The sequence below is a fragment of the Nocardioides agri genome (genome assembly GCF_013778305.1).
In the GTDB taxonomy this organism is placed as follows: Bacteria; Actinomycetota; Actinomycetes; order Propionibacteriales; family Nocardioidaceae; genus Nocardioides; species Nocardioides agri.
On record NZ_JACEIC010000002.1, the window covers coordinates 2531702 to 2589002 of the forward strand.

52 protein-coding genes (1 of these 52 only partly in view) are annotated in these 57301 nt (G+C 73.1%); 34 read left to right on the plus strand and 18 right to left on the minus strand.

Annotation, left to right across the window (positions count from 1 at the left end; genetic code table 11):
* Window positions 1-200: the beginning of a Crp/Fnr family transcriptional regulator gene (locus tag HZF07_RS16810; protein WP_181645293.1), read on the minus strand. The gene continues 478 nt to the left of window position 1, outside the view; the window shows 200 of its 678 coding nt (coding positions 1-200); it begins with the start codon at window positions 198-200; the stop codon falls past the left edge of the window.
* 157 nt (window positions 201-357) lie between these two features.
* On the opposite strand from HZF07_RS16810, the gene nth reads away from it, so the two are divergent.
* From nth to HZF07_RS16830, 4 genes are read left to right on the plus strand one after another with little or no spacing between them, the layout of a single operon-like run.
* Complete coding sequence (gene nth / locus HZF07_RS16815) at window positions 358-1074, plus strand: endonuclease III (RefSeq protein WP_181645294.1); 717 nt, start codon at window positions 358-360, stop codon at window positions 1072-1074.
* A complete protein-coding gene (locus tag HZF07_RS16820) occupies window positions 1071-1688 on the plus strand; it encodes a TlpA family protein disulfide reductase (protein WP_157343202.1) in 618 nt (205 codons plus the stop codon). The genes nth and HZF07_RS16820 overlap by 4 nt, the downstream gene beginning before the upstream one ends.
* A complete protein-coding gene (locus tag HZF07_RS16825) occupies window positions 1685-2410 on the plus strand; it encodes an NUDIX hydrolase (RefSeq protein ID WP_181645295.1) in 726 nt (241 codons plus the stop codon). The genes HZF07_RS16820 and HZF07_RS16825 overlap by 4 nt, the downstream gene beginning before the upstream one ends.
* Entirely contained in the window at window positions 2407-3582 is a 1176-nt protein-coding gene (locus tag HZF07_RS16830; RefSeq protein WP_181645296.1) for a MarP family serine protease, read from the plus strand. The genes HZF07_RS16825 and HZF07_RS16830 overlap by 4 nt, the downstream gene beginning before the upstream one ends.
* A gap of 3 nt (window positions 3583-3585) precedes the next feature.
* Here the strand turns inward: HZF07_RS16830 and HZF07_RS16835 are convergent, their stop codons facing one another.
* The 5 genes from HZF07_RS16835 to HZF07_RS16855 all read right to left on the minus strand — a co-directional run bounded on the left by HZF07_RS16835 (window position 3586) and on the right by HZF07_RS16855 (window position 9446).
* Window positions 3586-4002: a phage holin family protein gene (locus tag HZF07_RS16835; protein WP_157343204.1), complete on the minus strand. Its 417-nt coding sequence runs from the start codon at window positions 4000-4002 to the stop codon at window positions 3586-3588.
* 33 nt (window positions 4003-4035) lie between these two features.
* Window positions 4036-5304 carry a Na+/H+ antiporter NhaA gene (nhaA, locus tag HZF07_RS16840; protein WP_157343207.1) on the minus strand — a complete coding sequence of 423 codons (1269 nt, stop codon included), beginning with the start codon at window positions 5302-5304 and terminating at the stop codon, window positions 4036-4038.
* Between the two features lie 129 nt (window positions 5305-5433).
* Entirely contained in the window at window positions 5434-7419 is a 1986-nt protein-coding gene (acs, locus tag HZF07_RS16845; RefSeq protein ID WP_181645297.1) for an acetate--CoA ligase, read from the minus strand.
* 66 nt (window positions 7420-7485) lie between these two features.
* Entirely contained in the window at window positions 7486-9090 is a 1605-nt protein-coding gene (locus HZF07_RS16850; protein WP_157343209.1) for a solute symporter family protein, read from the minus strand.
* Complete coding sequence (locus HZF07_RS16855; protein ID WP_181645298.1) at window positions 9087-9446, minus strand: DUF485 domain-containing protein; 360 nt, start codon at window positions 9444-9446, stop codon at window positions 9087-9089. The genes HZF07_RS16850 and HZF07_RS16855 overlap by 4 nt, the downstream gene beginning before the upstream one ends.
* A gap of 242 nt (window positions 9447-9688) precedes the next feature.
* Between HZF07_RS16855 and HZF07_RS16860 the strand changes: the two genes are divergently transcribed.
* The 8 genes from HZF07_RS16860 to HZF07_RS16895 all read left to right on the plus strand — a co-directional run bounded on the left by HZF07_RS16860 (window position 9689) and on the right by HZF07_RS16895 (window position 19838).
* Entirely contained in the window at window positions 9689-11146 is a 1458-nt protein-coding gene (locus tag HZF07_RS16860; protein ID WP_157343212.1) for an MFS transporter, read from the plus strand.
* Complete coding sequence (locus HZF07_RS16865) at window positions 11146-13158, plus strand: molybdopterin oxidoreductase family protein (RefSeq protein ID WP_181645299.1); 2013 nt, start codon at window positions 11146-11148, stop codon at window positions 13156-13158. Before HZF07_RS16860 ends, HZF07_RS16865 begins: the two co-directional genes overlap by 1 nt.
* Window positions 13155-14492, plus strand: coding sequence for an FAD-dependent oxidoreductase (locus HZF07_RS16870; RefSeq protein ID WP_181645300.1), 1338 nt, complete (start codon window positions 13155-13157; stop codon window positions 14490-14492). Before HZF07_RS16865 ends, HZF07_RS16870 begins: the two co-directional genes overlap by 4 nt.
* Window positions 14489-17017: a nitrite reductase large subunit NirB gene (gene nirB / locus HZF07_RS16875; RefSeq protein ID WP_198346412.1), complete on the plus strand. Its 2529-nt coding sequence runs from the start codon at window positions 14489-14491 to the stop codon at window positions 17015-17017. The genes HZF07_RS16870 and nirB overlap by 4 nt, the downstream gene beginning before the upstream one ends.
* Complete coding sequence (nirD, locus tag HZF07_RS16880) at window positions 17014-17340, plus strand: nitrite reductase small subunit NirD (protein WP_181645301.1); 327 nt, start codon at window positions 17014-17016, stop codon at window positions 17338-17340. The genes nirB and nirD overlap by 4 nt, the downstream gene beginning before the upstream one ends.
* The gene (locus HZF07_RS16885) at window positions 17340-18455 is read left to right on the plus strand and encodes a uroporphyrinogen-III synthase (protein WP_181645302.1); all 1116 of its coding nucleotides are present in this window, start codon (window positions 17340-17342) and stop codon (window positions 18453-18455) included. Before nirD ends, HZF07_RS16885 begins: the two co-directional genes overlap by 1 nt.
* Window positions 18455-19081, plus strand: coding sequence for a sirohydrochlorin chelatase (locus HZF07_RS16890; RefSeq protein WP_157343219.1), 627 nt, complete (start codon window positions 18455-18457; stop codon window positions 19079-19081). Before HZF07_RS16885 ends, HZF07_RS16890 begins: the two co-directional genes overlap by 1 nt.
* Window positions 19082-19175: 94 nt before the next feature.
* Window positions 19176-19838 (plus strand): GAF and ANTAR domain-containing protein, encoded by a 663-nt coding sequence (locus tag HZF07_RS16895; protein ID WP_157343225.1) that lies wholly within the window; start codon window positions 19176-19178, stop codon window positions 19836-19838.
* A gap of 9 nt (window positions 19839-19847) precedes the next feature.
* Here the strand turns inward: HZF07_RS16895 and HZF07_RS16900 are convergent, their stop codons facing one another.
* The 6 genes from HZF07_RS16900 to HZF07_RS16925 form a co-directional block, all read right to left on the minus strand.
* Entirely contained in the window at window positions 19848-21800 is a 1953-nt protein-coding gene (locus HZF07_RS16900; protein WP_157343235.1) for a SpoIIE family protein phosphatase, read from the minus strand.
* 89 nt (window positions 21801-21889) lie between these two features.
* Window positions 21890-23419 carry a sodium/solute symporter gene (locus HZF07_RS16905; RefSeq protein WP_309504804.1) on the minus strand — a complete coding sequence of 510 codons (1530 nt, stop codon included), beginning with the start codon at window positions 23417-23419 and terminating at the stop codon, window positions 21890-21892.
* Window positions 23416-23820: a DUF485 domain-containing protein gene (locus HZF07_RS16910; protein WP_181645303.1), complete on the minus strand. Its 405-nt coding sequence runs from the start codon at window positions 23818-23820 to the stop codon at window positions 23416-23418. The genes HZF07_RS16905 and HZF07_RS16910 overlap by 4 nt, the downstream gene beginning before the upstream one ends.
* Entirely contained in the window at window positions 23817-24557 is a 741-nt protein-coding gene (locus HZF07_RS16915; protein ID WP_157343237.1) for a LytR/AlgR family response regulator transcription factor, read from the minus strand. The genes HZF07_RS16910 and HZF07_RS16915 overlap by 4 nt, the downstream gene beginning before the upstream one ends.
* A 25-nt stretch (window positions 24558-24582) precedes the next feature.
* Window positions 24583-25698 (minus strand): sensor histidine kinase, encoded by a 1116-nt coding sequence (locus tag HZF07_RS16920; RefSeq protein ID WP_157343240.1) that lies wholly within the window; start codon window positions 25696-25698, stop codon window positions 24583-24585.
* Window positions 25699-25715: 17 nt separating this feature from the next.
* Complete coding sequence (locus tag HZF07_RS16925) at window positions 25716-26540, minus strand: class I SAM-dependent methyltransferase (RefSeq protein ID WP_157343243.1); 825 nt, start codon at window positions 26538-26540, stop codon at window positions 25716-25718.
* A gap of 35 nt (window positions 26541-26575) precedes the next feature.
* Here HZF07_RS16925 and HZF07_RS16930 point away from each other — a divergent pair, with 35 nt between their 5' ends.
* Complete coding sequence (locus HZF07_RS16930) at window positions 26576-27301, plus strand: Fic family protein (protein ID WP_181645304.1); 726 nt, start codon at window positions 26576-26578, stop codon at window positions 27299-27301.
* Window positions 27302-27658: 357 nt separating this feature from the next.
* Here HZF07_RS16930 and HZF07_RS16935 read toward each other — a convergent pair whose 3' ends face one another.
* Entirely contained in the window at window positions 27659-28450 is a 792-nt protein-coding gene (locus HZF07_RS16935; RefSeq protein ID WP_157343245.1) for an HAD family hydrolase, read from the minus strand.
* Between the two features lie 160 nt (window positions 28451-28610).
* Between HZF07_RS16935 and ssd the strand changes: the two genes are divergently transcribed.
* From ssd to HZF07_RS16990, 11 genes are all read left to right on the plus strand, one after another.
* On the plus strand, window positions 28611-29657 hold the full coding sequence (gene ssd, locus HZF07_RS16940) for a septum site-determining protein Ssd (protein ID WP_157343248.1): 1047 nt from the start codon (window positions 28611-28613) through the stop codon (window positions 29655-29657).
* Window positions 29654-30820, plus strand: a complete 1167-nt coding sequence (locus HZF07_RS16945; protein ID WP_157343250.1) for a TadA family conjugal transfer-associated ATPase — start codon at window positions 29654-29656, stop codon at window positions 30818-30820. The genes ssd and HZF07_RS16945 overlap by 4 nt, the downstream gene beginning before the upstream one ends.
* Window positions 30817-31590, plus strand: a complete 774-nt coding sequence (locus tag HZF07_RS16950) for a type II secretion system F family protein (protein WP_157343252.1) — start codon at window positions 30817-30819, stop codon at window positions 31588-31590. Before HZF07_RS16945 ends, HZF07_RS16950 begins: the two co-directional genes overlap by 4 nt.
* Entirely contained in the window at window positions 31587-32303 is a 717-nt protein-coding gene (locus HZF07_RS16955) for a type II secretion system F family protein (protein ID WP_181645305.1), read from the plus strand. The genes HZF07_RS16950 and HZF07_RS16955 overlap by 4 nt, the downstream gene beginning before the upstream one ends.
* Before the next feature lie 144 nt (window positions 32304-32447).
* Complete coding sequence (locus HZF07_RS16960) at window positions 32448-32651, plus strand: DUF4244 domain-containing protein (RefSeq protein WP_157343255.1); 204 nt, start codon at window positions 32448-32450, stop codon at window positions 32649-32651.
* Window positions 32648-33019, plus strand: a complete 372-nt coding sequence (locus tag HZF07_RS24090) for a TadE family protein (RefSeq protein ID WP_157343258.1) — start codon at window positions 32648-32650, stop codon at window positions 33017-33019. The genes HZF07_RS16960 and HZF07_RS24090 overlap by 4 nt, the downstream gene beginning before the upstream one ends.
* Window positions 33016-33363: an Rv3654c family TadE-like protein gene (locus HZF07_RS24095; RefSeq protein WP_181645306.1), complete on the plus strand. Its 348-nt coding sequence runs from the start codon at window positions 33016-33018 to the stop codon at window positions 33361-33363. Before HZF07_RS24090 ends, HZF07_RS24095 begins: the two co-directional genes overlap by 4 nt.
* A 62-nt stretch (window positions 33364-33425) precedes the next feature.
* Entirely contained in the window at window positions 33426-35501 is a 2076-nt protein-coding gene (locus tag HZF07_RS24560) for a sensor histidine kinase (RefSeq protein ID WP_157343260.1), read from the plus strand.
* Window positions 35498-35890, plus strand: a complete 393-nt coding sequence (locus HZF07_RS16980; protein ID WP_309504805.1) for a response regulator transcription factor — start codon at window positions 35498-35500, stop codon at window positions 35888-35890. Before HZF07_RS24560 ends, HZF07_RS16980 begins: the two co-directional genes overlap by 4 nt.
* 11 nt (window positions 35891-35901) lie before the next feature.
* Window positions 35902-36927 carry a HEAT repeat domain-containing protein gene (locus HZF07_RS16985; protein WP_157343264.1) on the plus strand — a complete coding sequence of 342 codons (1026 nt, stop codon included), beginning with the start codon at window positions 35902-35904 and terminating at the stop codon, window positions 36925-36927.
* A 4-nt stretch (window positions 36928-36931) separates the two neighbouring features.
* On the plus strand, window positions 36932-38347 hold the full coding sequence (locus tag HZF07_RS16990) for a glycosyltransferase family 2 protein (RefSeq protein ID WP_157343272.1): 1416 nt from the start codon (window positions 36932-36934) through the stop codon (window positions 38345-38347).
* On the opposite strand, the gene HZF07_RS24105 is transcribed toward HZF07_RS16990, so the two are convergent.
* Genes HZF07_RS24105 through HZF07_RS17000 form a run of 3 tightly spaced genes read right to left on the minus strand, consistent with a single transcriptional unit; the run spans window position 38344 to window position 41126 of the window.
* A complete protein-coding gene (locus tag HZF07_RS24105) occupies window positions 38344-38472 on the minus strand; it encodes a hypothetical protein (RefSeq protein ID WP_258562612.1) in 129 nt (42 codons plus the stop codon). The two genes, HZF07_RS16990 and HZF07_RS24105, sit on opposite strands and share 4 nt — an antisense overlap.
* Before the next feature lie 20 nt (window positions 38473-38492).
* Window positions 38493-38792, minus strand: coding sequence for a hypothetical protein (locus HZF07_RS16995; protein WP_157343273.1), 300 nt, complete (start codon window positions 38790-38792; stop codon window positions 38493-38495).
* Between the two features lie 9 nt (window positions 38793-38801).
* Window positions 38802-41126, minus strand: coding sequence for a DEAD/DEAH box helicase (locus HZF07_RS17000; RefSeq protein ID WP_309504806.1), 2325 nt, complete (start codon window positions 41124-41126; stop codon window positions 38802-38804).
* Between the two features lie 212 nt (window positions 41127-41338).
* Here HZF07_RS17000 and HZF07_RS17005 point away from each other — a divergent pair, with 212 nt between their 5' ends.
* The 3 genes from HZF07_RS17005 (at window position 41339) to HZF07_RS17015 (ending at window position 45850) form a co-directional block, all read left to right on the plus strand.
* On the plus strand, window positions 41339-41677 hold the full coding sequence (locus HZF07_RS17005) for an STAS domain-containing protein (protein WP_181645307.1): 339 nt from the start codon (window positions 41339-41341) through the stop codon (window positions 41675-41677).
* Window positions 41678-41877: 200 nt separating this feature from the next.
* A complete protein-coding gene (locus HZF07_RS17010; protein WP_157343275.1) occupies window positions 41878-44307 on the plus strand; it encodes a sodium-translocating pyrophosphatase in 2430 nt (809 codons plus the stop codon).
* A 73-nt stretch (window positions 44308-44380) separates the two neighbouring features.
* Window positions 44381-45850 carry a DUF7059 domain-containing protein gene (locus HZF07_RS17015; RefSeq protein WP_181645308.1) on the plus strand — a complete coding sequence of 490 codons (1470 nt, stop codon included), beginning with the start codon at window positions 44381-44383 and terminating at the stop codon, window positions 45848-45850.
* On the opposite strand, the gene HZF07_RS17020 is transcribed toward HZF07_RS17015, so the two are convergent.
* Both HZF07_RS17020 and HZF07_RS17025 read right to left on the minus strand, forming a co-directional pair.
* Window positions 45842-46579: a calponin homology domain-containing protein gene (locus HZF07_RS17020; RefSeq protein ID WP_157343277.1), complete on the minus strand. Its 738-nt coding sequence runs from the start codon at window positions 46577-46579 to the stop codon at window positions 45842-45844. The genes HZF07_RS17015 and HZF07_RS17020 overlap by 9 nt on opposite strands.
* Entirely contained in the window at window positions 46576-47082 is a 507-nt protein-coding gene (locus HZF07_RS17025; RefSeq protein ID WP_157343279.1) for a SigE family RNA polymerase sigma factor, read from the minus strand. Before HZF07_RS17025 ends, HZF07_RS17020 begins: the two co-directional genes overlap by 4 nt.
* Before the next feature lie 150 nt (window positions 47083-47232).
* Between HZF07_RS17025 and topA the strand changes: the two genes are divergently transcribed.
* The 7 genes from topA (at window position 47233) to mmsB (ending at window position 57293) form a co-directional block, all read left to right on the plus strand.
* A complete protein-coding gene (topA, locus tag HZF07_RS17030) occupies window positions 47233-49938 on the plus strand; it encodes a type I DNA topoisomerase (RefSeq protein WP_181645309.1) in 2706 nt (901 codons plus the stop codon).
* Window positions 49939-50067: 129 nt separating this feature from the next.
* The gene (locus HZF07_RS17035) at window positions 50068-50232 is read left to right on the plus strand and encodes a hypothetical protein (protein ID WP_157343281.1); all 165 of its coding nucleotides are present in this window, start codon (window positions 50068-50070) and stop codon (window positions 50230-50232) included.
* 33 nt (window positions 50233-50265) lie between these two features.
* The gene (locus tag HZF07_RS17040; protein ID WP_198346413.1) at window positions 50266-51285 is read left to right on the plus strand and encodes a LacI family DNA-binding transcriptional regulator; all 1020 of its coding nucleotides are present in this window, start codon (window positions 50266-50268) and stop codon (window positions 51283-51285) included.
* 115 nt (window positions 51286-51400) lie between these two features.
* Window positions 51401-53068, plus strand: a complete 1668-nt coding sequence (araB, locus tag HZF07_RS17045) for a ribulokinase (RefSeq protein WP_181645310.1) — start codon at window positions 51401-51403, stop codon at window positions 53066-53068.
* A 202-nt stretch (window positions 53069-53270) separates the two neighbouring features.
* Complete coding sequence (chvE, locus tag HZF07_RS17050; RefSeq protein ID WP_309504807.1) at window positions 53271-54356, plus strand: multiple monosaccharide ABC transporter substrate-binding protein; 1086 nt, start codon at window positions 53271-53273, stop codon at window positions 54354-54356.
* 118 nt (window positions 54357-54474) lie between these two features.
* The gene (mmsA, locus tag HZF07_RS17055; RefSeq protein ID WP_157343285.1) at window positions 54475-56010 is read left to right on the plus strand and encodes a multiple monosaccharide ABC transporter ATP-binding protein; all 1536 of its coding nucleotides are present in this window, start codon (window positions 54475-54477) and stop codon (window positions 56008-56010) included.
* Window positions 56007-57293 carry a multiple monosaccharide ABC transporter permease gene (gene mmsB, locus HZF07_RS17060; protein WP_157343287.1) on the plus strand — a complete coding sequence of 429 codons (1287 nt, stop codon included), beginning with the start codon at window positions 56007-56009 and terminating at the stop codon, window positions 57291-57293. Before mmsA ends, mmsB begins: the two co-directional genes overlap by 4 nt.
* Window positions 57294-57301 lie beyond the last annotated feature (8 nt).

A 57301-nucleotide genomic window follows, 5' to 3' on the forward strand; every position in this document is an offset into this window, starting at 1 on the left:
TCGCGGCCGTCGGAGGACGTGCGGCCGAGCTTCACCTTGCCGTCGAGCACGATGTAGAGCTTGTCCCCGGAGTCACCCTCGTGGAACAGCACCTCGCCACGCCGCAGCTTGCTCTCGGTCATCGACGCGCGCAGCGCAGTCGCGGCCTCGTCGTCGAGCGCGCTGAACAGCGGAGCCTGACGCAGTACGTCGTTGTCCACGGATCCTCCTCGTAGCCGGCCCGCGAACGCACGGGTCGAGGGCTCGATCCTAACCAGTGGGAAACGTCACAGGCAGCACCGGTGTCCCGCAAGTCGCCGGCCGCGGCCGCGGCGCACCGAATCGGGCAGTGTCGCCGCCCGGCCTTACGCTGGGCGCGTGTCCGAGGTGGAGAGCGCCGGGGAGACCCGCACGAGCCTGGTCCGGCGTGCCCGCAAGATCGACCGCGCCCTCGCCGAGACCTACCCCGACGCTCGCTGCGAGCTCGACTTCGACGACCCGTTCCAGCTGCTCGTCGTCACCGTGCTCAGCGCGCAGACCACCGACAAGCGGGTCAACGCCGTCCGTCCGACGCTCTTCGCCGCCTACCCCGACGCGAAGTCGATGGCAGCGGCCGACCGCGCGACGCTCGAGGGCATCATCGGCCCGCTGGGCTTCTTCCGCGCCAAGACCGAGTCGCTGCTCAAGCTGAGCGCCGCGCTCGTCGAGGACCACGGTGGTGAGGTGCCGCCGCGGCTCGACGACCTCGTCAAGCTGCCCGGCGTCGGCCGCAAGACCGCCAACGTCGTGCTGGGCAACGCGTTCGGGATCCCCGGCATCACCGTCGACACCCACTTCGGACGGCTGGTGCGCCGGTTCGGCTGGACCGACGAGACCGACCCGGTCAAGGTCGAGCACGCGATCGGCGAGCTCTTCCCCAAGCGGGACTGGACGATGCTCAGCCACCACCTCATCTGGCACGGCCGCCGGCGCTGCCACGCGCGCAACCCCGCCTGCGGCGCGTGCCCCGTCGCCCGGTGGTGCCCGTCGTACGGCGAGGGTCCGACCGACCCGGCCACCGCGGCCAAGCTGGTCAAGACCGAGGGCAGAGCATGACGCGACGCTCGCAGGCCGCGCTCGCCGCGGCCGTGCTGCTCCTGTCCGGTCTCCTGGCCGGCTGCTCGGACGACGAGGTGCCCGCGCCCGGTCGCGCGCGGATCGACGTCGACACCCCCGAGCTGCGGGAGCTGAAGGCCGCGGCCGGCATCGAGGCGTGCGCGCCGGCGACCGGCGAGCCGGTCGACGGCGGCCTCCCCGCGGTCACGCTGCCCTGCCTCGGCGGCGGCGAGGACGTCGACCTCGGGGCGCTGCGCGGGCCGCTCGTCCTCAACATCTGGGCGGCCTGGTGCGGCCCGTGCCGGGCGGAGATGCCGGCGGTCGCCGAGTTCTACCAGCGGTACGGCGACCGGGTGCCGGTGCTGGGGATCGACTACCTCGACCCGCAGACCGGCCCGGCGCTCGAGCTCGCGCAGAAGTCGAAGGTCACCTACCCCCTGCTCGCCGACCCGCAGGGCGACCTGCGCGCGAAGGGCCCGTTCCCGGCGGCGGTGAACCCGCCGACGTTCGTCTTCGTCGACGCCGACGGCACGGCGACCGTCGTGCCCGGCGGGATCGACAGCACCGAGGAGCTCGTCGACCTGGCCGAGGAGCACCTCGGGGTCGAGCTGTGAGCGCCCCCGGGCTGCCCGAGTGGCTGCGCCCGGTCGAGCGGGCGGCCCAGGAGATCCAGGCAGCGGACCTGACGAGGTTCGTCCCGCCGCCCGGTGGCGACGCCCGCCGCGGTGCGGTGCTGATGCTCTTCGGCGAGGGGCCCAGCGGCGGGGAGCTGCTGCTCACCGAGCGGGCCCACGACATGCGCTCGCACCCGGGCCAGGTCTCGTTCCCGGGCGGGTCGCTCGACGAGGGCGAGGACGTGGTCGAGGCGGCGTTGCGCGAGGCCGAGGAGGAGGTCGGCCTCGACCCGGAGTCGGTCACCGTCTTCGGACGGCTCCCCGAGCTCTGGCTGCCGCCGAGCAACTTCGCCGTCACCCCCGTCCTCGGCTGGTGGCACGAGCCCGCCGAGGTCACCGTGGTGAGCCGTGCCGAGGTGCACGCCATCCACCACGTCCCGATCGCGGAGCTGGTCGACCCGACGCACCGGATCACGGTCCGGATGCCGATCGGCGACTACCGCAGCCCGGGGTTCCTGATCGGACCGCAGCACGACGTCATCCTGTGGGGCTTCACCGGCGGCATCATCGCCCGGATGCTCGACTTCCTCGGCTGGTCGCAGCCCTGGGACGAGAGCCGGGTACGCGACCTGCCCGACTACATGTTCGCGGGACAGGAGCGGCGCCGGGGGTCAGACTTGCTGGACATCGACGACGACCAGCGACGCGGGAGTGACCGGTGAACCTCCTCGACTGGCTGCTGGTGGTCCTGGTGGTCGCCTACGCGCTCTCCGGCTACTGGCAGGGCTTCATCACCGGTGCCTTCGCGACCGTCGGGCTGCTGCTCGGCGGCCTGTTCGGCATCTGGCTGGCCCCGACCGCGCTCGGCGACGCCAACCCCTCCTTGATGGTCTCGCTCGGCGCGCTGTTCATCGTGATCCTCTCGGCGTCGCTCGGTCAGGCCCTCTTCCAGTTCGTCGGGTCGCGGATCCGCGACAAGATCACCTGGCAGCCGATCCGCGCGGTCGACGCCGTCGGCGGCGCCGCCCTGAGCGCCGTCGCCGTGCTGCTCGTCGCCTGGGCGCTCGGCGTGGCGATCTCCGGCTCGCGGATCGGGTCGATCACGCCGCTCGTGCGCGACTCGACCGTGCTCGGCGAGGTCGACGAGCTGCTGCCGGAGAGCGCCAACGGTGCCCTGCAGGCCTTCAACAACGTGGTCGGCACCAGCTTCTTCCCCCGCTACCTCGAGCCGTTCGCGCCCGAGCGCATCGTCGAGGTCGGGCCGGGCCCGCGTCGGCTGCTGAGCGACCCGCAGGTGGAGCAGGCGGCGACGAGCGTGGTGAAGATCCGGGGCACCAACGACTGCGGGCGCGGGGTCGAGGGCTCGGCGTTCCTCTACGCCACCAACCGGCTGATGACCAACGCCCACGTCGTCGCGGGCGTCGACGACCCCGAGGTGGACCTCGGCGACACGACGCTGCCGGCCGACGTCGTCTACTACAACCCCGACATCGACGTCGCCGTGCTCGCCTACGACAGCGGCGACTCCCCGACGCTCGACTTCGACCGCACCGCGGGCGCCGGCACCGGGGTCGCCGTGCTCGGCTACCCCGAGGACGGGCCCTACGACGTGCAGCCGGCGCGGATCCGGGCCCAGCAGCGCCTGCGGTCGCCGGACATCTACGGCAACGGCACCGTGATCCGCGACGTCTACTCGATCCGCGGGCTGATCCGCCCCGGCAACTCGGGTGGGCCGCTCGTGTCGGGCCGCGGCGACGTGGTCGGCGTGGTGTTCGCGGCCTCGGTCAACGACCGCGACACCGGCTACGCCCTCACGGCCGGGCAGGTGTCCGACGCCGCCAGCGCGGGGATCAGCAGCGCCAGCGAGGTCAGCACCGGCGGCTGTGCTGGCTGACGGTCAGCTGGCCTGGCCCTTGAGCGCCTTCGGGATCTCGCGCCCCTGCTCGATCGCGCGCTCCGGGGCCCTGACCTTCTTGATCTTCCTGAGGCCGAGGTAGCCGAGCAGGGCGGCGATGCCCATGTAGGCGACGAAGACGATCAGGAACGCCCACTGCAGGCCGAGGCCCGCCCAGTGGATGAAGTAGGCGATCGACACCGAGAGCATGATGATCGCGAGCACGACGATGAACGCCGCCCCCGCGAACAGGCCGATGCCGGCGCCCCCGGCCTGCACGCTCACCTTCAGCTCGGACTTGGCGAGCTGGATCTCCTTCTGGATGAGCGTGGAGATGTCCCGGCTGGCGTCGTGGACGAGTCGGCCGATGGTGGGATCGCCCTGGGGGTTCTGGGTGTCCTGGACCTCGTTGCTCACCATGCGCGTCACCCTACAGAAGCGATCGGTGCCGGATCAGCGGGTGCCGTCACCGCGCTGGAAGACGTCGGGTATCCCGTCGCCGTCGTCGTCACGCTCCTCGAGCTCGCAGATCCGGCGGTAGGCGCGGTTGCGCGACCGCAGCACGACTGCGGCGAGGAGTGCTGCGAGCAGCGAGCCGGTCAGGACGCCGACCTTGGCGTGCTCCTCCGCGGTCGTGCCGGCCCCGAACGCCAGCTCGCTGATGAGCAGCGACACCGTGAACCCGACGCCGGCGAGCATGGACATGCCCAGGACGTCGGCCCAGGCCAGGTCGTCGTCCAGGTCGGCCCGGGTGAAGCGCGCCAGCAGCCAGGTGGCCCCGGTGATGCCGACCGTCTTGCCGAGGACCAGGCCGACCACGATGCCCACCGCGATGGGGTCGGTCTCGGCCTCGATCAGGCCGTCGAGCCCGCCGACGTACACGCCGGCGGAGAAGAACGCGAAGAGCGGCACGGCCACGCCCGCCGAGATCGGCCGCACGACGTGCTCGACGGCGTGGGCGCGGCGCACGGGGATCATGAAGCCCAGCAGCACGCCCGCCACGGTGGCGTGCACCCCGGAGCTGTGCACGAACGTCCAGGCGACCAAGCCCAGGGGGACGAGCAGCCAGGCGCCGTGGTCGCGGCGGGCGAGCGCCGCGAACGCGGCGATCGGGACGGCCGCCGCGGCCAGCCAGAGCAGGTGGAGGTCGTCGGTGTAGAACACCGCGATCACGGTGATCGCGAGCAGGTCGTCGACGACCGCGAGCGCCAGCAGGAACGTGCGGAGCCCGCTCGGGAGGTGGGTGTTGATGACCGCGAGGATCGCGAGCGCGAACGCGATGTCGGTCGCCGTGGGGATCGCCCAGCCGACCAGGTCGTCGCTGCCGAGGTTGATCGCCACGTAGACGAGGGCCGGCACCACCATCCCGGCCACCGCGGCGACGACCGGCAGCACGGCCCGGCGCGGGTCGCGCAGGTCGCCGGCGACGAACTCCCGCTTGAGCTCCAGGCCGGCGACGAAGAAGAAGATCGCCAGCAGCCCGTCGGCCGCCCAGGCGCCCAGCGACAGGTCGAGGTGCAGCGCCTCGGGTCCGACCACGAGGTCGCGCAGGTCGGCGTACGACGCGTGCCACGGGCTGTTCGCCCAGACCAGCGCCACGACGGCGGCGACGATGAGCAAGAGGCCGCCGGTGGTCTCCGCGCGCAGCACCTCCGCGGTGCGGGAGGTCTCGAGCCACGAGCCGCGCGAGAAGAGGCGGCTGCCCTGGGGTTGGTCGCTCATCGGTGTCCTCCGGAGGTCGGCTGCGGGACCGCCGACCAGACTTCCCGGCACACCTGTGTCCACCCTACAAAGGCCGAGTCGGCGCCGTCCTCCCCTGACCCGGGCGAGGACGGCGCCGACTCTCGGTGGTCAGTCCTCGGCGGTTCCGGTGAGGCCCTGCGAGATCAGGTCCATGACCGAGGAGTCGGCCAACGTGGTGACGTCGCCGACCTCGCGGTGCTCGGCCACGTCGCGCAGCAGGCGGCGCATGATCTTGCCGGACCGGGTCTTGGGCAGCTCCGGCACGACCATGATCTGCCGCGGGGTGGCGATCGGGCCGATCTCCTTGCGCACGTGCTGGCGCAGCTCGGCGACGATGTCGTCGCCGCCGTCGCCCGCCTCCTCGCGCAGGATCACGAACGCGCACACGGCCTGCCCGGTGTCCTCGTCCTTGGCGCCGACGACCGCGGCCTCCGCGACCTTGGGGTGGGAGACCAGGGCGGACTCGATCTCGGTGGTCGACAAGCGGTGGCCGGAGACGTTCATGACGTCGTCGACCCGGCCGAGCACCCAGATGTCGCCGTCGTCGTCCTTCTTGGCGCCGTCGCCGGCGAAGTAGAAGCCCTCGTTGCGGAAGCGCGACCAGTAGGTGTCCTTGAAGCGCTCGTCGTCGCCCCAGATCGTGCGCAGCATCGACGGCCACGGCTGGGTGAGCACGAGGTAGCCGCCGGAGCCGTTGGCCACCGGCTCCCCGGCCTCGTTGACGACCTCCGCCGCGACACCGGGGATCGGCGTCATCGCCGAGCCGGGCTTGCCGTGCGTGACGCCCGGCAGCGGGCTGATCATGATCATCCCGGTCTCGGTCTGCCACCAGGTGTCGACGACCGGGGTGCGGTCGCCGCCGATGACGTGGCGGTACCAGACGTAGGCCTCGGGGTTGATCGGCTCACCGACCGAGCCGAGGATCCGCAGGCTCGACATGTCGTAGCGGTCGGGGATCTCGCGGCCCTGCTTCATGAACGAGCGGATCGCGGTGGGGGCCGTGTAGAAGATCGTGACCTTGTAGTCCTGGATGATCTTCCACCAGCGGCCGCGCTCCGGGCTGTCGGGGACGCCCTCGTACATCACCTGCGTGACGCCGTTCGCGAGCGGGCCGTAGACCATGTAGGAGTGCCCGGTGACCCAGCCGATGTCGGCCGAGCACCAGTAGACGTCGGTCTCGGGCTTGAGGTCGAAGACCGCCCAGTGCGTGTACGACGTGCCGGTCAGGTAGCCGCCCGTGGTGTGCAGGATGCCCTTCGGCTTGCCGGTCGTGCCGGAGGTGTACATGACGTAGAGCGGGTGCTCGGAGTCGAAGGACTCCGGCGTGTGCTCGGTCGAGGCGCCGGCGACCGCGTCGTGCCACCAGACGTCGACGGCGTCGTCCCAGCCCCCCTCGCCCAGGTCCTGGCCGGTGCGCCGGACGACGAGCACCTTCTCGACGTCGTGCCCCTGGGCGGAGCTCTTCTCGCGCGCCTCGTCGACCGCGGGCTTCAGCGCGGCGGCCGAGCCGCGGCGGTAGCCGCCGTCGGAGGTGACGATCACCTTCGCCTGGCAGTCGACGAGCCGGGAGGCGAGCGCCTCGGAGGAGAAGCCGCCGAACACGACCGTGTGGGGGGCCCCGATGCGCGCGCAGGCCAGCATCGCGACGACGGCCTCGGGGATCATCGGCAGGTAGATCGCGACCCGGTCGCCGGCGGTGACGCCGAGCTCGGTGAGCGCGTTGGCGGCCTGGCAGACCTCGTCCTGGAGCTGCGCGTAGGTGAGGTCGCGGGTGTCGCCCTCGGGCTCGCCCACCCAGTGCAGCGCCACCTTGTCGCCGCGACCGGCCTCGACGTGCCGGTCGACGCAGTTGTACGCCGCGTTGAGCCGGCCGCCCACGAACCACTTCGCGAACGGCGGGTTCGACCAGTCGAGCACCTGGTCCCACTGCTGGGTCCAGTCCAGACGCCCGGCCTGCTCGGCCCAGAACGCCTCGGGGTCCGCGGCCGCCCGGTCGTAGGCCTCGGCGGTGAGGTTCGCGTGCTCCGCGATCTCGGCGGGCGGCTCGAACCGCCGGTCCTCCTTGAGCAGGTTGGACAGGGTCTCTTCGGTCACGATCTCTCCTGCAGACGTAGTGGTACCCGCCACACTAGGACGTGGCGGGTACCGGTCGGGTAGGGGTCAGTGGATGACGGCCTTCTCGGCGCCGGCACCCGTCAGGGCGCGGACCTCGAGCTCGGTGTAGCGCTCCGCCGTGTCCGGCTCGTTCGACGTGACCGTGCCGAGCCAGCCCAGGAAGAAGCCCACCGGGATCGAGATGATGCCGGGGTTGCTGAGCGGGAACCAGGACCAGTCGTGGTCGGTGAAGAGCGCGGTCGGCGAGCCCGAGACGACCGGTGAGAAGAACACCAGGCCCACGCTCGCGATCAGGCCGCCGTAGATCGCCCACACCGCACCGCGGGTGTTGAACCGCCGCCAGAAGAGGTTGTAGATCAGCGACGGCAGGTTCGCCGACGCCGCCACGGCGAAGGCGAGCGCGACCAGGAACGCGATGTTGAGCTTCTGCGCGGGGATCGCCAGCAGGATGGCGATGCCGCCGATGACGAACGCCGCGATCTTGGCGACCCGCACCTCGTCCCGCTCGCTGGCCTGGCCGCGGCGGAACACCGTCGCGTAGAGGTCGTGCGCGACCGACGACGCCGAGGTCAGCGTCAGCCCGGCGACCACCGCGAGGATGGTCGCGAACGCCACCGCCGAGATCAGCGCGAGCAGCACCGCGCCGCCCGTCGTGCCGTCGCCACCGCCGACCGCCTCGGCCAGGAGCGGAGAGGCCAGGTTGCCGCCCGAGAGAGCGACCTCGCTCTCCGGGCCCGTGTCGAGGAGCGCCGCGGCGCCGAAGCCGAGGGCCAGGGTCATCAGGTAGAACGCGCCGATCAGGCCGATCGCCCACAGCACCGAGGTGCGCGCCGCCTTCGCGGTCGGCACCGTGTAGAAGCGGATCAGGATGTGCGGCAGGCCCGCCGTGCCGAGCACGAGCGCGAGGCCGAGGCTCAGGAAGTCGATCTTCGACGTCGTGTCGATGCCGTACTTGAGGCCGGGCTGGAGGAACGCGTCGCCCTTGCCGGTGTTGGACGCCGCGGCGCCGAGGAGCTCGGAGAAGTTGAAGTCGAACTTCGCCAGCACCAGGATCGTGATCAGGATCGTGCCGCCCATCAGCAGCACGGCCTTGACGATCTGCACCCAGGTGGTGCCCTTCATGCCGCCGACCGTGACGTAGAAGACCATGAGGAGGCCGACGATCACGATCGTCAGGTTCTTCGCGGCGTCGGAGTCCGCGCCGAGCAGCAGCGCGACGAGCGCGCCCGCGCCGACCATCTGGGCGAGCAGGTAGAAGATCGACACGACGACCGTCGACGTCGCCGCGGCCGTCCGCACCGGGCGCTGCCGCATCCGGTAGGCGAGCTGGTCGGCCATCGTGTAGCGGCCGGAGTTGCGCAGCAGCTCGGCGACCAGCAGCAGGGCTACGAGCCAGGCGACGAGGAAGCCGATCGAGTAGAGGAAGCCGTCGTAGCCGAAGAGCGCGATCGCTCCGGAGATGCCGAGGAACGACGCGGCCGACATGTAGTCGCCCGAGATCGCCATGCCGTTCTGGAAGCCGGAGAAGCCGCGGCCGCCGGCGTAGAAGTCCGCCGCGCCCTTGGTCTGCCGGCTGGCCCAGAAGGTGATGCCGACCGTGACCAGGACGACCAGGATGAAGAGGAGCGTGGTGAGGGTGTCGCTGCTCATGCCGCACCGCCCGTCCGGTCCTCGTAGCGCCGCTCGAGGTCGCGGGCGAGGGGGTCGACGTTCCTGTTCATGAACCGGGCGTAGAGCCAGGCGATGACGAACGTCGTCAGGAACTGGAGCAGCCCGAAGACGAGGGCGACGTTGATGTTGCCGACGAGCTCCTTGCTCATGAAGTCGGTGGCCCAGTTGCTCATCACGACGTAGAGCAGGTACCACGCGAGGAACGCGACGGTGGTGGGGAAGACGAAGCTGCGGAACTTCCTCCTCAGCTCCGCGAACTCCGGGGTGGCATGGAGCTCGTCGTAGAACGGATCGTGTTCACGGGCGTGGTCGTGGGACTGGTCGAGACTGGACACGGGCGGCACCCTTCTCGCGGGATGTGATGGCGGTCACGGTAAGGACCTGGCGGTACCCCGAGTGAGTGGTGCGCACCGGTTCCGCGCCGAGCGGGGCGATCGGCGTCGGTGAGCGGTCGGGTCCGCGCGACGAGCGGTCACGGCGGTGAGGCCGTGAGGGTCGTGAGGTCGTGAGGGGAAGTTGACCTCTCCGGTACGACGACCTGGTCCGGCCGTTACCTGCGCCGCCGAGATTGGTGCGCATGACGAGCACGCAGACCGGCAGGTGGATCGACGACTGGCGTCCGGAGGACCCGGAGTTCTGGGAGGGCGGCGGCCGTCGGGTCGCGCGCCGCAACCTGGTGTGGTCGATCTTCGCCGAGCACCTCGGCTTCTCGGTGTGGCTGATCTGGAGCGTCAGCTCGGCGCTCCTGCTGCAGATGGGCTTCTCCTTCAGCCCGCAGCAGCTCTTCCTGCTGGTCGCCCTGCCGAACCTCGTGGGGTCGCTGCTCCGGCTGCCCTACACGTTCGCGGTGCCGCGCTTCGGCGGGCGCAACTGGACGATGATCAGCGCCGCGCTGCTGCTGGTCCCGACGCTGCTGTTCGCGGTCGCGGTGCAGGACCCCGGCACGCCGTACTGGGTGTTCTGCCTGATCGCCGCCACGGCCGGCTTCGGCGGCGGCAACTTCGCGAGCTCGATGGCCAACATCAACTTCTTCTACCCGGCCGCCAGGAAGGGCGCCGCGCTCGGGCTCAACGCCGCGGGCGGCAACGCCGGGGTCGCGATCATCCAGCTGCTGCTGCCCGTCCTCGTCGGCGGCGCCGGGATCTTCGGGCTGGTGCAGGCATCGGCCGGCGGCATCCACCTCGAGACCGCCGGGTTCGTGTACGCCGGGCTGGCGATCTGCGCGGCGGTCGCGGCCTACCTCTGGATGGACAACCTGACCGTCGCGACCGGCAGGCCGCGCGAGCAGCTCGCGGTCGTGCGCAAGCGGCACACCTGGATCATGGCCTTCCTCTACATCGGGACGTTCGGCTCGTTCATCGGCTACTCCGCGGCGATGCCGCTGCTGATCAAGCTGAACTTCTGGGTGCCCGAGCCGGCGCCGCTCGGCACCGGCATCTACTTCGCCTACTTCGCGTTCCTGGGCGCGGCCGTCGGGTCGCTCACCCGGCCCTTCGGCGGCTGGCTCGCCGACAGGTACGGCGGCGCGCGGGTCACGCTCGGTGCGTTCACCGCCATGGTGGTCTTCACGCTCGGCGTGCTGTGGACGCTGACCCGGCTCACCCCGAACCCGGGAGCCGACCCGGCGGTGGCCACCGACAACCAGGCGTGGTTCCCGTGGTTCCTCGGCTTCTTCCTGCTGATCTTCGCGGCCACCGGCATCGGCAACGGCTCGACGTACAAGATGATCCCGGCGATCTGGCGCCGCGAGGCCGAGACCACGACCGAGGCGGGCTCGCCGGAGCGCACGGCGGCCCTGGCGACCGCGACGAAGCAGTCCTCGGCAGCGCTCGGCGTCATCGGCGCCGTCGGTGCGCTCGGCGGCTTCCTGATCCCGCTGGCCTTCAGCTCGCCGTGGGTCGACGACCCGCTGTCGGCGACCCGGGGCGCCTTCGTCGTCTTCACCTGCTTCTACGTCGTCTGCGCACTGGTGACGTTCGGGGTCTACCTCCGCCGCCCGTCGCGTGCCGCGAAGCTGGCGATGGCCGGGGTCTGATGAAGACGCACTGTCCCTACTGCTCGCTGCAGTGCGGCATGACGCTGGCCCGCGAGGGTCGGGCGCTGGAGGTGCAGCCCTGGCCGGAGTTCCCCGTCAACGAGGGGGCGCTGTGCCGCAAGGGCTGGACCGCCACCGGGTTGCGCGGCCACCGCGAGCGGCTGACCACGCCGCTCGTGCGCGACCGGGCGACCGGTGAGCTGCGGGCGGCGGAGTGGGACGAGGCGCTCGACCTGGTCGCTGCCCGGCTGCGCAAGCTGCGCGCGTCGTACGGCGCCGACGCGGTCGCGGTCTTCGGCGGCGGCGGCCTGACCAACGAGAAGGCCTACCAGCTCGGCAAGCTCGCCCGCGTCGCGCTGGGCACCTCGCAGATCGACTACAACGGTCGCTGGTGCATGTCCTCGGCGGCGTCGGCGTCCAATCGGGCGTTCGGCATCGACCGCGGGCTGCCCTTCCCGCTCGTGGACGTCGAGCGGACCGACGTGCTGGTCCTGGTCGGCTCCAACCTCGCCGAGACGATGCCTCCCGCGGCTCGGCACCTCGACCGGCTGCGCGAGAACGGCGGGCACGTCGTCGTCATCGACCCGCGGCGCACCCCGACCGCCGAGCGGGCGGACACCTTCCTCCAGCCGGTGCCCGGCACGGACCTGCCGCTGGCGCTGGGCCTGCTGCACCTGCTCGACGGGATGGGCGCCGTCGACGAGGAGTACGTCGCGGCGCGCACCGTCGGCTGGCCCGACGTCCGCCGCGCGGTCGCCTCGTGGTGGCCGGAGCGGGTCGAGCGGGTGACCGGCGTGCCGGCGGCCGAGCTCCGCGCACTGGCCACGCTGCTGGCCGGGGCGGGGAAGGTCATGGTCCTCACCGCCCGCGGGGCCGAGCAGCACGCCCAGGGCACCGACACCGTGCTCGCCTGGATCGACGTGGCGCTCGCCCTCGGCATGCCCGGGCGGCCGCACGCCGGCTACGGCTGCCTCACCGGCCAGGGCAACGGCCAGGGCGGCCGCGAGCACGGCCAGAAGGCCGACCAGCTCCCGGGCTACCGGATGATCGACGACCCCGCCGGACGGGCGCACGTCGCGGGTGTCTGGGGCGTCGACCCCGACTCGCTGCCCGGGCCGGGACGCTCGGCGTACGAGCTGCTCGACGCGCTCGGCACCGACGGCGGCCCGAAGGCACTGCTGGTGTTCGGCTCCAACATCGTGGTGTCGGCGCCCAACGCGACGCACGTCGCCGGCCGGCTCGCCGACCTCGACCTGCTCGTGGTGGCCGACCTGGTGATGAGCGAGACCGCCGCGCTCGCAGACGTCGTGCTCCCGGTGACGCAGTGGGCCGAGGAGACCGGCACGATGACGAACCTCGAGGGCCGGGTGGTCCTGCGGCAGCAGGCCGTCGCCCCGCCGGCCGGGGTGCGCTCCGACCTCGAGGTCGTCGCCGGCCTCGCCGAGCGGCTCGGCCACGACTTCTCCGCCGACCCCGAGGAGGTCTTCACCGAGCTCGGCCGGGCGTCCGCCGGCGGGCGGGCCGACTACTCCGGGATCACCTACGACCGGATCCGCGAGGAGCACGGGGTCTTCTGGGGCGGCGCGCGCCTCTTCGCGGAGTCGTTCGCGCACGAGGACGGCCGCGCCCGGTTCGTCGCGGTCGAGCACCGCGGCCCGGCCGAGCCGGTCGACGCGGCGTACCCGCTGCACCTGACGACCGGCCGGGTGCTCGCGCAGTACCAGTCCGGCGCCCAGACCCGGCGGATCGCCGACCTCCCCGACGCCGGGCCGTACGTCGAGCTTCACCCGATGCTGGCCCGACGGATCGGCGCGCGGGACGGTGAGCCGGTCGTCGTCGCCACCCGGCGCGGCGAGCTGAAGGCGCCGGCGCGGGTGGTCGACACGATCCGCCCGGACACGGTCTTCGTGCCGTTCCACTGGGTCGGGGCCAACCGGCTCACCAACGACGCGCTCGACCCGGCGAGCCGGATGCCGGAGTTCAAGGTCTGCGCCGCGGCGGTGACGGCGTGAGGACCGTCGTCGTCGGTGCGGGCCTGGCGGCCGCGCGGCTCGCCCAGGAGCTGTCGGACGTCACGGTGCTCGGCGACGAGCCGCACCCGCCGTACAACCGGATCCTCCTGTCGGCGGTGCTGGAGGGCACGCACGACCCGGCGGCGCTCCGGATGCCGGTGCCGGCCAGCGTCGACCTGCGCCTCGACGCGCGGGTCGTGGAGATCCACCGCGAGGACCGGGAGGTCGAGCTCGCGGACCGCAGCCGGGTGCCCTACGACCGGCTGGTGCTGGCCACGGGGAGCATCCCGACCCTGCCACCGATCCGCGGGCTGGTGCGGCTCGACGGCCGGCTCGACGAGCGGGTGCACGCCTTCCGGACCCTCGAGGACTGCCGCCGTCTCGACGCCGCCGTGCCCCACGCGCGCAACGCCGTGGTCGTCGGCGGCGGCCTGCTCGGCCTCCAGGTCGCCCGGGCGCTCGCCGTCCGCGGGCTCGCGACCGAGGTCGTCGAGGGTGGGGAGCACCTGCTGCGCAGCCAGGTCGACGCGCGCGCCGGCGCGATCCTGGCCCGCTACCTGACGAGGCTCGGGACCGCTGTCTACACGGGCGCCCGCGCCACCAGGCTCACCGGTGCCGGCCTGGTGCTGGACAACGGCTGCACCCTCGACACCGACCTCGTCGTGCTCACCGCGGGCGGCCGGCCGTCGACCGCGCTCGCGAGGCGGGCCGGGCTCGAGGTGCGCCGCGGCATCGTGGTCGACCACCACCTCCGCACGAGCGACGAGCACGTCCACGCGATCGGCGACTGCGCGCAGCACGGCGACCAGGTGACCGGGTTCGTGCCGCCCGCCTGGGAGCAGGCGGGACTGCTGGCCCGCCACCTGCGCGGCGAGGACGTGGCGTACGACGGGGCGCGCACCGTCGCGCGGCTCCGCGCGACCGACCTGGACGTGGCCGTGCTCGGCGACCCGGAGCGCGCCGCCGGCCAGGTGGTCGAAGTCTCGAACCCGGTGACCGGCACCCACCGCAAGCTCGTCGTCCGCGACGGCGTCATCGTCGCCGCCACCCTCGTCGGCGACCTCTCCCGGATCGGCCTGATCACCCAGCACTACGACCGGGCGACCGTGCTCGGCCGGCACGAGCCGGGCGAGCTGCTGACGAACGACCGGCCGGCACCGCCGGTCGCCCTCCCGGACGACGCGGAGGTCTGCGCGTGCGCGGGCGTCAGCGCCGGCCGGATCCGCGCCTGCGCCTCGGTCGACGAGGCCCGCGACACCACCCGCGCCACCACCGGCTGCGGCGGCTGCACCTCGGCCGTCCGCCAGCTCGTCCTGGAAGGAGCCCCCGTATGAGCCCGCACCTGAGGAAGACGCTCGTCGTCGTCGGCCACGGCATGGTCGGCCACCGCTTCGTGCAGGCCGCGATCGAGCGCGGCCTCACCGAGACCCACGACGTGGTGGTCGTGGGCGAGGAGCCGCGGCCGGCGTACGACCGGGTCGCGCTGACGTCGTTCTTCGAGGTCGGCGCCAAGGCGCTCAGCCTGCTCCCGGCGGGCCGGTACGACGACCCGCGGGTGACCCTCCGCACCGGCGCGGAGGTCGTGGCGGTCTCGCCTCGGCAGCGGATCGTCACGCTCAACACCGGCGAGGACCTGCACTACGACGAGCTGGTGCTGGCGACCGGCGCCTACCCCTTCGTGCCGCCGGTGCCGGGCAAGGACCTCGACAACGTCTTCGTCTACCGCACCATCGAGGACCTCGAGGCGATCCGCAAGGCGGCCAGGAAGGCCAGGAGCGGCGCCGTCGTGGGCGGCGGGCTCCTCGGCCTCGAAGCGGCCAACGCACTGCGGCAGCTGGGCCTGGAGACCCACGTCGTCGAGCTCGCACCGCGGCTGATGGCCGTCCAGGTCGACGCCGCGGGAGGCCGCACCCTGAGCCGGCACGTCGAGCAGCTGGGCCTGACCGTGCACACCGGCGCCATGACCGAGGCGGTCCTCGGCACGGGCAAGGTCACCGGGATGGCGCTCAAGGACCGCAAGTCGCTCGACGTCGACCTGGTCGTCTTCTCGGCCGGCATCCGGCCGCGGGACGGCCTCGGTCGGGGCGCCGACCTGGCGGTCGCCGAGCGGGGCGGCATCCTGGTCGACGAGCACTGCCGCACCAGCGACGAGCACATCTACGCGATCGGCGAGTGCGCGGCGCCCGGCGGCGTGATGTACGGCCTGGTCGCTCCCGGCTACGCGATGGCGGAGGTCGTCGTCGACACCCTGCTCGGCGGCGCCGGGACGTTCACCGGCGCGGACATGTCCACCAAGCTCAAGCTGCTCGGTGTCGACGTCGCCAGCTTCGGCGACGCGCACGCGACGACCGAGGGCGCGCTGGAGCTCGTCTACTCCGACGCCGTCGCGGGCGTCTACAAGAAGCTGGTGATCAGCGAGGACGGCAAGCAGCTCCTCGGCGGCGTGCTCGTGGGCGACGCGTCGGCGTACGGCATCCTGCGGCCGATGCTCGCCACGGCGACCAACCCCGGCATCGAGCTCCCCGAGAACCCGGAGGACCTGATCCTCCCCACAGGACGCGGTCTCACCGACATCGGGCTGCCCGACGCGGCGCAGGTCTGCTCGTGCAACGACGTCACCAAGGCCGACATCGTCGCGGCGGCCGCCGCGGGCACCACGACCCGGGCGGGTTCGACCTGCGGGTCGTGCAAGGTGCAGACGAAGAGGATCATCGAGGACTACTACGCCAGCCAGGGCGAGGTCGTCGACCGCAGCATCTGCGAGCACTTCCCGCTCACCCGGCAGGAGCTCCTCGACGTCGTCGCGGTCCACGGGTACCGCAGCTTCGACCAGGTCGTCGAGGCGCACGGCACCGGTCGCGGCTGCGACGTCTGCAAGCCGGCGATCGCCTCGATCCTGGCCAGCCTCCTGGGCGGGCACGTGCTCGACGGCAGCACCCGCACGCTGCAGGACACCAACGACGCCTACCTGGCCAACATCCAGCGCAACGGCACCTACTCCGTCGTCCCGCGCATCCCCGGCGGCGAGATCACCCCCGAGGGGCTGATCGTGATCGGCGAGGTGGCCCGCGACTTCGGGCTCTACACGAAGATCACCGGCGGGCAGCGCATCGACCTCTTCGGCGCCCGGATGGAGGAGCTGCCGGCGATCTGGCGCCGGCTCGTGGACGCCGGCTTCGAGTCCGGGCACGCCTACGGCAAGGCGCTGCGCACGGTGAAGTCGTGCGTCGGCTCGACGTGGTGCCGGTACGGCGTGCAGGACTCGGTGGGCCTCGCGATCGACCTCGAGCTGCGCTACCGGGGGCTGCGCTCGCCGCACAAGCTCAAGGGTGGCGTGAGCGGCTGCGCCCGCGAGTGCGCCGAGGCGCGCGGCAAGGACTTCGGCGTGATCGCCACCGAGAAGGGCTGGAACCTCTACGTCGGCGGCAACGGCGGCGCCACCCCCGCCCATGCGCGGCTGCTGGCCGGCGACCTCGACACCGAGACGCTGGTCCGCTACCTCGACCGGTTCCTCATGTACTACGTCCGCACGGCCGACCGGCTGCAGCGCACCGCACCCTGGATCGACGCGCTCGACGGCGGGCTCGACCGGGTCCGGGAGGTCGTCGTGGACGACGCGCTCGGGCTCGGCTCCGAGCTCGAGGCGGCGATGGCGCGGCACGTGGGCGGCTACTTCGACGAGTGGCGGGCGACCATCGACGACCCCGAGAAGCTGGCCCGCTTCGTGTCGTTCGTCAACGCCCCCGACGTACCCGACCCGCACATCAGCTTCCGCGACGCGCGCGGGCAGATCGCCCCGGCCGACGTCGACGGTCCCGTCGTGCTCGGCTCCACGATCCCCGTGGGAGCGCCCCGGTGACCCCGGTCTGCCGGCTCGACCAGATCGAGGTCGAGGGCGGCGTGGCGGCGCTCGTCGACGGCGTCGCGGTCGCAATCTTCCGGACACACGACGGAAACGTCTACGCGATGTCCAACTACGACCCTTTCTCCAGGGCATCGGTGCTGGCCCGCGGGATCGTGGGGGACCGCGGCGGCACGCCGTTCGTGGCCTCGCCGATGCACAAGCAGGCCTTCGACCTGCGCACCGGGCAGTGCCTCGACGATGCGGCGGTCCGGGTCCCGACGTACGACGTCCGGGTCGACGGCGGCGTCGTCCTGGTCGGTCCACCGCAGGAGACGTAGTGACAGAGCACCTTCCGTTGAGCGGCTTCCGCATCGGCGTGACCGCGGCGCGGAAGGTCGACGAGCAGGTCACGCTGCTCGAGCGCCGAGGTGCGACGGTGGAGTGGGCACCGGCGCTCTCGCTGGACCCCAACCACGTCGACGACGCCGAGCTGCGCGCCGCGACCGAGCAGGTGCTCGCCCAGCCGGTCGACATGTTCCTGGCGACCACCGGGATCGGCATGCGGACCTGGCTGGACGCCGCCGAGCGGTGGGGCCTGCTGCCCGACCTGCTGACGACGCTCGGCTCCGCCGAGATCCTGGCCCGCGGCCCGAAGAGCGTGGGGGCTCTTCGGCGTCGTGGGCTCCGGGAGCTGTGGGCGCCGGAGTCGGAGTGCTTCGAGGACGTGCTCGAGCACCTCCGCGGGCGTCCTCTCGAGGGCCGGCGGATCGTCGTGCAGGAGCACGGCCAGTCGCTGTCGATGGTCGCCCACGCGCTGCGCCGCCGCGGCGCCCACGTCACGACGGTCACGGTCTACCGGGTGCAGCCGGCCGGAGACCCGGAGCCGGTGTTCAAGCTCGTCGACCTCGTCTGCGACCGGGCGCTCGACGCGGTGACCTTCACCTCCGCCCCAGCGGTCGCCGCGCTGATGGACGCCGCTGGCCCGACGGGCCGGCGTGACGACCTCGTCGGGGCGTTCCAGGCCGACGTGGTCGCGGCCTGCGTGGGGCCGGTGACAGCTGCGGCGTTCGAGCTGTGGGGGGTGCCGACGATCTATCCGGACCGGTCGCGGCTGGCCGCGATGGTCAAGCAGCTCGAGACCGAGCTGCCGTCGCGCCGCTCGGGCCTCACCATCGAGCTCGTCGGCGGCCACCAGCTGCTGCTGCACGGCGAGGAGGTGCTGCTCGACGGCAGCGAGGTGCGGCTCTCGCCCGCCCCGGCGGCGGTGCTCAACGCGCTCGTCGCCAACCCGGGCAACGTCGTCTCCCGCCCGGCGCTGCTGGCGATGCTGCCCTCCGGCACTGCGGGCTCCGAGCACGCCGTCGAGATGGCGGTCGCCCGGCTCCGCGCCGCGCTCGGCACCCGCGCCGTGCAGACCGTGGTCAAGCGCGGCTACCGCCTGGCGGTCGCCTGATGCGCCTCGTCACCGTCGCCCACGGCACCCGCAGTCCGGCCGGCAACGCCGTCGCCGTCTCGATCACGGCCGCCGCCGGCGCCCGGCTCGGGCTGCCCGCGGTCGCGGCGTACGTCGAGCTGGCGGAGCCGCTCCTCTCGACCGTGGCCGCGTCGCCGATGCCCTCGGTGGTGGTGCCGCTGCTGCTCTCGACCGGCCACCACGTCCGACACGACGTCGGCGCGGGCCGGGCGCTGGGACCGGACCCGCTGCTCGCGCGCGCCCAGGTCTCCCGCCTGCTGGCCGCGGGCGCGCAGCCCCGCCAGCCGGTCGTGATGGTCGCCGCGGGCTCGCAGGATCCGCTCGCCCTGCGCGACCTCCTCGTCGCGACGACCCACCTGGCGCAGGCGTGGGGTGGCCCGGTGCGCCTTGCAACGCTGGGTGGGCTCGGCGAGCGTCCGGCCGACGTGCTGCGCCCGGGCGACGCGGTCTCGCCGTACCTGCTGGCGCCGGGCCACTTCCACGACCGCTGCCGCGACGCGGCGGCCGGCCACGTGGTCGCCGACGTCATCGGCCCGCACCCCGCGGTCGTCGACCTCGTCGTCGAGCGCACCATCGGGCTGCTCGCCGCGCGGCGGTCGGCGTAGCCCTCCCCCGGCCGAAGTGCGTACCGTGCAGGAACGGCCGTCGCCCGGACGACCCCACCACCTGACGTGCCCCCCTCAGCGGAGGGAGCAGACCATGAGCGCCGACGCCGAGCCCGAGCGCAGTGCGCGGGAAGCCGCACTCCAGGACCTGGCGGCGTCCGCCGCCAGCACCGTCCCCGGCGCCGACGCCGTCAGCATCACCGTGCGTCGGGATCGCTCGTCGATGCAGACGCTCGCGGCGACGGCCGCGCTCGCCGAACGGGCCGACCGCCTCCAGTACGAGTTCCAGGAGGGCCCGTGCTACGAGGCCGTCACCGACAACCGGTTCGTGCTGGTCAACGACCTGACCGCGGCCGTGCAGTACCCGCGCTACGCGCCCCGCGCGGTCGAGCTGGGCATCGGAGCCCAGGCCGCGGTCCAGCTCCTGCACGACGGCGAGAACGCCGGTCTGAACATGTACGCCTCTACGGCCGGAGCCTTCGACCGCGCCACCGTGCAGATCGCCGAGCTGTTCGCGTCCCACGCCGCCACGCTGCTCGGCTACGCCGTCCAGGTCGAGCAGCTGAGCGAGGCGCTGCAGGCGCGCACCGACATCGGCATGGCGGTCGGCATGGTGATGGAGCGCTACCAGCTCGACCGTGAGCGGGCCTTCGCCTTCCTCGTCCGCCTCTCCAACAACCGCAACGTCAAGCTCCGCGTGCTCGCCCGGCAGCTCATCGACGGCACCTTCGAGGGCGGCACGCACGATCGGCCCTGAGCCCGGCGGTCACCGCTCGAGGTGGGGCGCCGCGTCCTCGGAGTCGAGGCGGGCCAGGTGGAGGACGTGCTGAGCGGTCGTGCCGGGTGCGGCGACCACGGCCACCGTGACGCCCTCGGCCGCTGCCGTGGCGAGCACGTCGACCAGCGCTTGGACGCCGACCGAGGCGAGCAGCGTGACGTCGTTGAGGTCGATCTGGAGGCGCGCGCCGGGGCGGCTGGTGTGCAGGAAGAGCGCGGCCCGGAAGGACCCCGCGGACGCGGTGTCGACGGCGCCGTGGACGCGCAGCGTCGCGCCGTCGTCGGTCGTGTCCGTCCGGAACCGCTCCTCGCCGGCGCCCGCCGTCGTCGTGGTGCGGTCCGCGCCGGCCAGCAGCTGCACCTGCCGCGCGAGTGCGTGGCGCAGCGTGACGACGGTCCCCCCTGGAACGCCCGCCGGGGAGATCGTGACGTGGTCGATGAGCTGGTTGACCATCATCAGCCCGCGGCCCCGGCCTTCGCCGAGCGGGCTGGGCCCCCGCCACCGGCCGTGGTCGGAGATGCGGACGACGGCGTCGCCCGTCGCCTCGAGGGTCGCGGTGAGACGCCCCGGCCGGGCGGCGCCGTCCGACTCGGCGTCCCGGTAGGCGTGGTCGAGGATGTTGGTGACGACCTCGGTGGCCGCGTGCTTGAGGGCGAACGCGTCGACGTCGGCGACGCCCAGCGGCTTCAGCCAGTCGTCCAGGCTCCGGCGTACGGCGTGGGGGGTGCGCGGGTCGGCGTCGAACGTGAGGTCGAGCGGCTCGGGAGGCGGCACGCGCTGCGCGGCCAGGAGGGTGATGTCGTCGCTGTAGCCGCCGTCGCGGACGAGGAGCTCGAGGGTCTGGGAGCTGACGCGGTCGGTGGCGAAGCCGGCGTCGCGGAACGCGGTGCCGTCGTGGCTGCGGCGCGCGACCGTCGCGAGGTCGATCGTGGCCCGAGCCGGCTCGCGGCCGGGACGCTCGATGATCCCGTCGGTGTAGAGCAGCAGGACCTCGCCCTCACCGAGGTGTGCCTGGGCGGTCGGGAAGCCGTGGCCGGAGGCGAGCGGGCCCGCGCCGGTCGGGCGGAGGTACCTGGTCGCGTCGCCGGCGACGAGGAGCGGGGGCGGGTGCCCGGCCGTGCAGTAGGTCAGGTCGCCGGTCGCCGGGTCGAGGTCGACGACCGCCACGGTCGTGGCGGTGGCCTCGGGGTTGCGCCGGGCGGCGCGGTCGAGCGCCTCGAGCGCCTCGGTGATCGGGACGCCGGCCGAGAGTCGTTCGCCGAGGACGGCCCTGGTCTGGCCCATGAGGGCCGAGGCCGCCACGCCGTGGCCCACGACGTCGCCGACGACCAGGATGGTCCGGCCCGTCGGGAGCGCGATGACGTCGAGCCAGTCGCCGCCGGCCGCGGCGTCGTCCTGGGCCAGGAGGTAGCGGCCCGAGGTCTGCAGGCCCGGGACCACCGGCAACGCGTCCGGGAGCAGGCTGTCCTGGAGGGTGAGGACCACGGCGCGGGCATGCTCGTAGCGCCGTTCCGCGTCCTTGCGCTGCGCCTCGACCTGAAGGCGGCGGTTGGTCTCGTCGGTGACGTCGATCGCGTGCCCGACCACGCCCCGCACCGTGCCGTCCGGGTTACGCCAGGGCGCCAGCCAGAACGAGGCGTAGAAGTCGGTGACGCCGCCCGGGAGGTCGACCTGGACGCGCCAGTCGTGGTTGGCGATCGGCTCGCCGGTCTCCATCACGCGGTGGTAGAGCTCGGCGAACCCCTGACCGACCGCGCCGGGGAAGGCCTCGCTGTAGGGCAGCCCGAGCAGGTCGCGTCCCCCGGCCATCGGCCGGAGCAGGTCGTTGGCCGCGACCAGGCGCAGGTCGGGCCCCTCGACGACCAGTGAGACGATCCCCCCGTCCCGGAAGGCGCCCACCATCGCCTCGACGCTACCGAGGTCGGCGATGTGATCGTCCATCGTGACGCGGACCTCCGGACGTGGGTCGCGAGCGTGCTCTGTCGGGGAGTAGGTACCCAACGACCGTGGCGGGACTCCGTTCGGGCGGCTCAGGACCTGGCGGGCTGCGGCGCCTGCCCGGTCGCCTCCGGCAGGTGCAGCCGCGCGAGCAGCCGGCCGGCCGAGACCGGGACCCGCTGCGGCGTGAGGCGTGAGACGACCACCATGGTCACGAAGGCCAGCGGCACCGTCCACGCCGCCGGCTGGCTCATGAGCACGTCGGCCCAGCTCTCGGTCGTGCCGACCGCGACCGTCCAGCCGATCGCGACGGCCGAGCCCACGAAGCCGACGCCGAGACCGGCGAGCGCGCCCGCGTCGGTGAGGCGCCGCCACCAGATGCCGAGCAGCAGCAGGGGACAGAAGGTCGCGGCCGCCATCGCGAACGCCAGCCCGACCGCGCGGGCGACCCCGATGCTCGGCACCAGCAGCGCCAGCACCCCGGGCACCGTGACGGCGACGACCGCACCGAGCCGGAAGGCCGCGACGCCGCCGAGCCGCCGGCCCGACCACCAGGCGCGGCCGGTCACGTCCTGGCTGAGCACGCCCGCGACCGCGATGCACAGACCCGACGAGGTGGACAGGAACGCCGCGAACGCGCCGGCGGTCACGACCGCCGACAGCAGCTCGCCGAGGGGGCCGCCCACCATCACCGCGGGCAGCTCGAGCACGAGCGCGTCCGACTTCCCGGGCACCGCCAGCTCGGGTGCGTAGATGCGGCCGAGCGCGGCGTACACCGGCGGCAGCACGTAGAAGACGCCGAGGAGCACGAGCACCGCGAGCGTCGTACGGCGCGCCGCCCGGCCGTCGGGGTTGGTGTAGAACCGGACGACGACGTGGGGGAGGCCCATGGTGCCGAGGAACGTCGCGACGATCAGGGAGTAGGTGACATAGAGGCCCCGGCCGCCGGAGCCGAGCGGCGAGAGCCACTCTCCTCCGACCGGGACCCGCGGCGCCCCGTCGCCGAGCCACACCGAGATCAGCAGCAGGGCCGGGACGAGCAGCGCGGTGAGCTTGAGCCAGTACTGGAAGGCCTGCACGAACGTGATGCTGCGCATCCCGCCGGAGGTGACGTTGGCCAGCACGACCAGCCCGACGATGACCGGCCCCACCCAGGTCGGCGCGCCGACCGCGAACTGGAGCGTCAGCCCCGCGCCCTGGAACTGCGGCACCAGGTAGAGCCAGCCGATCGCGACGACCAGCAGCGTGCACACCGCCCGGACCGGCCGCGACCCGAGCCGGGCCTCGGCGAAGTCGGGCAGCGTGTAGGCGCCCGACCGTCGCAGCGGCGCGGCGACCAGCACCAGCAGCAGCAGGTAGCCGGCCGTCCAGCCGACGGGGTACCAGAGCATGTCGGCGCCGTTGAGCAGCACCAGCCCGGCAACGCCGAGGAACGACGCGGCCGAGAGGTACTCGCCCCCGATGGCGCTGGCGTTGAGCCGCGGGTGCACGGTCCGCGACGCGACCAGGAAGTCGCTGGTGGTCCGCGAGAAGCGCATCCCCCAGGTGCCGATCAGCAGCGTGGCGAGCGTGACGAGGACGATCGCCACGATGCCGGGCGCGGCGTCCAGGCCGGAGTTCACCGCTCGTCCTGCACGATCTCGTCGGGCGGGAGCGCGGCGGCCAGCTCCGCGAAGTCGGCGTCGTTGCGCTCGGCGCGCTTGATGTAGGCCCAGCCGAGGGCGACGAGCGCGGGGTAGACCAGCGCGCCGAGCACCAGCCACGAGAGCGGCAGCCCGAGCACCTGGTGGGTGGCCAGCCCGGGCAGCAGGTGGAAGACCAGGGGCAGCGCGCCGACCGTCACGCCCAGGACCGCCAGGATGCCGATCGCGAGGCGCAGCTGCTCGCGGACCAGGGAGCCGACGTACATCCCGCCCAGCCGGGTGCCGTCGTCGACCTCGGCGGACCGGGCGGCCGGCGTACGTCGGCGCGGTGGGCCGGTCACCCGCACGCGCTCGGGCGGCGGACCGGCGTCCTGGCTCACGGACCCGGCCTCGGCGTGCGGTCGCGGACGAGCAGCTCGCGCAGCGCCCGGGTGTGCCGACGGCTGACGCCGAGCTCGACCGCGCGCTCGCCGACGACGACCGTGCAGCGGCCGCCCTCCATCCGGACCTCGCGCACGTGGCCGAGCGCCACGAGCAGGGACCGGTGGATGCGCACGAACCCGGCGTCGGCCCACTCCTCCTCGAGCGTCGTGAGCGGCACCCGCAGGAGGTGCGAGTCGGTGGCGGTGTGCAGCCGGGCGTAGTCGCCCTGCGCCTCGACGTGGGTGATGTCGCTGCGGTGCACGAAGCGGGTCACGCCGCCGCGCTCGACCGCGACCTGGGCGTCGCGCCCGGCCGGTGGGGCGACGCCCTCGACCACGCCGACGACGCGGCGCACCGCCTCGGCGAGCCGTTCGGCACGCACCGGCTTGAGCACGTAGTCGACCGCGTGCACGTCGAAGGCCTCGACGGCGTGGCCCTCGTGGGCGGTGACGAAGACGATCGGCGGCGGGGTGCGGAACTGGCCGAGCACCTGCGCGAGCTCGAGGCCGGTCAGCCCGGGCATCTGGATGTCGATGAAGACCACGTCGACGTCGGTCGCCTGGAGGATCCGCAGCCCGTCGGTCGCGGCGTCGGAGGTCAGCACCTCCCCGATCCGCGGGTCCTGCTCGAGCAGGTAGCGCAGCTCGTCGAGGGCCGGAGCCTCGTCGTCGACGACCAGCGCCTTCAGCCTCATGAGGGCCTCCTACCCACCTGGACGCTCATGCGTGCACGCCCGCCGAGAACTTCGGCACCCGGACCACGACCCGGGTGCCGGCCCCGCGCGCCGTCTCGACGACGAGCCCGAAGTCGTCGCCGAACGCGTTGCGCAGGCGGCTGTCGACGTTGCCGAGCCCGGTGGAGTCCAGGGCCGCGTCGCCCGCGAGCGCGCGTCGTACGACGTCGGGGTCCTCGCCGGCGCCGTCGTCCTCGACCTCGATCACGCAGTCCTGGCCCTGGTCGCGCGCCTCGATGCGGATGTGGCCACCGGCCTCGGCGTCCTCGAGCCCGTGCCGCACGGCGTTCTCGACGAGCGGCTGGATGCACAGGAACGGGACGGCCACCGGCAGCACCTCGGGCGCGATGCGCAGGGTCACCCGCAGCCGGTCGCCGAAGCGGGCCTGCTCGAGCAGCAGGTAGCGCTCGATCGACCGGAGCTCCTCGGCGAGCGTCGTGTAGTCGCCGTGGCGGCGGAAGGAGTAGCGGGTGAAGTCGGCGAACTCCATCAGCAGGTCGCGGGCCCGGTCCGGGTCGGTGCGCACGAAGCTGGCGATCGCGGTGAGCGAGTTGTAGATGAAGTGCGGGCTGATCTGGGCGCGCAGGGCGCGGACCTCGGCCTCCATCAGCCGGGTGCGGCTCGCGTCGAGCTCCGCGAGCTCGAGCTGGCCGCTCACCCAGCGCGCGACCTCGTCGACGGCCCGCGCCAGTCCGGCGGTCGCGTGGCCGGTGAAGGTCTGCAGGGTGCCGACCACGCGCTCCTCGACGACCAGCGGGCTGACGATCGCGGTGCGGATCTCGCAGCCGGAGACCGGGCAGGAGATGTCGTCACGGTCGAACATCCGGGTGCTGCCGCGCTCCAGCGTCGCGACCGCGAACGCCGCGCACTGCGCCTCGTGGTGCTGCCCGCCGCCGTGCCACGCCAGTGCGGTCGCGGTGTCGGTGAGCGCGACCGCCGGCGTGCCGAGGAGCGCGTGGAGGTGCCGGACGCTGCGCTCGGCGCTGTCGTGGTTGAGTCCGGTGCGCAGCGCCGGCGCGGCGAGCGACGCGCTGTGCAGCGTGCGGAAGGTGGCGCGATCGGCCTCGGTGCCCAGGTGCCGGCGGCGCCACGGTCGCGTCATCGGCTGCTCCCGGGCGGCTAGCGGAAGTCGATGAGAAGCACGTCGGGGTCGACCTTCTCGGCGTCGGTGGCGGCGTCCTGGGTGCCGGTGCCGCCGGTCGGACCCACCGACTGCCGGGCCACGACGGTGGCGCGGAAGCACTCGGCGACGTAGGGCAGCTGCATGCCGTCCATGCCGCGGCCGTAGTCGTCGTAGAAGGCGACGACCTCGGCGAGCTTCTGGCTCTGCCCGGCCTCGTCGAGCACGGCGACGTTCGAGCGGGAGAGCACCAGGTCCTGGATCGAGACGCGGTCGACGACCTGCCAGTGCCGGAAGCTCTCGTGCTCCGGCTCGGCGAAGTGGTCGGACTCGGAGAGCGGGGTCGCCGCCTCCTCCATGTCCTGGTGGCCGATGAGATCGCCGAGCCTGCGGACCCACGGGATCCGCTCGTCGCGCTGGTTCCACACGAGGGCCAGGTGGCCGCCCGGCCTGAGGACCCGGGCGATCTCGGGGAGCGCCCGCTCGGGGTCGAACCAGTGGAAGGACTGGCCCGCGACGACCACGTCGTACGACGCGTCCGCGGCCGGCAGCTCCTCGGCGCCGGCGACCGAGGTCGGGACGTCGGGCAGCCGCTCGCGCAGCTTGGCGAGCATGGCGTCGTCGGGGTCGGTGGCGTGCACCTCGTGGCCCAGGGCGAGCAGCGTCTCGGTGAGCTTGCCGGTGCCGGCCCCGACCTCGAGGACGGTGACCGGCTGCTCGCCGACCAGCCACGCGACCGCCTCGGCGGGGTAGCCGGGCCGGCCGCGGTCGTACGCGTCGGCGACGGAGCCGAAGCTGCGGGCGGGGTCGGGCTGGTCACTCATCAGGGTCACGCTACCGGCTGGGTAACGTTCCGCGGGTGACCCACGACCCGCTGGCGCCGCTCGTCTCCCTGGAGGGGATCCCGTCGGCGTGCGCCGCCACCCGCGACGGCATCGACGTGATGCTGCGCGACCGCGGCCTGCGGCGCACCTCGCCCGAGATGACGGCCGAGAGCCTGCTGCGCGGCGCCCACGCCAGCGCGGTGCTCGAGGGCTCCTCGTCGACGCTCGCCGACGTCCGGACCGGCGCCGGCGACGAGGTGGCCGCCGACGCGGTCCGGGTCTCGACCGAGCTGCTCGGCCTCGCCCCGGCGCTCGGTGCCTCACCGCTCCAGGCGCTCGCCCGGATCCACGCGCTGGCGGCCGCCGGGCTGCCCGCCGAGCAGCGCGGCCGGCCCCGTGACGCCGAGGCGGCCGACCGGTTGCGCAGCGTCGGCGACCTGCTGACCGCCGCGACCGAGGCGCCGGCGCTGATGGTCGCGGCCGTCGTGCACGCCGAGCTGGCCACCGCCGCGCCGTTCCCCTCGCACAACGGCGTCGTCGCCCGCGCCGCCGAGCGGCTGGTGCTCGTCGCGCGTGGTGTCGACGCGAAGTCCCTCGTGGTCCCGGAGGCGGGGCACCTGGCGCTGCGCGCGGCGTACGAGTCGAACCTGCGCGGCTACCGCGACGGCGGGCAGCCCGGCGTGCACTCCTGGCTCCTCTACGCCGCCGAGGCCTACGCCGCCGGCGCGGAGGCGAGCCCGCTGCGGCGAGCCGCCGACTGACGTCGCGGTGGGATAGCCAGCGACGTTGTGGCTGTTCCGGGCGCCCGGGAACGACCGGAACGTCGCTGGGTATCTCGAACGCCACCTGCTTCGCACATGCGAACGGCACCCGGATCTCGAGTGGTTGGGCCGGGTGCCGCCGCTGACACGTGAATCCAGGGCTACCAGGCGTGCATCTGTGTAGTGCGGCCCCGGGAGTATCCCGGTTCGACCAGCGCCCTGTAGGAAGGGTAGATCGCCGCGTGGGTACCCCGGTTCACGTGCAGATTGTGGAGTTCTTGCCTCTGTTTGTACGCCCGTGCCCGGGGGTGTTCAACCCCGCTGGTCCCTTGACTTGCCAGGTGAAGTGTGGGCGTCTCAGGCCCCGAGACGGCGCCGTCGCGAGCTGGCCCAGATGACCCCGCCGACCGCGACGACTCCGCCGACGGCGAGGGCGGCGAGGGTCGGTCTGGCCGGGGGGAGCGGCACGCGCGAGCGCAGCGCGACCGGCTTGGTGAAGACCAGCACGGGCCACTCGTGGGCGGCCGCGGCCCGGCGCAGCTCCTTGTCCGGGTTGACGGCGTACGCGTGCCCGACGGCCTCCAGCATCGGGACGTCGGTGACGGAGTCGCTGTAGGCGTAGCTGTCGTCGAGGTCGTAGCCGAGCAGGTCCGCGAGCTCGATGATCGCGCGCGCCTTCTCCTCGGCGTAGGCGTAGTACTCGATCTCGCCGCTGTAGCGGCCGTCGACGATCTCCATCCGGGTGGCGATCACGCGGTCGGCGCCCAGCATCTCGGCGATCGGCTCGACGACCTCGGCGCCGGACGCCGACACGATGATCACGTCACGGCCGGCGAGCCGGTGCTCCTCGATCAGCGACACGGCCTCGTCGTACACGAGCGGCTCGACGATGTTGTGCAGGGTGTCCGCGACGATCTCGCGCACCGTGGCGACGTCCCAGCCGGTGCACAGCTGCGACATGAACTGCCGCATCTTCTCCATCTGGTCGTGGTCCGCGCCGCCGACCAGGTAGACGAACTGGGCGTACGCCGAGCGCAGCACCGCGCGTCGCGAGATCAGCCCGCCCGCCTGGAAGGGCTTGCTGAACGCGAGCGTGCTCGACTTGGCGATGATCGTCTTGTCGAGGTCGAAGAAGGCCGCGGTCGGCATGCGCTCAATCGTAGGGGCGCCGGCAGGGGATCGACGGCGTACGCCGCGCGGCGGCGCTGCCGAGCCACGAACTCTCCACAGCACGGCTCCGGACGCCGTCGTCCACAGGCGCGGCCGACGCCCGTGCTCGGCGTCCCCGTCGGCGGGGAGCATCGCCGGCATGAGCGCACCTCTCGTCGTCACCCGTGACCGTTCCCTCCTCGACCAGCTGTCCCGGCTCGCCGCGGCCGCGGGCGTCACCCCGGAGGTCGCCACCGACGCCGGGGCCGCCCTGCGGCACTGGACCGGTGCCGGCCTGGTGCTGGTCGGCGCCGACCTCGCCGCCGAGCTCGCGGTGGTGGCGCCGGCGCGCCGTCCCGGGGTCCACGTGGTGGCGTGGGGAGCGGTGCCCGACGAGCTGTTCCGCGTCACGGTCGCGCTGGGCGGCGAGAGCGTCGCCGAGCTCCCGGTCTCCGAGGGATGGCTGGTCGAGGCGCTCACCGACCTCGGCGACCCCCAGCGGTCGGCGGGCCTGGTCATCGGCGTGACGGCGGGCAGCGGAGGTGCTGGCGCGACGACCTTCGCGTGCGCGCTCGCCCAGCTCGGGGCCGAGCGCGGCCGGGCCGTCGTCGTCGACGCCGACCCGCTCGGGCCCGGGGTCGACCGGGTGCTGGGCCTCGAGGACCGCGAGGGCGTGCGCTGGGACGGCCTCTGCCACGCGACGGGACGGCTCAGCGCCCGGGCGCTGCGCGAAGCCCTGCCGCGGCGCGCCGACCTCGCCGCGCTGACCTGGCGGGCCGGGCCGTCCGGGACCCTCCAGGCGTTCGCCGTCCGCGAGGTGCTGTCCGCAGCCCGGCGCGGGCACGACGTGGTCGTCGTCGACCTCCCGCGCACCCTCGACCCGCTCGTCGAGGAGATCGCCGCACGCTGCGACCGGGTGCTCGTCGTCGCCGTGCCCACGGTCGCCGGGGTCGCGTCCGCGGTGCGCGCCTGCGCGCGGTTCCCCGACCCGACGCGCGTGCGGCTGGTGCTGCGCGGCGGCGGTGTCGACCCGCAGGCGGTCGCGCGGGCGACGCGGGTGCCGGTGCTGGCGTCGATGCCCCACCAGCGCGGCCTCGACGAGGCGATCGACCTCGGCCTCGGACCGGTGCGCAGCCGGCGCAGCGCGCTCGGGCGGGCCGCCACGGAGGTCCTCGACCAGCTCGCCCTCCTCCCGGTCGCGGCATGAGCGAGCTGGCCGCCGACCTCGGCGCCGCCGACCTCGACGCGGTCCGCGACCGGCTCGCCCGCTCGCCCGGCGAGCTGACGCCGCACCGGGTCGCGCAGGCGCTGCGCGAGGCGGGCCGCCCGGTGGGCGACGCCGCCGTGCTGGCGGCCTACGAGACGTTGCGGCGCGACGTCGTCGGCGCCGGCCCGTTGGAGCCGCTGCTCCGGGAGCCCCACGTCACCGACGTGCTCGTCAACGGCCCCGACCGGGTCTACCTCGACCGGGGCAGCGGCCTCGAGCTCACGCCGGTGCGGTTCCCCGACGACGAGGCGGTGCGCCGGCTCGCCCAGCGGCTGGCCGCGCTCGGCGGTCGGCGGCTCGACGACGCGACGCCGTACGTCGACCTGCGGCTGCCGGACGGCAGCCGGTGCCACGCGGTGCTCGCGCCGCTCGCGCGCCCGGGCACCGTGATCTCGCTGCGGGTGCCCCGCCGCCGGGCCTTCAGCCTCGACGACCTGGTCGACGCCTGCCTGCTCGACCGCAGGGCCGCCGAGGTGCTCGACGAGATCGTGGCGGCCGGGCTGGCGTTCCTGGTGAGCGGCGGCACCGGCTCGGGCAAGACGACGCTGCTCGCCGCGCTGCTCGCGCGGGTCCCGGAGGGGGAGCGCATCGTCGTGGTCGAGGACGCCAGCGAGCTGCGCCCCGACCATCCCCACGTCGTCGCGCTCGAGGGCCGGCCACCCAACATCGAGGGCGCCGGGGCGGTCGAGGTGCGGACGCTCGTCCGGCAGGCGCTGCGGATGCGCCCCGACCGGCTCGTGGTCGGCGAGGTGCGCGGGGCCGAGGTCGTCGACCTCCTCGCCGCGCTCAACACCGGGCACGAGGGCGGGTGCGGCACCCTGCACGCCAACTCCGCCCTCGACGTCCCGGCACGCGTCGAGGCGCTCGCCCTCGCCGGCGGACTGGGCCGCGACGCGGCGCACAGCCAGCTCGCCTCCGCCGTCGACGTGGTCGTCCACCTGGCGCGTGACCGCGACGGGGTGCGCCGGCTGCGCCAGGTCGCTGTCCCCGTGCGGCGTCCCGACGGGTTGGTGGTGATGGAGTCCGCGCTCGACCTCCCGGCCGGCGGACCTCCCGCACCCGGCCCGGCGGCGGGCCGGCTGGCAGAGCGGATCGCCCGATGACCGCGGTCGCGGTCCTCGCCGCAGCGCTGTCGGCTGGCCTGCTGGTGCGGCCACCTCCTCGGGCCCGGGTTGGGCGATGGGACGCCGGCTGGCGTGCGGCAGTTCCGATGGTCGCCGGCGTCGCGTTGCTGCTCGTCGTCACCGCCCCGAGGGTCGCCGCCGCCCTCACCGTCCTGGTCGCTGCCGCAGCGGGGATCGGGGCGCTGGTGCGTCGCCGGCGCGACCGGCTGGCGCGGCAGGCGGCCTCGGCGCGCGTCCTGGAGACCTGCGACCTGCTCTCCGCCGAGCTCGCCGCCGGGCAGCCACCCGGCGAGTGCCTCGACCGCGCGGCTGCGGCCTGGCCGCCCCTCGCCCCGGTCGCGGCCGCCTTCCACGTCGGGTCCGACGTGCCGTCGGCGCTGCGGGCGGTCGCGCGGGAGGTCGGTGGCGCCGGCGAACTGCGCGTGGTGGCGGCCGCCTGGCAGGTCGGGCACCGCACCGGCGACGGCCTGGCGGCGACGGTCGGCCGGGTCGCGGAGTCGCTGCGCGAGCGCGCCGCGACCCGCCGGGTGGTCGCCGGCGAGCTCGCGTCGGCGCGGGCAACCGCCCGCCTGCTTGCCGGCCTCCCGGTCGTCGCCCTCGCCATGGGCTCGGGGGTCGGCGGGTCGCCCTGGGGCTTCCTGCTGGGCACCGCGCCGGGGCTCGCCTGCCTCGCGGCGGGCCTCGCCTTCGGGATCGCGGGGCTGGGCTGGATCGAGGCCATCGCGCGTGACGCCGAGGACGCGGCGTGACCGGCGGTGCGGCACTCGCGGTATGCTCGGCCGCGCTCGCGGCCGCCCTGCTGGTGCCCGCGCCCGTCCGGCTCCCCGGGCGGGTCGAGCGGATCCGCCCGCCGCCGGCGGACTGGCTGCACCGGCACCGCTTGCTGTGGTCGGTGCTCGCCGGGGCCGCCGCGTTCGTGTTCCTGGCCGGGTCCGCCGGAGCCGTCGGCGGCGTCGTCGTCGCGGTCGGCACCTGGGTCGTGGTCGGGCGGGCCGAGCCCGCTGCCGTCCGGGTACGTCGCGCCGCCGTGCGCCGCGACCTGCCCTACGTCGTGGCGCTCCTGGCGGCGACCCTCCGCTCCGGCGCGGCTCCGTCCGACGGGGTGGCCCAGGTCTGCGCCGCCCTGCCCGGCCCCGCGACGGAGCGGCTGGCGGGCACCGCCGCTCGGCTGGCGCTCGGGCTCGACCCGGCACAGGTGTGGTCCGGCCTGAGTGACGACCCCCAGCTGGCTGGACTCGGCCGCACGCTCGCGCGCGCCCACGAGACCGGAGCCCCGGTGGTCGCGGCCGTCGAGCGACTGGCCGACGAGCTCGGGCGCGCCCAGCGCGCCGACGTCGAGGAGCTGGCCCGCGCGGTCGGCGTCCGCGCCGCCGTGCCGCTCGGCCTCTGCCTGCTGCCGGCGTTCGTGCTGATCGGCATCGTGCCGCTGGTGGTCGCGCTGCTCAGCGACCTCGGGCTGTGAGCCACGAATCGTCCACCGCCGGCCCTCCGACGTCGTTCTCCACAGCCGATGCCCCGGTCGCCGCACGATGTCCGCCGCGTCCCGCATCGTCGTCCCCGCCGGGTCGCATCGGGCGGCCCGGGACCGACAGGCAAGGAGTCACCCATGACCGTCCGCCACCGGATCGCCCGCCGCGGCGCCCGTCGTCGCGCCGACCAGCGCGGCATCACCACCGCCGAGTACGCCGTCGGCACCGCCGCGGGCGCCGGCCTCGCCGGCCTGCTCTACAAGCTGCTCACCGGCGGGTTCGGCGACCAGCTGCTCAAGACGCTGTTCGACCACGTCCTCGGACTGCTGGGCATCGGATGAGCAGCCGGGCCGTCCGTCGCCGCGACCAGCGCGGAGCCGCCACCGCCGAGCTGGCGATGGTGCTGCCGATGCTGCTCGCGGTGACGGTCGGCCTGGTCTGGCTGCTGGCCGTCGGGGCGGCCCAGGTCCGGGCGGTCGACGCCGCCCGGGAGACCGCCCGGGCGGTGGCTCGTGGGGACGATCCGGCGGCTGCGGTGGCGCGCGGCGAGCAGGTCGCCCCTCCCGGGAGCCGGGTCCGGGTCGAGACGGGCGGCGGCGAGGTCCGCGTGGTCGTCACCGGCCGGGTCGCCGGGCCGGGCGGCGTGTTCGAGATCCCGCACGCCGCCGTGTCGGCCGAGGCGGTCGCGGTGCTGGAGGGGCCGCCGTGAGGCGGCGTCGCGACGCCCGCGGCTCGGCGACGCCGTTCGCGATCGCGTGCCTGGGCCTGCTGGTGCTGCTCGCCGCGGCGCTCGGCGTGACGGCCGCGCTGATCCGTGCGCACCGCCAGGCCCAGGCCGCCGCCGACCTGGCGGCACTGGCCGCGGCGAGAGAGGTGGGCCGCGGCGACCCGTGTGCCGCCGGTGGCGGCACGGCCGCGGCTAACGGCGCCACGATCACCTCGTGCGTGCTGTCCGGGCGCGACGTCCTCGTCCGCGTCGAGGTCACGGGCCCGCACTGGTTGGGACAGACCGCCGACCTCGCCGCCGAGGCCCGTGCCGGCCCAGCCCCGTGATGACGGTGCGCCGGGTGCGGTGCCGAGCGGCGATCCGCGTGCCAAGATGACGCGTGGCCACTGTGAGGGCACGCCTCCCAGGGACAGCCCAGGACTCCGCTGCGGCGGCCCGCCTGTGGCGGAAGGCCCTGCTCGCCGCCCTAGTCCTGTGGGCCTCCTTCCTCCTGGTCCCGACCGACCGCACGGTGCTGAGCAACCTGGTGATCTACCCGATCGCCGACCTCGCTGCCGTGGCGGCGGTGCTCTACGGGGTCCACGTCTACCGGCCTCGGCGCCCGGCGGCGTGGCTGCTGATCGCCGCCGGGCTCGGCTGCTTCGCGATCGCCGACGTCATCTACGGCATTCACCAGGTCGCCGGGGTCGAGCCGTTCCCGTCGGCGGCCGACATCTTCTACCTGGCGGCCTACCCGCTCTTCGTGGCCGGGCTCCAGGTCGCGTCCCAGGCCCGCACGGGCGGCGAGTGGGGCAACCTGCTCGACGCGGCGATCATCGCCGTCACGGCGGCGCTCTTCGCCTTCCTGCTGATCGCGGAGCACTACGTCGCCGACTCGTCGATCTCGGTGGGTGCCGCGATCGTGGCCAGCGCCTACCCGGTCGCCGACGTGCTGCTGCTCGCCGTCGCGGTGCGGTTCCTGCTGGGCATCAGCTGGCGACCGCCGGCGCTGCGCCTGGTCGCGGCCAGCCTCGCCCTCATCCTCGCGGGCGACATCGTCTACAGCGTGGGCGAGCTCTTCACCGCCGGCGGCGACGCCAGCAAGGCCGACGCGCTGCTGCTCGCCGGCAACCTGGCGATGGGGCTGGCCGCGCTGCACCCGTCGATGGTGGACCTGACCGCGGAGCCCGAGGAGGTCTCGGACCCGCTCGCGAGCGTGCCCCGGATCGTGGGCCTCTACCTCGTCAGCCTGATCCCGGCGGTCGTGCTCGCCGTGCAGGCCCTGTCGGCGGATGTCCGCCACATCTGGATCACGCTGACCGCACTCGTCGTCGTCACGATCCTCGTGGTGGTCCGCATCGCCGACCTGGTCGGGCAGACGCACCGAGCGGCCGCCCGGGCGGCGACGCTGAGCCGGCTCGGGTCGGAGCTGCTGGGTGGCGACTCCGGCCGCGACGAGCTGATCGCGGCGGCCGAGCGGGCGGCGAGCGAGCTCGTCAGCGGCGGGCACGCCGTGGTGCTCGAGGTCGACGAGGACCCGGGCGACGGCAGCAGGCTGTTCCGGGCGTCCGTCGAGGTGGGCGGTCGCGTGGTCGCGGTCATCGCCGCCGACCAGCGGCGCACCGCCGTGCGCGGCACCCGGGACGCCCTGCAGAGCGTGGCGCACCTCCTCGCGCTCGCGCTCGAGCGCCAGGACCTGCTCGCCGCCCAGCAGGCGGCGGCGGACAGCCTGGCGGCCCAGAACGCCCAGCTGCGCGAGCTGGACCAGATGAAGGACCAGCTGGTCGGCTCGGTCTCCCACGAGCTGCGGACGCCGTTGACCTCGATCGGCGGCTACACCGAGATGCTGCTCAGCGGCGAGTTCGGCGACCTCAACGCCGACCAGCAGGAGTTCGTCGAGGTGGTCGACCGCAACACCCGGCGGCTCAACCGCCTCATCGACGACATCCTGTTCGTCTCCCGCGTCGACGCGGGCCGGTTGTCCCTGGAGCGCAGCTGGGTCGACCTCGCCGACATCGCCGCGGCCTGCGCGGTCGCGGCACGGCCGCGGGCCGAGCAGGGAGAGGTGCAGCTCGAGGTGACCACGAGCGGCACGCTCCCGCCCGTGTGGATGGACGCGACCCGGTTGACCCAGCTCTTCGACAACCTGATCTCGAACGCCGTCAAGTTCACCCCACCGGGGGGCACAATCAGGGTCACGCTGACTGGGACGGAGGAGACCGTGCACATCGACGTCGCGGACACGGGGATGGGCATCCCCCAGGAGGAGGTGGACCGGTTGTTCGAGCGCTTCTTCCGCACGTCGAACGTCGGGGAGGTCGCCGGCACCGGGCTCGGGCTGAGCATCGTGAAGTCGATCGTCGAGGTGCACGACGGGACGATCTCGGTGACCAGCACCGAGGGCGTCGGCACGACGTTCCACGTCGAGCTGCCGGTGCGGCCGCTCTCCGAGGCGCACGGTCCCGAGCCGAAGGTGAGCAGGTGAGCACCGATCCCGCCGCCGCGGTCCCGGTGATCGTGGCCGCCGACGACGACCAGGACATCCTCCGCCTGATCGCGTTCCGGCTGGAGCGGTCGGGGTATCGGGTCGTCATCGCCCACGACGGCGAGGAGGCGCTCAACGCCGTGCGCGAGCACGTCCCCGCCCTGGCGGTGCTCGACGTGCGGATGCCGAAGATGGACGGCTACGAGGTGACTCGCGCGATCCGCGCCGACGAGGCCACCCGGGACATCCCGGTCATCCTGCTGACCGCACGGGTCCAGGACGCCGACGTGCAACGCGGCTTCGAGGCGGGAGCCGACGACTACGTGCGCAAGCCCTTCAGCCCGCAGGAGCTGCGCTCGCGGGTGCAGGCGATCCTCGGCCGCCGGTAGGCCGGACGGCCATGACCCTGATGGCGGGCATCATCGCCCTGGCCCTGGTCGGGGTCGCGCTGGTGCTCGTCTCGCTGGTGGTGCGCAGCTCGATGGGTGCGCGCGACAAGCGCCGAGCCGAGGCCACGGAGCGGCTGCGGCCGCTGGCGATGGAGCTCGTCGACCCCGACGACGACCAGGGCGCCCCCGCCCCGGTGCTGGCGGGGATGGAGGCGGAGGTGTTCGGCGACCTGCTGGTGCACTACTCCCGCCAGCTCCGGGGGGAGGCCGAGGACCGGATCGCCGCCTACTTCGAGGCCGCCGGTGAGGTCGATGCCCAGCGCCGTCGGCTCACCGCCCGCTCCGAGCGGGCCCGGGTCGACGCCGCGTTCCGGCTGGGCGACATGGCCTCTGCGGCCGCGGTGCCCGACCTGCTGCGGGCGATGGAGGACCCGAGTCTCGACGTCCGGGCAGCGGCGGCCCGCAGCCTGGGCCGGCTCCGCGCCGCCGAGACCGTCGAGGCTCTCATCTCCGCAGCGGTCACCGAGCGGGTGGCGGACCCGGTCGTCGGCATCGCGCTGCTCGAGATCGGCCCGCCGGCCGTGCCCCGCCTGATCACCCTGCTCGACGACCCGGACCCGCACCACCGAGCGGCGGCGGTCCGGCTGATCGGGCTGCTGGGGTCGGCCGCCGCCGAGGCGGACGAGCTGCCGGCCCTGCTGCCGGCGCTGCTTCGCGACATGTCCGCCGACGTCCGCGCCGCCGCCGCGGACGCGCTCGGCCGGCTGGGAGCGAGCGCCGGACGCGACGCGCTGATCCAGCTGCTGCACGACCGGGTGGCGTTCGTCCGCGCGGCCGCGGCCCGGGCCCTGGGGCAGATCGGCGGCCAGACGGTGACCGAGGCGCTGCTCGAGGTGGCGCGCGCCGACGAGTTCGACCCCGCGGCCGACGCGGCCCAGGCGCTGGCCCGCATCGACCCGGCCCTGGTGCTGACGGCTGCCGAGGCGCCCGACGCCGGGCCGCACCTGCGCGAGGCCGCCGACCGGTTGGAGCTCTGAGCCCGTGGAGACGATCCTGGTCGGGTTCTCGGCGATGTCGTTCGTCTACTTCGTCCTGCTCAACGGCTTCTACCTCGCGCTCACCGCCCTGGCCTGGGTCGACCTGCGGCGCAAGGTCTGGCGGCGCCGCTACCTCGGGCTCGACGACGTGTTCGCCTCCCCGCTGACGCCCGGCATCTCGGTGATCGTGCCGGCCTACAACGAGGAGGTCGTGATCGTCGAGAGCGTCCGGTCGTTGCTGGCGCTCCGGTACCCGCGCCACGAGGTCGTCGTCGTCAACGACGGCTCCGCGGACGCCACCGTGCAGACGCTCATCGAGGCCTTCGACATGGTGCCGGTGCGCCAGGCGATGCGCGAAGGGATCCCCACCGCCGAGATCCGGGCCACCTATGCTTCGCGGCCGCATCCTGGCCTGCTGGTGCTGGACAAGGCGAACGCGGGCCGGTCGGACGCGCTCAACGCCGGGTTCAACGCGGCCCGGCACCCCTACGTGTGCATGATCGACGCCGACTCGCTGCTGGAGCCCGACGCGCTGCTCCGCATCGCCAAGCCGCTCCTCGACCAGCCCGGATCGGTGGTCGCCGCCGGCGGGACGATCCGGGCCGCCAACGGCTGCCTGATCGACCACGGGCAGGTGCTCGACGTGCGGCTCCCGCGCAGCCGGCTCGCGACCATCCAGTCGCTCGAGTACATCCGGGCGTTCCTGATCGCCCGGGTCGGCTGGGGCCGCGTGCACGCGCTGGGGTTGATCAGCGGCGCGTTCGGCATCTTCGACCGCTCGCTGCTGCAGACGGTCGGCGGCCTGTGGACCGACACCGTCGGCGAGGACCTCGAGCTGACCCTGCGGCTGCACCGCTACCTGCGCGACCGCGGCGAGCCCTACGAGGTCGTCTTCGTCGACGACGCGGTGTGCTGGACCGAGGTGCCCGAGGACCTCACCACGCTGGGCCGGCAGCGGCGCCGGTGGCAGCGCGGCCTGTGGGAAGCGCTGCTGCGTCACCGGGCGATGATCGGCAACCCGCGGTACGGCGTGATCGGGCTGCTGACGATGATCTACTTCGCGGTGTTCGAGTTCCTCAGCCCGATCTTCGCCCTGCTCGGCCTCCTGGTGACCCTGGGCCTGTGGCTGACGGGGGGCGTCGGCTCGGGCTACCTTGCCAGCTTCGTCGCCGTCTCCCTCCTGCTCGGGATTGTGCTGTCGACGGCGGCGCTGGTGCTGGAAGAGGTCAGCTTCGGGACCTACAAGCGTCGGCGCGACGTGCTCCGGCTGCTCGCCTACACGCTCCTGGAGAACGTCGGCTACCGGCAGCTCCACCACGTCTGGCGCCTGCTCGGCTTCGTGGACATCGCGCGGGGCAAGACGGAATGGGGCGCTCAGAAGCGGCAGGGCCTGGCCCGACCGGTCGGGGGTGCCGACTAGGAGACCAGCGCGATGACGCCGACGACGAGCGCAGCGATCACCAGGCCGGCGCACACCAGCGCGGCGGTGCCGACGAGGAGCAGCCTCAGCCACGACGCGTCGGCGGGGTCCTTGTTCTCGGACATCTCGCGCCTCCCCGGCCCGCTCAGACGGAGCGGTCGCCGCTGCCCTCGTCGGTGCGCTGCTCGGCCTCACGCTGGTCCAGCTTCGCCTGCAGCTCGTCGAGCTTGCGCGCCTCGCGGCGCTGCCGCAGGGTGCGCTTGGTGCCCCACTTGCTGATCGTGAAGCCCCACAGGATGGCGACGCCGCTCCCGAGGCCGAAGAGGTAGAGACCCACCGCGGTGACGTCGAAGCCGAGGACCTCGACCGACTCGCCGGTGGCGGTGAACACGGCGGCGACCACGGCGAGAGCGCCGAGCACCATCAGCAGCAGTCCGATCACCATGCTGCGAACCTAGCCGCCACCGAGCAGCAGGTCGAGAAGCGTGACCGCGCCGACCTTGTCGAGCGGGTTGTTGCCGTTGCCGCACTTGGGGGACTGGATGCACGACGGGCAGCCGTCGTCGCACCCGCAGGAGCGGATCGTGTCGCGGGTGGCGCTCAGCCACGACCGGGCGGCCCGGAAGCCGCGCTCCGCGAAGCCCGCGCCACCGGGGTGTCCGTCGTAGACGAACACGGTCAGTCGCCCCGTGTCGGGATGGAGCGCGGTCGAGACGCCGCCGATGTCCCAGCGGTCGCACGTGGCGAAGAGCGGCAGCAGGCCGATCGAGCAGTGCTCCGCGGCGTGCGCCGCGCCAGGGAGGTCTGCCGCGGCCAGGCCGGCCTCGGCGAGCGCGGCCTCCGGGACGCTCCACCAGACCGCCGTGGTGCGGAGCGAGCGCGGCGGCAGGTCGAGCGGCTCCTCGCCCAGCACCTCACCACCGGGTTGGCGGCGGCGCAGGTAGGCGACGACCTGGTGGGTGACGTCGACGCTGCCCAGGGACAGCCGGCAGTCGCCCCACGCGGCGTGCTCCCGCTCGTCGACGATCGCGATGTCCGTCGTCTCGCGCGCGGTGGTGCTGTAGGCCGGGTCCGCCCGGTGGATCACCGCGACGTGCTCCTCGAGGTCCAGCGACTCGACCAGCCAGGTCTCCCCGCGGTGCACGTAGACCGCACCGGCGTGCGCTGTCGAGTGCGAGCTCGCCGCGTCGACGGTGCCCACGACCCGCCCGGTGTCGGCCTCGACCAGCTGCACCTGCGTGCCACCAGCCGACCGGATGTCGGTCAGGTCACTGGCGCGGCGCCGATCGGTCCAGAACCAACCGCGCGGACGCCGACGGAGCAGGCCGCCCTCGGTCAGCGCGTCGACGACCTCCCGGGCGGTGGGACCAAACAGCGGCAGGTCGTCCTCGGTCAGGGGGCGCTCCTGCGCGGCGGCGCACAGGTGCGGGCCGAGCACGTAGGGGTTGGCGGGGTCGAAGACCGTGGCCTCGACCGGTGCGCCCAGCAGTGCCTCGGGATGGGTGACGAGATAGGTGTCGAGCGGGTCGTCGCGGGCGACGAGGAGCCCGAGCGCGTCCCGGGCGCCGCGGCCGGCGCGGCCCACCTGCTGCCAGAACGCCGCCCGGGTGCCGGGGAACCCGGCCAGCAGCACCGCATCCAGCCCGCTCACGTCGATCCCGAGCTCGAGGGCATTGGTAGCCGCCAGGCCGAGCAGCTCGCCGCTGCGCAGCGACTCCTCGAGGGCTCGCCGCTCCTCGGGCAGGTAGCCGCCGCGGTAGGCCGCGACCCGACCCGGCAGCGACGGGTCGACCTCGGCGAGCAGCTCCGCCGCCGTCATCGCCACCTGCTCGGCGCCGCGCCGGGAGCGGACGAAGGCGAGCGTGCGCGCGTCGGAGGCGACCAGGTCGGCGAGCAGGTCGGCGGTCTCGGAGGACGCCGCACGCCGCACGGGTGCGCCGTTCTCGCCGGCGTGGGAGGTGAACGGCGGCTCCCAGAGCGCCAGGGCGACCCGGCCGCGTGGTGAGCCGTCGCCGGTCACCGCGAGCACGTCGAGGCCGGTGAGCCGCGCGGCGGCCGTCTCCGGCTCGGCGACCGTCGCCGAGGCGAGCACGAACGTGGGCGAGGCGCCGTAGGCCGCGCACACGCGCCGCAGCCGCCGCAGCACGTGCGCCACGTGGGCGCCGAAGACGCCACGGTAGTGGTGGCACTCGTCGACGACCACGTAGTGCAACGAGCCCAGGAACGACGACCAGCGCTCGTGTCCGGGCAGCAGCGACCGGTGGAGCATGTCGGGGTTGCTGAGGACGTACTCGCCGTGGTCGCGGGCCCAGTCGCGCTGCTCGCGGCTGCTGTCGCCGTCGTGGGTGGTCGCCCGCACGTCCAGCCCGAGGGCCGTGACCGCCGCGAGCTGGTCCTGGGCGAGCGCCTTGGTGGGCGCGAGGTAGAGCACGCCCGCCCCCCGCTGGCCGCGCGGTCCGCGGGCGGCGCGGATCGTGGTGAGGGACGGCAGCTGGTAGGCGAGGCTCTTGCCCGACGCGGTCCCCGTCGCCAGCACCACGTGCTGGCCCGCCCACGCCGCCTCAGCGGCGACCGCCTGGTGGCGCCAGGGACGGGCGACGCCACGGGCCGCGAACGCGGCGACGACCTCGGGTGCCGCCCACTCCGGCCAGTCCGCGGGTACGGCGGGGCGCGGCGGCAGCACCTCGAGGTGCCGCAGCCGGTCCTCCCGCCCCGGCACGGACGCCAGGCGGTCCACCAGGTCGGCGATCGCGACCGGGGCGCGGGGGGTGGTCGTCACGCGTCCATTCTGACCGCCCCCACCGACGCTCCACCGGGAGGGACGGCGGCGGACCGCCCCGATCGGATTTCGTCGCCGATCGGGCACGACGGGCCTTGTGTGCGTACTCTGTGCGCGAGGCAGCGCGGGCGTGGTTACATTGACCAGGCTCGTCTCTCGGGGGACATCCCGAGTGACTGCCTGTGTCGATCGAGCTGCAACGGGAGAATGACGTGGATCTGACTCTGACGACGCGCGATGCCGGTGGAAAGACCATCGTTGCCGTCGGCGGCGAGATCGACGTCTACACGGCGCCGAAGCTGCGCGACAAGATCACCGAGCTGGTCGCCGCCGGCAGCTACGACATCCTGGTCGACATGGAGGAGGTCGAGTTCCTCGACTCCACCGGCCTCGGTGTCCTGGTCGGCGGCCTGAAGAAGGTCCGCGCCCACGACGGCTCCCTGGAGCTGGTGTGCAACCAGGACCGGCTCCTCAAGATCTTCCGGATCACCGGCCTGGCGAAGGTCTTCGTGATCCACGACTCGGCCGAGACCGCGCTCGCCGGCAGCTGACCAACGACCCACTCCGACCGCCCCGCCGTCCCCGGACGTCGGGGCGGTCGGCATTTCCGCCTGGTCCAACGCTCCACCGATGGGGTGAATCTGCGACTCGCCATGTGTTCCGGGTCACAACCCGATGCAGTCCCGCGTTCTCCCATGCGTAGACTCCGCCCCGTCCGTGAGATCTGCATCACTCTCCCAGGAGGAAGCGCATGACGGGGATCTATCCCGCCGCGGTTGAAGTCTCCGGGGGCAACCTCGTCCTGGTCATCGTCGTCGCACTGATCGCGCTCGGCGCGCTCGCGATGGCGGCGATGTTCCGCCAGGAGGTTCTTGCCGCCGGTGAAGGCACCGAGAACATGAAGAACATCGCCCAGGCGGTGCAGGAGGGGGCCAACGCGTACCTGCAGAGGCAGTTCCGCACGCTGGCGATCTTCGCCGCCGTCGCGTTCTTCCTGCTGCTCGCGCTGCCCGCCGACGACTGGGTGGTCCGGGTCTTCCGCTCGGTCTTCTTCCTCGTGGGCGCCGGGTTCTCCGCGTCCATCGGCTACCTGGGCATGTCGCTGGCCGTGAAGGCCAACGTCCGGGTCGCCGCGGCGGCCAACACCGAGGGCCGCGACCCGGCGATGAACATCGGCTTCCGCACCGGTGCGGTCGTCGGCATGGCGACCGTCGGTCTCGGCCTGCTCGGCGCCAGCATCGTCGTGATCCTCTTCCAGGACGAGGCCCCGCACGTGCTCGAGGGCTTCGGCTTCGGCGCGGCGCTGCTCGCCATGTTCATGCGTGTCGGCGGCGGCATCTTCACCAAGGCCGCCGACGTCGGCGCCGACCTGGTCGGCAAGGTCGAGCAAGGCATCCCCGAGGACGACCCGCGCAACGCCGCCACGATCGCCGACAACGTCGGCGACAACGTCGGCGACTGCGCCGGCATGGCCGCCGACCTCTTCGAGTCGTACGCCGTGACGCTCGTGGCCGCGCTGATCCTCGGCTCGCAGGCGTTCGGCGACAAGGGCCTGGTGTACCCGCTGCTGATCCCCGCGGTCGGCGCGCTCACGGCCGTGGCCGGTGTCTACCTCTGCAAGCCGCGGGCCGGCGAGAACGGCCTGGTCACGATCAACCGCGCCTTCTACATCTCCGCGGCCATCGCGGCCGTCGCGTGCGTGGTGCTCTCCTTCGTCTACCTGCCGACCTCCTTCGTGGAGCTGCGCGCGGGCACCGGCGAGAACCTCCTCGACGCGTTCGTCGGCGGCGGCGACATCGAGGGCAACCCGGCCCTGATCGGCTCGGCCTCGGTCTGCATCGGCATCGTGCTCGCCGCGATCATCCTCGCGCTGACCGGCTACTTCACCGGCACCGACCACCGCCCGGTCAAGGATGTCGGCCGCACCTCGCTGACCGGCCCAGCGACCGTGATCCTCTCCGGCCTGTCGGTCGGCTTCGAGTCGGCCGTCTACACCACGCTCGTCATCGGCGCGGCCGTGTTCGGCGCGTTCCTGCTCGGCTCCGGGTCGCTCTCGATCGCGCTCTTCGCGGTGGCGCTGGCCGGCTGCGGCCTGCTCACCACCGTCGGCGTGATCGTGGCCATGGACACCTTCGGCCCGGTCTCCGACAACGCGCAGGGCATCGCCGAGATGTCGGGCGACGTCAGCCCCGAGGGCGCGCAGATCCTGACCGAGCTCGACGCGGTCGGCAACACGACCAAGGCGATCACCAAGGGCATCGCGATCGCGACCGCGGTGCTCGCGGCGAGCGCGCTGTTCGGGTCCTACATCCGCTCGACCCTCGACCAGGTCGTCGAGGCCCGGGTCTCCTCAGACCACGCGGCGGACCTCGGGTTCCTCGTGTTCAGCCCCGACATCCTGGTCGGCATGCTGCTCGGCGTCGCCGTGGTGTTCCTCTTCTCGGGCCTGGCGATCAACGCCGTCGGCCGCGCCGCCGGCGCCGTCGTGCTCGAGGTGCGCCGCCAGTTCCGCGAGATCCCCGGGATCATGGAGGGCACCGGCCGGCCGGAGTACGGCAAGGTCGTCGACATCGTGACCCGCGACTCGCTGCGCGAGCTCACCACGCCCGGTGTGCTGGCGATCCTGGCCCCGATCGCGGTCGGCTTCGGCCTCGGCGTCGGTCCGCTCGCCGGGTTCCTGGCGGGTGCCATCGGCGCCGGCACCCTGATGGCGGTCTTCCTCGCCAACTCCGGTGGCGCCTGGGACAACGCCAAGAAGCTCGTCGAGGACGGCAACCACGGCGGCAAGGGATCGCTGGCCCACGAGGCGACGATCATCGGCGACACCGTGGGTGACCCGTTCAAGGACACCGCCGGCCCGGCCATCAACCCGTTGCTCAAGGTGATGAACCTGGTCTCGCTGCTGATCGTCGGCGCGGTGGTCAGCCTGACCCTGGGCGAGGACGCCAACCGGCCGCTCTCGATCGTGATCGGGCTCGTCGCCTTCGGCGGCATCGTGGCCGCGGTCTACATCTCCAAGCGTCGTCCGGTCGCGATCGAGGCCGACGCGCCGGGGATGAGCGCACCGCCCCCGCCGCCGCCCCCGCCGCCTACTGAGCCCCCGGCGCCCCCGGCGCCCCCGGCGGCCCCGGCGCCGGACGCGACGCCGACGCAGCAGTTCGACCCGTCGCCCCACCAGTAGCGGCGCACGCCCTGACACCGGCCCCGCGGAGCCTCTCCGCGGGGCCGGTGTCGTCCCGCCCTAGGCTCGGGGGGTGAGCGAGACGTCCGACCTCCCCGCCCGGCTCCGCGAGGCGCTCGGCGCCGCCCGCTTCGGCTACGACGAGGTCGCGGACCTGCTCGGCCCGGCGGCGCACCAGGCCCTCGCCCGCAACGAGACCACGCCCGCGCTCCGGCGTACGACCGGCGGCAGCCCGCTCGAGACCCTCACCCGGCTGTTCCTGCTCCAGGCCGTCGTCGACGCCGACGCCGCCGAGCGCGCCCTGCCCGGGCTCGTCGACCGGCTCACGGCCGAGGGCTTCCTCGAGCGCTCGGTCGGCGAGGTCGCCGCCCGCCTCGACGTGCGGCCGTACGCCGCCGACGGCGACGCGCTGTGGGTGGTCAGCGACCTGACGCCCGGCCTCGACGGCGGCCCCAACCGGGTCGGACCCGAGCACGTCCTCGGCATCAGCTCCGCCTCGACCTCCCTCGCCCAGCTGACGATCCGCGACCGGGTCGGCCGCTCGCTCGACCTCGGCACGGGCTGCGGCGTGCAGGCGCTCCACCTCGCGGGCCACAGCGGAGCCGTCGTCGCCACCGACGTCAACGAGCGGGCGCTGCGGCTGGCCCGCTTCAACGTCGCCCTCAACGACGTGCGCACGCCGGTCGACGTCCGGGCCGGGTCGTTCTTCGAGCCCGTGCGGGGGGAGCGCTTCGACCTGATCGCGACGAACCCGCCGTTCGTGATCTCGCCCGCCACCGGCGAGCGCCTCGTCTACCGCGACTCGGGCCTGCCCGGTGACCGCGTCGTCGAGCACATCGTGCGCACGGCCCCCGAGCACCTCACCGACGGCGGCTGGTGCCAGGTGCTCGCCAACTGGATCGTCCCGGTCGGCACCGACTGGGCGGAGCGGCTGTCGTCGTGGATCGACCCGGAGTGCGACGCGTTCGTGGTCCAGCGCGAGGTCCTCGACCCGGCGTCCTACGTCGAGCTCTGGCTCAAGGACGCCGGCCAGCACGGTGCGCCTGACTACGCCGCGCGCTACGACACCTGGCTGTCGTGGTTCGAGGAGCAGGGCATCGAGGCGGTCGGCTTCGGCTGGATCAACCTGCGCCGGTCGGGGGCCGCCGACCCCGCTCGCGAGCTCCTGGAGTGGCCGTACGACGTGGAGCAGCCGATCGCCTCCGCGATCGGCGACTGGGCGGCCGGCGCGGACGCGGTGGTCGGCGCCGACTCGCACCTCGTCGTCCGCTCGGACGTCCAGCAGGAGACGACGGGGCAGCCGGGTGCGGCCGACCCCGAGGTCGTCGTGCTGCGCCAGCAGCGCGGCCTGCGTCGAGCCCGCCGGGCCGACACCGTCGAGGCGGCCCTGGTCGGTGCGTGCGACGGCGACCTCAGCGTCGGTCAGATCCTCGACGCCGTGAGCGCGCTGCTCGACCTCGATCCCGCGCAGACGCGCACGACGTACCTGCCCGTCGTGCGCGAGCTCGTGACGGAGGGCTTCCTCGGCGCTCCCTCACGGTGAGCTCGGCGACCGGGCTCCGTCCACGATCCCGTCGAGCTGCACCGGCGGGCCCTCGACCTCGCTGCCGAGCGTCGCGTCGACCTCCAGGCGGAGCATCGGGGTCGGATCGCACGAGGCTTCGAGGACCCGCACCGTGCCGCTGGAGTCGCCCTCCTGGCTGGACACCTCGTTGTGGTGCGGGCCGCGGGGGTCGGCCGCGAAGAGGATCATCGGCAGGTCCTCGGTCGCGCGACCGGAGTCGTCGGGGAGGGTGAAGGTACGGTCACCCTGGATCCTGTCCACCGTGCCCTCGAAGTAGACGAACGGCGCCCTCAGGTCGATGTCGTCGGCGTCCTCGCTGCCGGTGACCCGGATCGGGCTGTACATCCAGATCCGGCCGGCCGCGGTCGAGATCGGGTCGCCGGCGTCGGTGACCGGAGGTCGACAGCTGACGGTCACGTCGGGGAACGAGACGGTCGAGCCGTCCGGGCGGGTCATCGCGAGCGTGCTGGTCGGGCCCGTGCCCGGGTCGGTCGCGACCTGTGCGCCCGCGCCGTCGTCGCCGCTGACCGCGGAGACGACCAGCCCAGCCGCGACGAGCAGGGCGAGGGCCCCGCCGCCCGCGAGCGAGGTCCGTCGGCGGCGCCGGCGGCTCACCATCCGCCGCTCCACGCGCACCAGGGCGTCGACCGGCGGCGTGACGCCGGCCTCGAGGCGGTCGAACCCGTCCTTGATCTGCTGCTCGGTCATGCCCAGTCCTCTCGTCCGACGGCGGTGCGCAGGGGGCCGTGCTCCCGCGCGTGCTCCCGGAGCCGCTCCGTCCCGCGGGACAGCTGGCTCTTGACGGTCCCCTCCGAGCAGCCCATCCGCTCGGCGATGCCGCGCACGTCGAGGTCCTCGACGTAGCGCAGCGCCAGTGCGGTGCGCTGCCGGGGCGAGAGGGTCGCGAGCGCCTCGACCAGCCAGCCGTCGAGCTCCCCGGTGACCACCACGGGTGGCTGCTCCTCCCGCGTGGAGAGCATCGGGAGCTCGCGGCGCAGCCGGCGCACACGGTCGATGTTCAGCCGCGTCATGACGGTCCGGGCGTACGCCGCCGGCTCGTCGAACCGCGACCGCCCCCACCGCTCGCCCATCCGGGCGAGCGTCTCCTGGGTGAGGTCCCAGGCGTCGTGCGGGTCGGCCGTCAGCGCGTGCGCGAGCCCGAGCAGCGGCCGCGTCTGCGCGGCGACGAACTCCGAGAATTCGTGGTCCACCTGTCCTCCGGCGTCTCGTTGGTGCCCCTCGCCTACCCTCCTATGACGGGGGCGGCGTCTCGAACGTTGAGGGCCGCGGAGCACGAGTTCCGCGGGACACGCGCTACCGTGATCGGCCGGAACACCCCCACGTAGCAGGAGCAGAGGTCTGTGGCCCACAAGTTGGTGATCGTCGAGTCCCCGGCGAAGGCCCGCACGATCGGCGGGTACCTCGGTCAGGGGTACGTCGTCGAGTCCTCCATCGGCCACATCCGCGACCTCCCGCAGAGCGCCGCTGAGATCCCGGCGAAGATCAAGGACAAGTGGTGGGGCCGCTTCGGCGTCGACATCGACAACGGCTTCGAGCCCTACTACGTCGTGCCGCGCGACAAGAAGTCGCACATGTCCAAGCTCAAGACCCTGCTCAAGGACGCTGACGAGCTCTACCTCGCCACCGATGAGGACCGCGAGGGCGAGGCGATCGCCTGGCACCTGCTCGACGAGCTGAAGCCCCAGGGCATCCCGGTCAAGCGGATGGTCTTCCACGAGATCACCAAGCCCGCGATCCTCGCCGCGGCCGAGAACCCCCGCGAGCTCGCGATGGACCTCGTCGAGGCCCAGGAGACCCGGCGCATCCTCGACCGCCTCTACGGCTACGAGGTCAGCCCGGTCCTCTGGAAGAAGGTCATGTCCGGCCTGTCGGCCGGCCGCGTGCAGTCGGTGGCGACCCGCATGGTCGTCGACCGCGAGCGCGAGCGGATGGCCTTCCGGGTCGCGTCCTACTGGGACCTCGAGGGCACCTTCGACGCCGGCGCGTCCAAGGAGCCGCGGATGTTCCCGGCCAAGCTGCACTCGATCGACGGCGCTCGGGTCGCCGGCGGGTCGGACTTCGGGCCCGACGGACTGCTCAAGGCCAAGAAGGGCGAGCGGGTGCACCTCGACCGCGCCGGGGCCGAGGGCCTGGTCGCGGCGCTGCGCGACACGGCGTACGACGTCCGCTCGGTGGAGGCCAAGCCCTACCGGCGCTCGCCGTACGCGCCGTTCCGCACGACCACGCTCCAGCAGGAGGCGAGCCGCAAGCTCGGCATGAGCGCCTCGGTGGCGATGTCGGTGGCCCAGCGGCTGTACGAGAACGGCTTCATCACCTACATGCGTACCGACTCGACCACGCTCTCCGACGCAGCCGTCGGTGCCGCGCGGGCCCAGGTGCGCGAGCTCTACGGCGCGGAGTACCTCCCCGACGCGCCGCGCACCTACGCCAGCAAGGTCAAGAACGCGCAGGAGGCGCACGAGGCGATCCGGCCCGCCGGCGACTCGTTCCGGACCCCGGCGCAGACCGGCCTCACCGGCGACCAGTTCCGTCTCTACGAGCTGATCTGGATGCGCACGGTCGCCTCGCAGATGAAGGACGCCGTCGGCCAGTCGGTCTCGGTGCGGATCGGCGGCGCGGCCGCCGACGGCCGCGACGTGGTCTTCGGCGCCTCCGGTCGCGTCATCACCTTCCACGGCTTCCTCAAGGCCTACGTCGAGGGCACCGAGGGCGGCAAGCGCAGCGACGACGACCAGGTCCCGCTGCCCGACCTGCACGAGGGCGACGCGGTGAGCGCGGCCTCGCTGGCGGCCAACGGGCACGAGACCAAGCCGCCGGCCCGCTTCACCGAGGCCACGCTCATCAAGGAGCTCGAGGACCGCGAGATCGGCCGGCCCTCGACGTACGCCTCGATCATCGGCACGATCCTCAACCGCGGCTACGTCTACAAGAAGGGCACCGCGCTGGTGCCCGCGTGGCTGGCGTTCTCGGTCATCCGGCTGCTGGAGGAGCACTTCCCGCGCCAGGTCTCCTACGAGTTCACCGCCGGCATGGAGGACGTCCTCGACGAGATCGCCGCCGGCCGCAAGGACCGGGAGAGCGAGCTGGCCGAGTTCTACTTCGGCTCCGACGCCGTCACCGGGCTCAAGCCGCTGGTCGACGGTCTCGGCGACATCGACGCGCGGGAGCTCGCGACCTTCCCGATCGGCGGGCCCGACTCCGGCATCCAGCTCCGCGTCGGCCGCTACGGCCCCTATCTCGAGGGACCGGACGACGAGGGCACGCCGTTCGCCCGCCGCGCCAACGTCCCCGACGACCTGCCGCCCGACGAGCTCACGCTCGAGAAGGCGACCGAGCTGCTCGCCAACCCGGCCGGCGAGGAGATCGAGCTCGGCGTCCACCCCGAGAGCGGCCTGCAGGTCGTCGCCAAGAACGGGCGCTACGGCCCCTACGTCACCGAGGTGCTGCCCGAGGACGCGAAGAAGAACGACAGGCCCCGCACGGGCTCGCTCTTCAAGTCGATGTCGCTCGACACGATCACTCTCGACGACGCGCTCAAGCTGCTGTCGCTGCCGCGCGTGGTCGGCGTCGACCCGGAGTCCGGTGAGGAGATCACCGCGCAGAACGGCCGCTACGGCCCGTACCTGAAGAAGGGCAACGACTCCCGCTCCCTCACCTCCGAGGACCAGCTGCTCACCATCGGCCTCGACGAGGCGCTGCGCATCTACGCCCAGCCCAAGCAGCGGGGCCGCGCCGCGGCGGCCGCGCCGCTCAAGGAGCTCGGCGAGGACCCGGTCTCCAAGCAGCCGATCGTGGTCAAGGCGGGCCGCTTCGGCGAGTACGTCACCGACGGCGAGTACAACGCCACCCTCCGCAAGGACGACTCGGTCGAGGCGATCACCCTCGAGCGGGCCGCCGAGCTGCTCGCCGAGCGCCGCGCCAAGGGCCCCGCCAAGAAGGCGGCCAAGAAGACCGCCAAGAAGGCCCCGGCGAAGAAGACCGCCAAGAAGACCGCCAAGAAGACGACGGCGAAGAAGACCACGAAGGCCGCGGCCAAGAAGTCCTGACGACTGTCGCGCGTCGCACCTGACCTCACAGTCGTCGTCGGGCCGTCCTCGGAGCGCGCCGGTCAGGTGCGACGGCCAACGCGCGGACCGCCGGAGAATCGTCGGCGCAGGACCCGGGTACGGACGGGCATGCCCGGACAGTCGAAGCGCCAGTACGCCGTGGCCGCCGTCGTCATCGGCATCATCGTGGTGGTCCTCGGCGCCTACCTGATCGTCGTGAGCGCGCAGGGTGGTGACGACACCGGCGAGATCGACCCGCAGAACGGGTACGTCGTCGTCGACCTCCTGCGGTGAGGGCCACTGGCCCGCCCTGACTAGGCTGCGGCCATGACCGCGTCCCGCGGGCGCCCGCCCACCATGGCCGATGTCGCCGCTCTGGCCCAGGTGAGCCACCAGACCGTCTCCCGCGTCCTCAACGACATGCCCGGGGTGCACCCGGAGACGGCGAAGCGGGTGCGGGCGGCGATCCGCGAGCTGGGCTACCGACGCAACCAGTCGGCGCGGCTGCTCGCCTCGCGACGGTCGGGCCTGATCGGCGTCGCGACCTGGGCGATGAACCAGTTCGGGCCCCAGCAGGTGCTGCTCGGCCTCGAGGGCGCGGCCCGCGAGGCCGGCTACGGGCTCTGGCTCCGCACGATCCGCGAGCTGACCGAGGAGTCGGTCGAGGCCGCGGTCGAGGAGCTCCTGGGGATCGGCGTCGAGGCGGTGGTGCTCGTCGTGCCGCACGAGACGGTCTCGCGCTTCGCCCAGGCGACGGACCTCGGGGTGCCGACGCTCGTGCTCGAGGGCGACCTCCAGCGCTCGGAGCTGACCGCGAACGTCGACAACGTGCTCGGGGCCCGGCTCGCGGTGCGCCACCTGCTCGACCTCGGTCACGAGACCGTCGTGCACGTGGCCGGTCCGCCCGGCTGGAGCGAGGCGTCCGCGCGGGTGGAGGGCTGGCGGCTGGAGCTCGAGGCGTGGGGCCGGGCCGTGCCGCCGCTGCGGTGGGGCGGCGACTGGAGCAGCGACAGCGGCTACCAGGCGGGCGTGAAGCTGGCGCGCGAGCCCGAGATCACCGCGGTCTTCGCCGCGAACGACCAGATGGCGCTCGGCGTGATCGCCGCGCTCGGCGACGCGGGGCGCCGGGTCCCCGACGACGTGAGCGTCGTGGGCTTCGACGACCTGCCCGAGGCGGCCTACTTCCGCCCGCCGCTGACCACGGTCCGCCAGGACTTCGACGAGGTCGGCCGCCGGGCGATGCGCCTGGTGGCCCGGGCGCTGGCGGGCGAGGAGCGGCCGGTCGAGGACCAGGTCGTGCCGGTGCTGGTGACCCGCTCCTCGAGCACGGCGCCCACCAGGACCTAGGTCCCGTCCTAGGTAACAGTTTCGACATCTGGCTTGACGTCGCCGCTGTGAGCGCTCACGATACGTGAGCGCTCACAGTCGGGTGAGGGTCGTCACAGCGAAGGGGTGTCTGCGGGTGTCAGTCAGCGAGCCGCTCGTCGTCGGAGTCGACTTCGGCACCCTGTCCGGACGCGCCGTGGTGGTGCGGGTCAGCGACGGGGCCGAGCTCGGCCACGCCACGCACGCCTACGCCCACGGCGTACTCGACCAGCAGCTGCCGGACGGCACCGAGCTCGGCCCGGACTGGGCCCTCCAGGTGCCCGACGACTACCGCGAGGTGCTCCGGGTCGCCGTGCCCGCCGCGCTCGCCGCCGCGGGCGCCGACCCGGCCGACGTGATCGCGATCGGCACCGACTTCACCGCCTGCACGATGGTGCCGACCACCGCCGACGGCACCCCGCTCAACGAGCTCCCCGAGTACGCCGGCGAGCCGCACGCCTTCACCAAGCTCTGGAAGCACCACGCCGCGCAGGGCCAGGCCGACCGCATCAACGAGCTCGCCGCCCAGCGCTCGGAGCCGTGGCTGGCCCGCTTCGGCGGACTGATCTCCTCGGAGTGGGAGTTCGCGAAGGGCCTCCAGGTCCTCGAGGAGGCGCCTGCGGTGTACGCCGCGATGGACCGCTTCGTCGAGGCCGCCGACTGGATCGTCTGGCAGCTGTGCGGCGACTACGTCCGCAACGCCTGCTCCGCCGGCTACAAGGGCATCTACCAGGACGGCACCTACCCGACCCGCGACTTCCTCGCCGGCCTCAACCCCGCGTTCGCCGGGTTCGTGACCGACAAGCTCGAGCAGAAGATCGGCCGCCTGGGTGCGCCCGCCGGCACGCTCACCGCCGAGGCCGCCGCCTGGACCGGCCTGCGCGAGGGCATCGTGGTCGCGGTCGGCAACGTCGACGCCCACGTCACCGCGCCGGTCGCCCGGGCCACCGGCCCCGGCCGGATGGTCGCGATCATGGGCACCTCGACCTGTCACATCCTCAACGCCGAGGTCCTCCGCGAGGTGCCGGGCATGTGCGGCGTCGTCGACGGCGGCATCACCGAGGGACTGTGGGGCTACGAGGCCGGTCAGTCCGGCGTCGGCGACATCTTCGACTGGTTCGTGCGCACCTCCGTCCCGGAGTCGTACGCCGCCGAGGCGCGCGAGCGCGGCCTCGACATCCACGAGCTGCTCACCGAGAAGGCCGCCGCGCAGCCCGTCGGCGCCCACGGCCTGGTCGCGCTCGACTGGCACTCCGGCAACCGCTCCGTGCTGGTCGACCACGAGCTCAGCGGCCTCCTCGTCGGCGCCACGCTGGCGACCCGCCCGGAGGAGGTCTACCGGGCGCTCATCGAGGCGACCGCGTTCGGCACCCGCCGGATCGTCGAGGCGTTCCGCGACTCAGGCGTCCCGGTGACCGACCTGGTCGTCGCCGGTGGCCTGGTCAAGAACGAGATGCTCATGCAGATCTACGCCGACGTGCTCGACCTGCCGCTGTCGACGGTCGTGTCGAAGCAGGGCCCCGCCCTCGGCTCGGCCGCGCACGCCGCGGTCGCCGCCGGGTGCTTCGAGGACATCCACGCCGCCGCCGCCGTCATCGGCGCGATCGACGAGGCGCGGTTCACGCCGAACCCCCCCGACGTGGCGGCGTACGACGCCCTCTACGCGGAGTACCGCGAGCTCCACGACCACTTCGGCCAGCGCGACACCGCGATGCACCGGCTGCGCCGGATCCGGCGCGCGGCACTCGCAGGAGGCGACCGGTGACCCGGCGCCCCACCCCAGTCTTCGACGTTCCCGTCGAGGTGGCCGGCATCTTCCCGATGCCGGTCGAGCCCGGGAGGACGGCGCTCGCGCCGCGGTCGCCCGGGATGTGTCACCGAGAGACTCCGGGCCTGTGATGCCCGGCGTCGTCCAGACGGCCACGGGACGGACCCTGGCCGGCAGGAAGAACGAAAGGGAGAGGGCAGTGCGCAAGCTCCTCAGCATTGTCGGCGCCACGGTCCTGGCGCTGAGCCTCGCGGCTTGTGGCGGCGACGACGAAAGCGGTTCGAGCGACGGTGGCGGCGACGCCGGCACCGTTGGCGTCGCGATGCCGACCAAGTCGTCCGAGCGCTGGATCGCCGACGGCAACAACATCAAGTCCCAGCTCGAGGAGGCCGGCTACGACGTCGACCTCCAGTACGCCGAGGACGACATCCCGACCCAGGTCTCCCAGGTCGAGAACATGGTCACCAAGGGCGTCGACGTCCTGGTCATCGCGGCGATCGACGGCACCGCTCTCGGTGACGTGCTCGAGACCGCGGCCAGCCAGGACATCCCGGTGATCGCGTACGACCGCCTGATCCGCGACAGCGAGAACGTCGACTACTACACGACCTTCGACAACTTCAAGGTCGGCGTCATGCAGGCCGAGTCGCTGGTCGAGGGCCTCGAGGCGAGCGGCAAGGCGCCGTACAACGTCGAGCTCTTCGCCGGCTCCCCCGACGACAACAACGCGACGTTCTTCTGGAACGGCGCCATGTCGGTGCTCCAGCCGATGATCGACTCGGGCGACATCGTCGTCCCGTCCGGCCAGACCGACTTCGACCAGGCCGCGATCCTGCGTTGGGACCCGGCCACCGCGCAGAAGCGCATGGAGGACATCCTCACCGGCACCTACGCCTCCGAGACCGTCCAGGGCGTCCTCTCGCCCTACGACGGCCTGTCGCTCGGCATCATCGCCGCCCTCCAGGGCAACGGCTACGGCGGCGGCGGCAAGCCGCTCCCGGTCGTGACCGGCCAGGACGCCGAGGTCCAGTCGGTGAAGTCGATCCTCGCCGGCGAGCAGTACTCCACGATCTTCAAGGACACGCGTGAGCTGGCCAAGGTGACCGTGAGCATGATCAAGGCCATCGCCAACGGCGACGACCCCGAGGTCAACGACACCGAGACGTACGACAACGGCGTCAAGGTCGTCCCGTCGTACCTCCTCGACCCGGTGCCGGTCGGCAAGGACGACGTGCAGTCGGTCCTCGTCGACTCGGGCTACTACACCGAGGCCGACCTCAAGTAGCACCTCGACGTGATGTGATCGGGGCGGCGGGCCTGCACTGACAGGCCCGTCGTCCCGGTCCACACTGTCCAGACGTACCCCAGGTCCCACCCTCGACCTCGATCCCGAGAGGAGTGACATGACCGGACCGATCCTCGAGATGCGCTCGATCACCAAGCGGTTCCCGGGTGTCCTCGCGCTGTCCGACGTCAACCTCACCGTCCGTCGCGGCGACATCCACGCCATCTGCGGCGAGAACGGCGCCGGCAAGTCGACGCTGATGAAGGTGCTCAGCGGCGTCTACCCGCACGGCTCGTACGACGGGGAGGTGTGGTTCGACGGCAGCGTGGTCGAGTTCGGGAACCTCCGGCAGAGCGAGGCCAGCGGCATCGTCATCATCCACCAGGAGCTGGCGCTGATCCCCGAGCTGTCGATCGCCGAGAACATCTTCCTCGGCAACGAGACCGCCAAGCGGGGCGTCATCAACTGGGACGCCGCCCACCACCGGGCGATCGAGCTGATGGCCCGCGTCGGCCTCGCCGAGAACCCCCTGACCAAGGTCAAGGACCTCGGCATCGGCAAGCAGCAGCTGGTCGAGATCGCGAAGGCCCTCGGCAAGGACGTGCGCCTGCTGATCCTCGACGAGCCGACCGCAGCGCTCAACGACGACGACTCCGCCCACCTGCTCGACCTGCTCCGCGGGCTCAAGGGCAAGGGCATCACCTCGATCATGATCAGCCACAAGCTCAACGAGATCGAGCAGGTCGCGGACGCGATCACGATCCTCCGCGACGGCCGCACGATCGAGACGCTCGACGTCGCCGTCGGTGCCGTCGACCAGGACCGCATCATCCGCGGGATGGTCGGCCGCGACCTCGAGCACCGGTTCCCCGACCACACGCCGGAGATAGGTGACGTGCTGCTCGAGGTCAGCAACTGGAGCGTGAGCCACCCCACCGACCACAGCCGTGACGTGATCCGGTCGGTGGACCTGACGGTCCGCCACGGCGAGATCGTCGGCATCGCGGGCCTGATGGGCGCCGGGCGCACCGAGCTCGCGCGCAGCATCTTCGGCCGCTCGTACGGTGGCAGGTTCGAGGGCGAGCTGCGCCTCGACGGCAAGCAGGTCGAGCTGCGCTCGGTCCACGCCGCGATCGGCGCCGGCATCGCCTACCTCAGCGAGGACCGCAAGGGCCTCGGGCTGAACCTGCTCGACGACATCAAGACGTCCATCACGTCGGCCGGGCTCGGCAAGCTCCGACGCGGCCTGACCGTCGACGAGGACCAGGAGGTCGTGGTCGCCGAGCGCTTCCGCAAGGACCTCAACATCAAGGCGCCCAGCACCTCGGTCGGCGTCGGCAAGCTCTCCGGCGGCAACCAGCAGAAGGTCGTGCTGAGCAAGTGGATGTTCACCGACCCGCAGGTGCTGATCCTCGACGAGCCGACCCGCGGCATCGACGTCGGCGCCAAGTACGAGATCTACGGGATCATCCAGGGCCTCGCCAAGCAGGGCAAGGGCGTGCTGGTGATCTCCTCCGAGCTCCCCGAGCTCATCGGTCTGTGCGACCGCATCTACACCCTCGCTGAGGGTCAGATCACCCAGGAGCTCGCGCGCGGCGAGTTCACCCAGGAAAGGCTGATGAAGCACATGACGGCGGACGTGAGGCAAGCATGAACAAGCTGCAGAACATCCTGCGCGGCAACATCCGCCAGTACGGCATGGTCATCGCCCTCGCGGCGCTGCTCGTGTTCTTCCAGCTCAGGACCGACGGCATCATGCTCAAGCCGATCAACGTGTCCAACTTGGTCGTGCAGAACGCCCAGATCCTCATCCTCGCCATCGGCATGGTGATGGTGATCGTGGCGCGTCACATCGACCTCTCGGTCGGCTCGGTGGCCGCGTTCGTGGGTGCGGTGGCCGCGATCCTGATGACCAAGCACGACGTGCCGTGGTTCCTCGCGGTGGTCATCTGCCTGGTGCTGGCCGCGGCGATCGGCGCCTGGCACGGCTTCTGGGTCGCCTACGTCGGCATCCCGGCGTTCATCGTCACGCTGGCGAGCATGCTGCTCTTCCGCGGCCTGACGCTGGTCGTCCTCAAGGGCGCGACCGTCGGCAGCCTGCCGCAGGGCTTCAAGGACATCGGCAGCGGCTTCCTGCCCGAGATCGGGCCGGACACCGGCTACCACAACGTGACGCTGATCCTCGGGGCGGTGGCCGCGCTCGCGCTGGTCGTGATGGACGTGCGCAAGCGGCGCGCCACGCAGAAGTACGGCTTCGACGTGCTGCCCCTCCCGCTCTTCCTGCTCAAGAACGCGCTGATCGCCGGCGTCATCATCTACTTCTCCTACCTGCTGGCCTCGGCGCGGGGCCTGCCGATCGTCGGCGTGATCCTCTTCGCGCTGATCATCATCTACAGCTTCGTGATGAACCGGACCGTCTTCGGTCGCCAGGTGTACGCCGTCGGCGGCAACGTCGACGCCGCGACGATGTCGGGCGTCAACACCAGGCGCGTCGACTTCCTCGTCATGATGAACATGGGCCTGCTCGCCGGTCTCGCCGGCCTGGTCACCACCGCCCGCCTCACCGCCGCCAACCCCAAGGCGGGCACGAACTTCGAGCTCGACGCGATCGCCGCGGCGTTCATCGGTGGCGCCGCCGTCACCGGCGGTGTCGGCACCGTCATCGGCGCCATCGTCGGTGGTCTCGTCATGGGTGTCCTCAACAACGGCATGTCGCTCATGGGCGTCTCGATCGACTGGCAGCAAGCGATCAAGGGCCTGGTGCTGCTGGCTGCCGTCGCCTTCGACGTGTGGAACAAGCGTCGCACCGCCAGCGGTGGCGGCGCGGGTGCCGAGAAGGCCGACGCCACAGCGCCACCGCCGCCAGAGCTCATCGAGGAGATCGAGGAGCTGGAGGCGGCCGACTCGGGGCCGCCCGGCCCGGCCCCCGCGCGCTGAGCGGATCG

Bases quoted from the DNA above. Each gene is read 5' to 3' on its own strand.
- HZF07_RS16890 (WP_157343219.1), top strand. From the start codon at position 18,455: ATGCGCCTCGTCACCGTCGCCCACGGCACCCGCAGTCCGGCCGGCAAC.
- HZF07_RS16995 (WP_157343273.1), bottom strand. From the start codon at position 38,792: ATGGTGATCGGACTGCTGCTGATGGTGCTCGGCGCTCTCGCCGTGGTC.
- HZF07_RS16860 (WP_157343212.1), top strand. From the start codon at position 9,689: ATGACGAGCACGCAGACCGGCAGGTGGATCGACGACTGGCGTCCGGAG.
- HZF07_RS16820 (WP_157343202.1), top strand. From the start codon at position 1,071: ATGACGCGACGCTCGCAGGCCGCGCTCGCCGCGGCCGTGCTGCTCCTG.
- nhaA (WP_157343207.1), bottom strand. From the start codon at position 5,304: ATGAGCGACCAACCCCAGGGCAGCCGCCTCTTCTCGCGCGGCTCGTGG.
- HZF07_RS17010 (WP_157343275.1), top strand. From the start codon at position 41,878: ATGACGGGGATCTATCCCGCCGCGGTTGAAGTCTCCGGGGGCAACCTC.
- ssd (WP_157343248.1), top strand. From the start codon at position 28,611: ATGAGCGCACCTCTCGTCGTCACCCGTGACCGTTCCCTCCTCGACCAG.
- HZF07_RS17040 (WP_198346413.1), top strand. From the start codon at position 50,266: ATGACCGCGTCCCGCGGGCGCCCGCCCACCATGGCCGATGTCGCCGCT.
- nirB (WP_198346412.1), top strand. From the start codon at position 14,489: ATGAGCCCGCACCTGAGGAAGACGCTCGTCGTCGTCGGCCACGGCATG.
- HZF07_RS16920 (WP_157343240.1), bottom strand. From the start codon at position 25,698: ATGACGCGACCGTGGCGCCGCCGGCACCTGGGCACCGAGGCCGATCGC.
- HZF07_RS17020 (WP_157343277.1), bottom strand. From the start codon at position 46,579: ATGACCGAGCAGCAGATCAAGGACGGGTTCGACCGCCTCGAGGCCGGC.
- HZF07_RS24090 (WP_157343258.1), top strand. From the start codon at position 32,648: ATGAGCAGCCGGGCCGTCCGTCGCCGCGACCAGCGCGGAGCCGCCACC.
- HZF07_RS16915 (WP_157343237.1), bottom strand. From the start codon at position 24,557: ATGAGGCTGAAGGCGCTGGTCGTCGACGACGAGGCTCCGGCCCTCGAC.
- HZF07_RS16950 (WP_157343252.1), top strand. From the start codon at position 30,817: ATGACCGCGGTCGCGGTCCTCGCCGCAGCGCTGTCGGCTGGCCTGCTG.
- HZF07_RS16960 (WP_157343255.1), top strand. From the start codon at position 32,448: ATGACCGTCCGCCACCGGATCGCCCGCCGCGGCGCCCGTCGTCGCGCC.
- HZF07_RS16985 (WP_157343264.1), top strand. From the start codon at position 35,902: ATGACCCTGATGGCGGGCATCATCGCCCTGGCCCTGGTCGGGGTCGCG.
- HZF07_RS16945 (WP_157343250.1), top strand. From the start codon at position 29,654: ATGAGCGAGCTGGCCGCCGACCTCGGCGCCGCCGACCTCGACGCGGTC.
- HZF07_RS16895 (WP_157343225.1), top strand. From the start codon at position 19,176: ATGAGCGCCGACGCCGAGCCCGAGCGCAGTGCGCGGGAAGCCGCACTC.
- mmsA (WP_157343285.1), top strand. From the start codon at position 54,475: ATGACCGGACCGATCCTCGAGATGCGCTCGATCACCAAGCGGTTCCCG.
- HZF07_RS17035 (WP_157343281.1), top strand. From the start codon at position 50,068: ATGCCCGGACAGTCGAAGCGCCAGTACGCCGTGGCCGCCGTCGTCATC.
- HZF07_RS16935 (WP_157343245.1), bottom strand. From the start codon at position 28,450: ATGCCGACCGCGGCCTTCTTCGACCTCGACAAGACGATCATCGCCAAG.
- HZF07_RS16850 (WP_157343209.1), bottom strand. From the start codon at position 9,090: ATGAGCAGCGACACCCTCACCACGCTCCTCTTCATCCTGGTCGTCCTG.
- HZF07_RS16925 (WP_157343243.1), bottom strand. From the start codon at position 26,540: ATGAGTGACCAGCCCGACCCCGCCCGCAGCTTCGGCTCCGTCGCCGAC.
- HZF07_RS16835 (WP_157343204.1), bottom strand. From the start codon at position 4,002: ATGGTGAGCAACGAGGTCCAGGACACCCAGAACCCCCAGGGCGATCCC.
- HZF07_RS16900 (WP_157343235.1), bottom strand. From the start codon at position 21,800: ATGGACGATCACATCGCCGACCTCGGTAGCGTCGAGGCGATGGTGGGC.
- HZF07_RS24105 (WP_258562612.1), bottom strand. From the start codon at position 38,472: ATGTCCGAGAACAAGGACCCCGCCGACGCGTCGTGGCTGAGGCTGCTC.
- mmsB (WP_157343287.1), top strand. From the start codon at position 56,007: ATGAACAAGCTGCAGAACATCCTGCGCGGCAACATCCGCCAGTACGGC.
- HZF07_RS16865 (WP_181645299.1), top strand. From the start codon at position 11,146: ATGAAGACGCACTGTCCCTACTGCTCGCTGCAGTGCGGCATGACGCTG.